This is a genomic window from Microcoleus sp. Pol8_D6 (genome assembly GCF_036700965.1).
Classification (GTDB): Bacteria; Cyanobacteriota; Cyanobacteriia; order Cyanobacteriales; family Microcoleaceae; genus Microcoleus.
Map to the genome: position 1 here is coordinate 1 of NZ_JAUBPW010000048.1, position 51808 is coordinate 51808.

Here is a 51808-nt window from a genome sequence, read left to right on the forward strand (position 1 = left end):
TTATTCTTTATATTTGGGTACTAATTCACCAAAGGTACACCTACTAACTGTAGCACTATTTTAGGAAATTGGTATAATGTCTAGCGATTTACACCTACTGTCTATTTAGCAAAGGCGGATCGTGGAATCCTTAAGCTAACGGCGCAACCTAACAATTCGGTTGGAGCGGATTGTTGAAAGTTGCTGGTGGTGCTACGAGTGCTATTTGTAACCGCTCAACCTAAACGTTATACTAGCAGGAAAAGTTCGTTGAGGTGGTCGGTTCCAGTTCTCGATAATACCAGCAATAATAGTTGGCTTTGTTGTTGAGTTTGGAAAGGTTAAAAGCGATCGTAAAACACAAAAAATTGTTAAGCGAAAAGTCTTTTTATCTGCGATCGCAGCGATCGAACTTTTCAAAAGTTCGATCGCCAATTTCATACTCAACAAACAGCCGCCACTTCCAACTCTGTAATCGCCGCCTCCGGGCCCACCAAAGAAATATACGGTTCTACAAAATATTTCTTAGCAGCATCCCGCGCTTCTGAAGCTGTCACCTGTGCAATTTCTTCTTGAAATTGCTGGTCAAATTTAATTCCCAATCCCAAAATTTCATACCAGCCTAAAACTTGGGCAATTTGCGAATTAGTTTGTTTTCCTAAAGCATATTGACCGAGCATTTTATTCTTGCAAGCTTGCAATTCTTCCTCGCTTAGTTCGGTCTTGGCGAGTCGATCGACTTCTGCGCGCAATCCTTCAAAAGCAGTCGCCGTATTTTCCGGCGCCGTACCCATGTACACGACAAACTGAGCCGTGTCCAAGCGCGTTGCGTAGACTGCGGAAACGTCGTAAGCCAAGCCCCGCTTTTCCCGCAATTCCACAAACAATCGGCTCGACAAACCGTTACCCAAATAAGTATTCAGCAACTTAATCGCTGCGTAATCGGGATTTCTGACCGAGGGTGCCAGGTAGCCCAGCATAATCACTGATTGCTGCGTATCTTGCGCTGTAACGACCGATTCAGGGGAGGGTGACAGGGGGGGGACGGTTAAAGTTGGCAGGGGTGTTAAAGGCGCTTTCCAGTCCCCAAAAGTTCGATCAATCAGGGCGATCGCATCTTCGGTGGATATTCTGCCGGCTACCGAAATAACTACATTATCGGGACGGAAATAGGTTTTGTGGAACTGTTCGAGCTCGTTTCTGGTGAGCTTTGACATGGTAGCTTCCGTGCCCAAGGGAGAAAAAGCATAGGGGTGTTCCTGGTACATAGCGTGCCGCAATTGCTCGAAGGCGATCGCAAATGGCTGTTCTTGTTGCGATCGAATTGCCGATATGGCAATGCGGCGTTCAAGTTCGACTTCAGCTTCCGGGAAATTGGGCGATCGGGTCAATTGCGCCGCTAACTCCAAAATCTCCTCAAAATCCGCAGAAACCGTCTTCAAACTCACTAAAAAATAGTCTGTAGTAGAGTCGGCACTCAACCTCGCTCCCACCGATTCTACACGCTCGGCAATTTCCAGCGAAGACAGTTGATCGGTTCCCTTAGTCATTACCGCCGACAGCAAGTGACACAATCCTGCTTGTTCCGGCTGCACGTAGCGACTGCCGGCCCGCAGGAATATCCTAGCTGCAATAATATCTGCTGCTGGATTTTCTGCTGCTAAGACAACAATACCGTTGTCTAAAACCGTGCGCTGGATTTCATTTTTCATTGAATTCTTTGTTAACTGTTGACTGTTGACTGTTGGCTGTTCGCTATTGGCTGTTGACTGTTCGCTGTTGATTGTTGACCACAGTAACAGATACATTTAACCCGGTAAATCTAGGAATCCACCTAAATCTACTTTGTATGACATATGCTTAATATGCTTAAAACGATGATGACTTAATGTAACCATCGCTCTTGCTATTTTAGCTGCAAGTCTTCTCTTACCTTTTTTCAATTAATCGTCAACCGTCAACCGTTATTAGATTGGTTTGAGTACCACGGCTGTATAGCGGCGGGGAGAAAGATATTGTTGAGCTAGGCGCTGAAGGTCTAATGGGCCAAATGCTTTAATCCTGGTGGGATAGCTAAGCGCTAATTCTGCAGTGGCGATCGTATTGTAATATCCGTAAAGACCGGCTAACTGTCCCGGCGTTTCGAGCGAGAAAGCAAAATCGTTGCACAGCAAACGCTTACAGCGAAGCAATTCTACCTCGGAAACCGGCTCAGACTGCAATTCCCAAAGTCGATCGCAAATCCGAGATTCCACCTCTTCAATATCCTTCGCGTCCAAGACTGCACTGATAGTAAATAAACTCGATTCCCGTTGCAACGAGAAAGTGCTCTCGATCGCCTCTACCAATTGTAATTCTTCCCGCAGTTCCCTGACTAAACGCGAAGTCCGCCCGTCTGCAAGCAACACCGACAGCAAATCCAAGCCGCAAGCACTTTGCAAGTGTTCAACTCCCGGGCCCGTCCAGGCCATCATCAGCCGCGCTTGTTCCAATCGGGGGAGACAGAGTTCCTGACGGCGAATTTCTATCAGTGGCGGTTCCGCTTCTGCGGTTAATTTGGGACAATCCCACCGATCCGAAAACTGCTCGAATGCTTTCCCCGTAATATCTCTGGCCTGTTGTTCATCAATTCCCCCCACTACCACCACAGTCATATTTTCCGGCTGATAGTGCGATCGGTGGAAACAGCGCATTTCGTAGGGAGTTCGGGACATCAGCAGTTCTTCCGTTCCCAGTACCGATCGCCTGTAGGGATGCCGCTGGTAAACTGTTTCCATCATGGCTTGGAAACCGAGCCAATCGGGATTGTCTTGAGCTTGGCGGATTTCTTCTAGCACCACATCTCGCTCGCGATCGAATTCCTGATCCGGAATCGAAGCCCGCAGCAGCAATTCTGCCAGTGGCTGCGCTGTTTCTGCTAAATAATCGGCCGCAGCGTTGACGAAAAAATGGGCGTAGTCGTGACTTGTAGCTGCGTTGGCGACACCGCCGCGATTTTCGATTACTTGGTCAAATTCTCCAGGGGCGATCGAATCCGTCCCTTTAAATATCATGTGTTCTAAAAAATGAGCCATTCCCGACCAAGAATCCGGCTCCAGCGTAGCGCCAGCCCTCACCCACACGTCTAGCGCGACCACCGGTGTGGCCGAAATCCGCTGGTGAATGACCGTTAACCCATTATTCAGCTTCCAGACATTGGCTGGGAACTCTAAAGCAGTGAGCAGTTGAGACAAGCTAGTTATTCTTAAACTTTAGTTAACTTCGGCTGCAACTATGGTAGCGCTTTACAGCTCTGCGATCGGGATTAATTGATACAAAAGTCAGTTGTCAGTGGGCAGTGGGCAGTGGGCAGTTGGCAGTTGGCAGTTGGCAGTTATCAGTGGGCAGTTGTCAGTTGGTAGTTGTCACTTAATAGTTGTCAGTGGTCAGTTAGCAGTTATTAAGGGTAATTTTTGCTTTTTTAAAAAACGACCTTAGCCTTAATTAACTATCATTTCTTGGTTTAAAAGTCAATAGGTTGCGCGGGATATTAATGAATCAGTCGGGAGAAAGAGGATGTTATCAGAATATATCAATAAATTAAGAGATGTAAGAACACTAAAGACATTGAGAGGAGAAACGACAGATGGTAGCTACCCTAGAAGATACCAAGCGCCAAGCGATCGCAACTAAATTAGCAGACATGAAAGCGCTGCAAAACCTGTTGATCGCCAACGAGCAATTGTTCATCAATTCCTGCAACGACTCCGAACTAGCCCAGCGCTTCCGGGATATGCTCGAAGACGATCGCAAAAACTTGGGCGTATTAGAAACTACGATCGTGCAATACGGCATTCAAGCCGAACCCAAAGAAACCAGCACAAAAATGATTGAAGAAGTTCAGAAACTCATGCAAGGTTCTGAACTCACCATGTTTGAAAAAGTCAGCCAGCACGAACTGCTCAAACACAAACAAACAATGGCCGGCTTGTTAATTCACAAAGCCGCCCAAGTAGTTGGCGCCGACATCGAAGCTGCCATTACCCCGCTCAACACAGTTAACTTTGAGAACCGTGCTCACCAAGAACAACTCAAAGGAGTTCTCGAAATTTTAGGCGTGCGCGAACTGACCGGCAAAGACCCCGACCAAGGCGTTTGGGCTCGCGTACAAGATGCAATGGCAGCCATGACCGGCATCATCGGCGGTGCAGTTACCCGCAGCAAAGATGAGATGAACATCACCGAAATCATCTCAATGGATCACCGCAAAGCCGATACCCTATTTATGGAAATCGCAAGCACCGACGATCCTCAAAAACTACAAGAATTCTTCGGTCAACTTTACAAAGACCTTAGCGTTCACGCCGAAGCCGAAGAACAAGTTGTTTACCCAGCAATTCGCAGCTACTACAGCAACACTCAAGAACTGTATGACGAGCAAGCAGAAATGAAGCAAATGCTCGCCAAGATTAAGTCAATGAGCCCCAGTTCTCCTGAGTTCAAAGCCCAAATCAAACAGCTCCAAACAGCAGTTCAGGATCACGTAAAAGAAGAAGAAAACGATATGTTCCCTCAAATTCGCCGCAACCTGAGCGAAGCACAAATGGAACAAATGGCTACTCAATTCAAAGCAGCCAAAAGCACGATGCAGCAAGAAATGGCTAACATGAGCTAATTCCGCAGCGAGCTAATTGTAGCTCTAGCTGGGTTCAAAACTAGCTAAACTGCAACCTATCAATCCCGCTACCCACGTAGCGGGATGACTGTTTTGTATAAACGTCACCTATGTTCACAAACTAATATCAAATCTGTTATAGCAATGCTTGCAGGAGTCGTAAATTTTTTACCCCACCCCAACCCTCCCCGATGCCTTGGGGAGGGAGTAAGAAATTCACAAATGATTTAGGACTGCTATAGCATCGGAATTATTTATCTATCTATTCTCGACCTCTGCGTGAATCAGCGTCAATCCCTTGTCATCTGCGGTTCAGCAATTCTTTTTTTTTGCCGCAGATGAGGGCGCATATCAACACAGATTAACGCAGATTAATTGTATCAATTTCGTTGGCATCGTCCGTGATTGTTGACCCTTCGGCGAAGCTAAGTGGGCATCAGTGTTGACTGTATGTTACACCCGATGATGCTAGCAGATTGAATATAACTAAAAAAATGAATAAACCCGCCCTAGGTAACGTGGTTGTGGGGGCGGGTTTATTTAGATTGTGAGTTATAGTCAGAGGTTGTGGGTGAAAGTTCTCCGACAAAATGCGGTTATTTATATATTAACTCGCGCCTAATCTACCCGTTAATCACAGATCCGCCGTTGGGATGCAAAATTTGACCCGTCATGTAAGACGAATCTTTTGAAGCTAAAAACACAAAACTAGGGGCAACTTCATCGGGTTGACCGGCGCGTCCCAAGGCCGTGTCTGCACCAAATTTCTCCACTTTTTCTTCAGGGAAAGTTGCAGGAATTAGAGGCGTCCAAATCGGGCCGGGGGCGACTCCGTTGACGCGAATTCCTTTCTCAGCTAAACTTTGAGACAAAGAGCGGGTAAAGGCAACAATTGCTCCTTTTGTGGAGGAGTAATCTAATAATTGTTGATTGCCTTTGTAGGCGGTGACAGAGGTAGTGTTGATAATTGCACTTCCCTCTTTGAGGTGTTTGAGAGCGGCTTTTGTGAGGTAAAACATTGAGAAAATGTTGGTGCGGAAGGTGCGCTCTAATTGTTCGGCGGTGATATCTTCAATGCTTTCTTGGGGATGCTGTTCGGCGGCGTTGTTGACAAGAATGTCGAGGTGTCCGAATTCTTTAACTGTTTGTTCTACAAGGTTTTGACAGACGTTTTCGTCGCCGATGTCGCCGGCGATCGCAATACAGCGCCGGCCTTGTTGTTCGATCGCCTCTTTGGTTTTTTTGGCATCATCATCTTCGTTGAGATAGCTGATGACTACGTTCGCGCCTTCTTTGGCAAAGGCAAGAGCCACTGCACGCCCGATACCGCTGTCTCCGCCGGTAATTAAGGCTACTTTGTCCCGCAATTTGTCGCTACCGCGATATCCCTCTGCAAAGGATTGGGGTTGCGGGGTCATTTGCGATTCAATACCGGGTTGCTGTTCTTGATGTTGAGCCGGATTGGTTTGTTGTTGAGTTGGCATAACATATTCCTCTACCTTCTACCTCTATAAATAAAGGTTTTCTTGAGGCGGGGAATCGCTCTTTTTGCCGATCGTCCTCTACTACTAAAGACAGTAATTAAAGAGATAAATAAACCCGCCCCCCGAACCCATGATTGTGGCCGGCGGGTTTATATAAATTGTGAGTTTTCCTCAAAAATTCTCTGTAAAACCCGCCCCTTGGAGCATCGGGATATATTTGTTGTAGAGGCAGGTTTAACGAAAAATATTTCCGGTAATTAAAGAAATCCATAAACCCGCCCCGCGAGCCTCTAATTATTGTCTTATTGTCAAAACAGCAAAAAGCACGCCAAAACATGATTTGACGTGCAGTTTAAAAAAGCTAGCTGCTAATTGCTAAGTCTTAAACTAGAAACCCAAGTTAAGAGTTGGATCTGTCGAAGGTGGAGCGCCCACCGTTAGTTGAGATTGCTGCAGCAGACCGTGCTGTTCTAAAAACGATATAACCAGGTTATGCGCGGAGTTTTGCAACTCGCTGATGTTAACAGGGCTGCTAACACCAGTCTCAGGAGCGAGCAAGCCATAGCTGTTGGGGTTAGCGGTAGGACCGGGTGAAATGCCGCCGTCGAGCAGAGCATCGGGGACATCGGAGAGGCTAGAAGCAGTTACCACACCCGTGGTGCCACCAGTCACCGGATCGATGCTATTATCCGTTCTTTCTGGTTCCGTCGGTACTGGCGCCGGCACGATCGGCGTTACAAAAGTATTTGGCCCCGGCACCGAGAACGTAACAGGGTTAGGCCCTGTCGGAATGGGGAACGGGTTGGCAACGCCCGGAGCGTTGAAAACTTCCAAGAGCGAATAGGTACCCGGAGCTAAATTGGTGAACAGAACCTCGCCCTGAGCATTACTCCTCACCAGAGGCTCGGTAGCAGGATCGTAGCGACCATTGTTGTTGAAATCCAAGGTGAACGGGATGCCCTCCAAAGGAGGTTCGCCCTCATCTCGAAGGCCGTTGCGGTTGTCGTCCCGAAATTTTCCTCCGAGATAGTTAAAGAACTGGCCGTTGCCCACCAAAGCACAAGTAAACGTTTGGTTTGCGCCCAAAACGATGTCGAGTGGTTGAGTAGTTTGGAAAGAATTGGAAGGCACCACTTCCCGGACTCGGTAAATACCGGGGGTTAAATTGCCAAACTCCCAGCGGCCGAACTGATCGCTGACGGTACTTGCTTCTCCGGCATCAAGGGCATCGTTACCGTTGCTGTCGAGGTAGATTGTGACCCCTGCGATCGGCGTTTCAAAGCCGTCTCGGTAGCCGTTGCCGTTCAAGTCTTGGAATTTGCACCCAGTGATGCGGCTGTTGGGGGTGTTGCCAAAGACAACGTTGGCATCTTGAGTGCTGAGGTTGAACTGCACCCGATCCGGAGTAGTAGGACTAAAACCAGCTTGGGGCACTTCCCGAACCACATAATTGCCCGGTTCCAGGTTAGTGAAAGCACCGCGCCCGTTGGCATCAGTTACTAGCGACTGTTCCCCTGTGTCGAGGGCGCCGTTGTCGTTGGCATCAAGGTAGACCGTGATGCCGGGAATGCCCACTTCCTGTAGAGTGTTGGCCGGTTCGTAACGACCATTAGCGTTCTGATCGTTGTATTTGAAGACCGTGATGTTGGGGCGCGTATTCCCGACAGCACCGCTACCTGGATTTACCAAAATCGGGGTGAAGAAGACTGCAGGTTCCGGGTTGACCGGCGGGAACGGGGGCGGGAAGTTCGCCGCAACGATCCGCTGGCCGCCTGGAACACTATTATCTGCGACTATGAAAGGCAGCGTGCCCTGCTGCCGCGATTGGGGCCCGGGGGCTGTGACTTCTACCGGGTTCTGCGTAGTTGCAATTGGCGGCTGGTTGGGTATGAATGTTTCAAAGGTTTCCAATACTGAGTAGCTGCCAGCTTTCAAATCTCTGAAGGTAGCCCTACCATCAGGCCCAGTTAACAGTCGCGGTTCGCCCGCGTCTGTCCTGCCGTTCCGGTTCAAATCGAGGATGAACGGGATGCCTTCCAGGGCAACTTCGCCGGAGTCTTGTATGCCGTTGGCGTTGTTGTCCCGGAATTTGAAGATCGGGATTTCGTACAGGGGAGTGTTGCCCACTTGAGCGCAGGCCCAGGTTTCCCCAGGGCCGAGGTTCACGTCAAGCAGGGGGGTGCTTCCGGGGGGAGTGCTTTGGGGAAAATCTCTTTCTAACGGTTCAGTGCCCGGCCCGTTGGCGCGCTCTTCCCGAATCCGGTACAGCCCAGCCGACAAACCAGTGAATCGGAACTCGCCGTTTCTATCGGTTAAGGTAGTGCGTTCCCCTGTATCTAGCTGACCGTTGTTGTTGGCATCGATATAGATTCTGACGTTTTCCATCGGGGGTTCACTCCCGTCTCGAAAGCCGTCGTTGTCTACGTCGAGGTATTTGCAGCCAATAATCTGACCTTCCGGGACGGGACCATTGCCGAACAACACTGTGGCATTAGTGCCCGCGAGGGTGACGACGACTGGGTTGGGAGTTGTCGGGCTGAAACCGGCTGGCGGGATTTCCCTGACTGTATAGGTGCCTGGAAGCAAGCCTGGAAATATGAAGTTTCCGCTGGGGTTTGTCAACGTCGAGGGTTCACCTGGATCGACCGTGGTGTTGTTATTGGTGTCAATAAAGATTTGGACGTTGGGGAGTCCCGGTTCGCCGGGCTCTCGAATGCCGTTGAGGTTCTGGTCGTTGAACTTGGTACCCTGGATACCCGCAGGAGCGTTGCCAAAATTGATGGTTGGCGGTAACACTACTGGAAATAATACAGGAGTTACCTGACTAGCACTTTTTTCTGCCATGATTTTCTGTTCCTTCACACCTAAATCTACGTAAGCTACAGGCTACTGTATCACTTTGTCAATCAGCAGTTAGCTGCTGCTAGCGACTGACGATCGCTACTCAATCATACATACGTCTACGTTGCTCGAAGGTTCCTCATCTAACATCAGGCTTACTCCAGCTTTGTCGCACGAGATTATATCAGGTTTTGAATAGCTGTGGCAATTTGAGCGCAATATCTTCAAGATTTGCGCCCGGAGTTCTTCTGCCCGTGGACACTTGCTGTTTTGAGCTGGAACAACGTTAAAACTCACTGCACCTCGGTGACTTGAGCGACCATGCCACGAGGGCGATCGCACTTGGGGAATTGTCTGATAATTCCTAAAAACAGGTATGATACTGTCTCTGAATCTTGCTCCTCATATACAAGCCAGCTTTGGGCTTCCCGGAACTCTGGCTTGACTTTGGAGGTTGCCAACAATAGGGTATCACGCGATCGCCCTTTAACCTCTTCCTAATTTTTATCTGCGGTTTGGGATTCGGGGCGATCGAGCTTTGTCTCACCCTACTTAACCGGGAAATTGCTCACACCCATCGGCACAAACCAGTCAGCGATCACCCCATTATCTAATTCATTGGTATTGACAAAATTACCAACTTGTGCATTAGGCTCCAGACCGACATTCTGTTGCCCAAAGTTAGGAATATTGCCTAAATTTGCAAAAAATCCATCACTCAAAAATTTACTAATTTGATCACTATCACGACCCTGGCTCAAAAGCAAGCTATCCGCCCCCATATTACCTGCAGGTTCTGGTTCCGTATAGCTGTTGGTATCCGTTAACGGGTCGCCCTTCAAGGATTTAGCTGCCCTACCCTCAGCCTCTCCAGTCACCAAATCGATGCTGCTAGCCCCAATCTCTGCCGAGACAACAACCACCGCAGGCGGAGTCGTTTGAATGAAACCGGGCGGCTGAACTTCGCGGACAACATAACTACCTACCGGAACATTGCGGAAACTGTAATTGCCTTGAAGGTCGCTTAAGGTACTCGCTTCGCCCGGATCTAAACTGCTGTTGTTGTTGAGGTCGATATAAATTTGAGTGTTGGCGATCGGGGGTTCCCCAGGATCTAGGCGGCCGTTGGCGTTAAAATCGTTAAATTTCACACCGCTGATGGTGCCAGTCACCAATACATTGCCAAAGCTGAGATTAGTGGCATTTGTGCCGTTGCCCACGGTGATCGGAGTCGGATTTGGCGTGGTTTGTCGAAAACCGGGCTGCGGGACTTCCCTCGCCACATAGGTTCCTTGAGGCAAATTGATAAAAGAGAAATTACCTTCGGGGTTGGTTAAAGTCGAAGGTTCGCCCGGATCTAAACTGCCGTTGTTGTTGAAATCAAGGTAAATCGGCCAGTTGGCAACTCTCGGTTCCGTCGGTTCGTTGATACCGTTAGCGTTGAGGTCGTTGAACTTGAAGCCGCTGATGCTGCCGGTAGGAAAATTGTTGCCGAAATTGACGCCGACAGCGTTGGTATTGCCGGTAATGTCGATCGGGCCTGGATTTGGCGTAGTCTGTACCCATCCCGGTTGCTGAACTTCCCTCACCAAATATCTGCCGGAAGAAACATTGGCAAAAGTGTAGTTGCCTTGGGGGTTTGTGATGGTATTGGGTTCGCCCGGATCAAAGCTGCTGTTGCCGTTGAGGTCGAGGTAAATTGGCCAGTTTGCCAGAGGCGGGTCTGTCGCGTCTCTGACGCTGTTGGCATTGAGGTCGTTGAACTTGACACCGCTGATGCTGCCGACAAAAAAGACATTGCCAAAATTGATGTTGTTGACAGTGGTGTTGGAAGTAACGTTAACCGGGCCGGGGTCAGGCGTGGTTTGAAGAAAACCCGGTTGCTGGACTTCTCTCACCAAATATGTATCGGCGGGAATATTGACAAAAGCGTAATTGCCTTCAACGTTTGTAAGAGTAAAAGGTTCGTCGGCGTCGAGCCTGTTGTTGCGGTTGAGGTCGAGGTAAATTTGCCAGTTAGCTAGCCCTTGTTCCCCAGGATCTCGGAGGGTGTTGCTGTTGATGTCGTTGAATTTTGTGCCTGCGATCGTCCCTGCGTTAAAGTTGTTGCCAAAATTGATATTGCCAGCATTTGTGCCACTGGTAATCGTGATGGGTGCGGGATTTGGGGTAGTTTGGCGAAAGTTCGGCTGCTGGACTTCCCTAACTTGGTAAGTTCCCGGTGGCAGGTTGGCGAAGATGTAGTTGCCTTGGGCGTTTGTGACGGTGGAAGGTTCGTTAAATTCTGGCTGGCCGTTGTTGTTGAGGTCGAGGTAGATTTGCCAGTTGGGAATGGGGACTTCTCCGGGATCAGGGAGGCCGTTGGCGTTAAAATCGTTGTATTTAGTGCCGCTGATGCTGCCGACTTGGAAGTTCCCGATGTTGACGTTGCCGATGTCTATTTGGCTGGCAATTCTGGTGGGGGTGGATTCGGACATGGTGTTGCTGGGGCCCAATGAACGCGGTTCAATGTTTTCTGTAGGGCAATCTAGCAGTTTTTTTGCCAATTGCAGCTATTTGAGAGGATAAATTATTTTTAGGAAAGGGAAGGGGGGAAAAGTTGTGAGTTTTGATTAACTGGTTCGCAGACATAGCCAGGGAGTCAGTTAATGCCTTATGCCCAATTCCCTATGCCTAAATTCCCAATTTTTTCCAGATTTGATGTACGATCGCTACCAGTTTTGCAGAGGTCGAATTCCCAATGTCCCAAAACTTGACAGCAAGCTGGAATGAAGCCCGCGAGGTTCCGAGTTTGCTCTTCGGCTGGAGTTTGTGCGGTTTATTGGCAATGAGCTCGATCGCCCCTACTCCTGCTGTCGCACAGCTACCTACCTCCGAACAGAGTAACAGCAACAGCCCGATCGCTCAAACAGGTGCGATCGTCCGCCCCGCAATCAAATTGGGCAGCCGCGGCTCAGAAGTGATCGAACTCCAAGCTGCTCTTCAATTGTTGGGCTTTTACGCTGACACTGTAGACGGGATTTTCTCACAAAGCACCGCTAGATCTGTGTCTCAGTTCCAAGAAGCAGCAGGTCTGCCTCCCGATGGAATAGTCGGTCAAGATACTTGGAACCGGCTGTTTCCTGCGACTCCGAGCGCGCTTGAAAACCCGATCGCTAACGATCCTGTAACTGCCGACAACTCAGAGATCAACCCCCAAGGGCAGCCAACAAATTTTCCGGTTTTGAGAAGACGAATGCGGGGGGAAGCAGTCAGAGATTTGCAAGAGCGGCTGCGGGCCAAGGGATTTTTGCGGGTGAGTGCTGACGGCGTGTTTGGCCCGGAAACTCAAGCTGCTGTCAAGGCGGCTCAGCGACAATATCAACTGCCAGCAGACGGCATTGTCGGCCGCGCAACTTGGGAAGCTCTGCTGCGTTGAAAGCAAGCGACAACGGCCGGCTATGCACGTTGCGAGATCGGGCGATCGTACAAATTGTTAATAATCGCTTTTGGAAGTATTTCATCACATCAAAAAGTGTCAAGTTTGGTAAACAAAGTGTTTTTATGCGCGCAGTTGGTGTTAACTTAAAAGCATGAGGGGCAAAACCAAGAAGCACAAAAAACTTGGATAAAAAACTTGGAATTAGAGTATTTGTCCCGCTCGGCTCTAGTCCGCAGGCAACGCCTGAACCGTGTAGCTTATTAGCAAAGAAAGGTTGACATTGGGATCGAGATTTGTTAAATAGCTTGAGGCTATTGGATTAATCAAAAGTTGCGATCGCACAACAGTCAAACACAGAAGTCTGAATAGACTCCGCTGATAGCTAGCTCGTCTACAGAGTAGTTGCCAAAAAGTCCACCTTAGTTGTAGTTTGCTGAAACTCAGCAGAACTAAAAACCCACTTGAATCAACTTAATTTACAAACTTTTTAGGGTCTGGCATCCGATATGCTAGGCCCTAAAATTTTGAGATTTTTTTGAAGTAGTCAGCAGTCTTTGGCTGTCAACAGTCAACAGTCAACCGTTAACTAATGACTAATGACCATTTCATTTAATTTCTTCAATTCGAGCATTCAAACCGTTAGCGCTGAGCATTTGTAGCAATTCCTCAGCTTTTTCGAGTTCCCGAAAAGCACCGGCTTGCATCACCGGTCGTCCGCTGGAAAAAGAGCGAAAAGCACCGGGAACGAGGGATTGCATTTTTTGTCGATCGCGCCAACTGTCGGTATCCACCACAACTCGATACCGGAAACCCAAAGCTCTGGCTCGATCGAATGACGGCGAATTATCCTCGGCATCGGGCAAAGAATTCCCCGCTAAAGGTGCAGGTACATAGCCACCCCTTCCTATCGGAATGTTGCGACCCGGAACCGGCAATCTACCCTCGGAAGAAACCGAACTCGAACTATCAAAATTGGGAGGAATCATTGGTTGCTGTACCGAACTTTCCGAAATTGATCGATAATTCGGATCGGGCACGGGAATTGCGATCGCCCCTTGGGCTACCGATGAAGCAGTGGCATTCCTCGGAGAAAGTTCTTGCTGCAACTGGGCGCTTCGCGGTGCGGGTCGATTTTGCACAGATCGCATTGAAACTGGCGCAGGCGGGGGAAGTGGCGCTCTTTCACTTCTGGGACTTAGCCGGCCGGGAGTGTAAGCGGGGAGAGAAGTGTCTGGGCCACCGATGCTGGGAGGTCGATCGGTCGTTAGCTGCAAAGCACTTCCCCCCATTGGCGGCGGTGTAAAAGTTCCCGCCACATCAACCGATCCCGTCGTCCGGCTGCTCGACAATTGATTGCCGTAAGCTGGGATTACTTGACCTTTTGCCGCATTGTTGACATCGTACTGACCGTTGTTGCGAATGACATTGCCCCCCGGTTCGGCTGCAGTTCCCAAATCCGGCAGAGAGCTCGCGATCGCCACAATTCCGTCCCGGCGATTACTCTCGATATAATTGTTACGCAGCACAGGTCTAGCATTAGCTTGCACCACCACGCCATCTTTATTGCGAGTAATTTTGTTACCGATTAGCAGAGGCGAAGCGTTCTGCGCTACATTCACCCCAAATCCCGTGTTTTCAAACACATTATCTCGAACTTCCGGCTGGGAACTGCCAAAAATCGTAATGCCGTTAGCTCCATTTTTCGAGAAAACATTCCCGCCAATCGTCGGCCTTGAAGTACCCACTACCGAAATGCCGTCGTGAGTGCTGCCAGAAAAAGTATTGTTAACAACCGTCGGAGAACTCGATTCGATCCACAAAGCGTAACCGCGATAGTTGGTATTCGTCACCGTCACCCCGCTGAGTCCCGCCCCGTCTGCGGCTAAAATCGCGATATTTTGACCCGCCGAAGTCGGACTGATAAAGTATCCTCCGCCTTTGATGAGAATATTCTGACCGCGAGTGTTGGGATTTCCCTGAACTGTCACGCTGGGCCTGAGCATTAATGGAAATTTTTCGCCGGTTTGCTCGCTGTAAGTACCGGGCGCTAGCAAAATCGCTGTTTTGGGCGGGGCGACGCTTAAGGCGTAGGTAAGGGTTTTGAACGGAGCTTGATCGCTGCCGTTGCCTCCTGTGTCGCTGCCGCCCGTGGAGCTGACGTACAGTATGTTAATCTCGCTCTCTAGGGTCTGAGAAAGTAGCTGCACTCCGGGTATCCCGGCAGCGATAACTGATGTTTGAGGGTTGCAAAGGGCGGTCATCGCAAAGACGAGCAGAAGGCAAGAACTCAAACAAGATTTTTGCGATCGATTTTCTTTGCACCAGGTCGGTTGTGAGTAAATTAGCATAAAAAAACGCAACTTATCTGTGAGCCGAGTTTCGCCTCCGGTGTTTCGTGTCAGGTTTTCGCGATCGAAGTTTAAATACGCCCGCCTGTTTGGGTTGTTCTCCCTTAATCTTTTGTGTTGTTCTGCTAACCTCACGGCTCTCCTCCCAAGTGTGGTATGCAGTTTAACGATTCCACTCTCATCAAGTTTGATCTATTATGCTTTGTTTTCATCGAATTCAATAAAACTTAAAAAAATATTGTCGAATTTACATTGGTTTATGCCAAAATTAAGCCGCCTGCTTTGCTACGATCTTGACGGCGTGGGACAATGTAGCGGTTTGACTGGTAAAATTAATTATAATTAGGGTGGTTCTGAATGACCGACAAACAAAACAGAACTTTACCGGCACAGCCAGCCCTCTGCCGGATTTTAGATGCAAATTTAGATCGATCGCGCGAAGGGTTGAGAATTATTGAAGAATGGTGCAGGTTTGGTCTCAACAGCTCGGATTTAGCTGGCGAGTGCAAGCAACTGCGTCAAGAATTGGCTGCTTGGCACGTCGCAGAACTTCGCAGTGCTAGGGATACGCCGGCAGATCCGGGTACGGAGTTGACTCACCCGCAGGAAGAGCAGCGTTCGAGCATTCAGCAGCTACTGGAGGCGAATTTCTGTCGGGTGGAAGAAGCTCTGCGGGTACTCGAAGAGTATGGCAAAATTTACGATCGGAATATGGGCGCGGCTTTTAAGCAGATGCGCTATCGGGTTTATACTCTCGAAAGCGATTTGCTGGCTTACCGGCGCTACCAGCAGTTACTTCGATCGCAGTTATACCTTGTAACTTCGCCGAGAGACAACTTGATGGGAGTCGTGGAAGCTGCTTTGCAAGGCGGGCTGACTTTGGTGCAGTACCGCGACAAAAGCTCAGACGACGGGGTAAAGCTGGCTAATGCGCGCCAGTTGTGCGAACTTTGTCACCGCTACGATGCTTTGCTGATTGTGAACGATCGCGTGGATTTGGCGATTGCAGCGGATGCCGACGGCGTACACTTAGGGCAGGGAGATTGGCCTGTGGCGGAAGCGCGCAAGTTGCTCGGCCCCGGACGGATCATCGGTCGTTCTACTACGAATGGCGAGGAAATGCAGCGAGCTATTGAAGAGGGAGCCGACTACATTGGAGTTGGGCCTGTTTATTCCACTCCTACTAAACCTGATAAACAGGCGGCGGGTTTGGACTATGTGCGGTATGCTGCTGATAAGTCGCCGATTCCGTGGTTTGCGATCGGCGGAATTGATATCAACAACCTCGATGAAGTATTGAATGCCGGAGCTCAAAGGGTTGCCGCAGTACGCGCGATTATGGAAGCAGAACAGCCTACTTTAGTAACGCAGTTTTTCATCTCGCAGTTGATTCGGATGCAGAATCTTAAAGCTCAGAAAGCTTTGCACGGAAAAAGCTAGGTTAATTGGGGATTTGTAGGGCGGGTTTAGCACAGGAAATCTGTGCATCAAATATAATAATTTTGTTACAAAACCCGCCCTGAAAACTGATATTTTACTTATGATAAATCAAATTGCGCTGCAAGTTAACGGAGAAACCCGCAATTGTGCGATCGACACACCGTTACCAAAATTACTAGAACAATTGGGATTAAACCCGCGCTTGGTGGCTGTAGAGTACAACGGGGAAATTCTGCACAAACAATTTTGGGAAACTACACAGATGCAAGAGGGCGACATCTTAGAAGTTGTGACAATTGTCGGAGGAGGCTAGCCACAAATTGGTGACAAATTAAGCCTTAAATTGTCACCCATTGGCAGAACCTAGGAATGTCGCTTGCCCTCAAGTCTAGATCCCCCTAAATCCCCCTTAAGAAGGGGGACTTTGAGAAGACTCTTGTCTCCCTAAATCCCCGTTAATTAACAGGGACTTTGAGAAAAATCTTGCCCTAAATCCCCGTTAATTAACAGGGACTTTGAGAAAAATCTTGTCCCCCCCTTAAGAAGGGGGCTAGGGGGGATCGAGACTTTGAGACAAACAAAAGAGACTTAAAGAACGCCGCAAAATATCGCAATTAAACTGCGACAGCTTCAGCCACGGGTTCAGCCACAGGTGCTGCTACAACAGGATAAATGCTGACTTTCTTGCGAGTTTTGCCTTTTCTTTCAAAAGTCACCACACCGTCAATCATGGCAAACAGAGTATCATCTCTGCCGATACCAACATTGTTACCGGGGTGAACTTTAGTGCCGCGTTGGCGGATCAAAATGTTGCCAGCTTTGACAACTTGACCGCCGTACTTTTTGACACCCAGACGCTGAGAATTAGAGTCGCGTCCGTTACGTGTACTGCCTGTACCTTTCTTGTGGGCCATAATATCCTCAACTGTATTTACTATGTTTTATTCTGAATCAGTTTCGGCGGTTTGGGGAGTTTCGACAACTGCTTGAGTTAAGTCTCTGGCGGCTAAGACTGTACCGTTGACGCTAATCGAGTCAATCATAAAGCGAGTTGTTTCTTGACGGTGCCCTTTTTTCTTCCGAGTTTTCTTTTTCGGCTTCATCTTGTAGACGAGGACTTTTCGGCCCCGGAAATGCCGTAGAACCGTTCCTTCTACCGTGGCATTTTCTAGTAGAGGCTGGCCGATATGAACCTCGCCTTCGTGCTGGATCAGAAATACTTTGTCGATGGTGACTTTGGATTCAGCTTCAATGTGAAGCAGTTCGATGTCGTAGAAGCGGCCTGGTTCTACCCGAAATTGTTTGCCGCCGGTTTCAATGATTGCGTAAGTCATGGGATGGTTGTTGAGATTGCCGTACAGGTAGCTGATGAGTCATTGGTCATTGGTCGTTGTGGACTTTTGACTGCTGACTGCTCTCCAGCTTTTGGAATGTCTTAACCTGATCCGAGCCGGATTTAGACAGACAATCTACTATTATTGCTGACTAGGGTGTTTTTGTCAAGTTCGATTGCCCCGGAAATTTCTAATTAGGGATAAAAATACAAGATGCTGTAACCTTTTTATCCCCTTTCTCCAAAAGGTCGATCGAACTGGATTTAAGCCGTCGCAGAACATTTGCGCGATCGCAACAATTCCAAAGCTTGCTGTTTCACCCTACCCTCCATCACCTCTTTTTGCAAATTAATAAAAGCCTCAAAATCTTCTAAGCCGTACTTAGTCATCTGCAACTGCTGTCGCAACTGTTCTTCTGCCTCAACCGTTAAGTAACCTGTTGCCAATGCTTTTCGGACAATTTTACTGATTAAAGTCATAGTAGATTTACCCTGAATACACCTACGTTAAAACACTGAAGTTTTGTCACCAGACTAACTCAGCTTTTAGTTTGTTTCATAATTACCCTTAAAATAGGTTAAATCTACCTTAAGGTCTATGTAAATAAAGTTATTTTTGATACATCGATGAAACTGTAGCTATCTTAAATGTAGAGTGCGATTAAATTGGTATATTTAGTTTTTGTCAGAGAACATTATCCTTCAACTACGTTAAATCTACCTTAAGGCAGAATTAAAACATAGCGATTTGTAACATTGCAAATTGTATGGATTTTAAATGTAGAGTGCGATTAAATTGGTATATTTAGTTTCTGTCTAACAACAGTCGCCATTCTCTGACAGCAAAAGGAGGAACCAGCAATTGTGTATCATTTTGATTTTTCAGGGGCAAATTCAACAGTAAAGGTCGATTACTTTCCAATTGTGTAATTATTGATTTGAAATCGTATTCTCCGACATTCATTGGCAAACCCGACTCGTTCCAAATATCATTAGCATTGCCAATTTCGCGCTTTCCCGCCGCAACTTTCAGCGGAACCGGGTGCTGCAATTCTGTTGCGGGAAATCCTACTAATCTCAGATTTAAAGACTTTACTACTCCCGACTTTACTCGCTTGTACAAAACAACTTGCCATGCTTTGTCATCAGTATCGCGCAGGCTTTGTACGGATCGGAACATTACTGTCTCGGCAGTTTCTGGATATTTGTGAATGGAGGCGAAAGCGGGCGCGCTGACAGCTAAGATTAGATACAAGCACAAGCTAATGACAGTTAAAGTTCTACGCCAACAATAATATTTTTTCAACTTTCAATACCTCCAATAATTTACATTTTTTAGCAACAACTAGAAAAAAGGACAGGTTTGTATTGAGATTATTAAGGGATGAACAATAGAAGACAAGAAGCAGGCAGGTTTTGTATAAAAATTATTCATCTATGACCAAGTTACGCGCTCAACCTGCCCCTACATTATATCTCGACTTCGTTTGCTGAAGTTAGGCGCTAAACCTGATCTTACAATGTATATAGTCTGGTTTATTTCCAATCGGTTTCAGCTTGGGATAGCACGTAAGCTGAAACATCGATAATTTGTTGTTCAGATAAACGATCTTTGTAAGCGGGCATAATACCTTTGCCGTTGGTTACTAAGCTGGAAATATTGGCGATGGAATCCATGCCGTATTTTTTTAATGCTTTTTGTTTCAAGTTTTTGCCGCGCCTGATAATGTTGCTGCCGTTGATGTGACAGCCTGCACAGTTGGCGCTGAAGACTTCGGCTGCAGTGGGACTTGTAGCTGTATCTGCGATCGCCATTTGGGAATTAGCAGCGATTTCTACAAATGCCAGTGTCAGTATCAATACAAAGGCGGTGAGAATTTTTTTTAAGTTCTTTAGCGAAATCATTTATTTGCAATTTGAAAAATAGTGCTGGATTTAATGATATCACTAAATACGCATTTTCGGGTTAACTCAGCGATTTATTCTTCCCAATCGAAGGTGCGGGAAACTGCTTTTTTCCAAAAGCGATATTTTTGCTCGCGAAGTGCGATCGGCATTTTCGGTTCCCAAGTACAATCCACCGCCCAATTCTCCCGCAATTCGGCTAGCTGACTCCAAAAACCAACCGCCAAACCTGCCGCATAAGCCGCACCGAGTGCAGTAGTTTCTGCTACCACAGGCCGCACCACAGGCACTCCCAAAACATCACTCTGAAACTGCATCAGCGTGTGATTTCCCACCATTCCTCCGTCTACTTTTAAAGACAAAAGCTGCACTGCTGAATCCTGATTCATTGCGTCCAATATTTCCCGCGTTTGCCACGCTGTAGCTTCCAATACTGCGCGGGCAATGTGTGCCTTAGTCACGTAGCGAGTTAAACCTGCAATTACTCCCCGCGCGCTGTCTTTCCAATAGGGTGCGTAGAGTCCCGAAAATGCCGGGACAACGTAAACTCCCCCACTATCTTCGACTGTATTTGCTAATGTTTCTACTTCTGCAGATGTGTTGATGATGCCCAAATTGTCCCGCAGCCACTGCACAAGAGCTCCGGCGATCGCAATACTGCCTTCCAAAGCATACACAGCGGGCGATTCCCCCATCTTGTAGGCGACTGTTGTTAGTAATCCTTGCTTTGAAGGGACGATCGCCTCACCGGTATTCAGCAGCATAAAACAGCCCGTACCGTAAGTATTTTTCGCCTCCCCCAGACTGAAACAAGTTTGCCCGACGAGGGCGGCTTGCTGATCGCCCAAAGCAGCAGCAATCGGAACACCATCTAACAATCCTTTTGCAGTTCCAAAAACTTGACTCGAAGGGCGAATTTCTGGCAGCATCTGGCGGGGAATTGCCATTATTTCCAAAGTTTCGGCATCCCAATCAAGGGTTTGCAAATCCATCAGCATCGTGCGGCTGGCGTTGGTAACATCGGTAATATGTACGCCGCCAGTCAGGTGCCAAATCAGAAAAGAATCGACATTGCCAAAAATAGCATCCCCTTGATTTGCAGCTTCCCGCAATCCTGCAATATTGTCCAGCATCCACTTAATTTTCGGTCCGCTGAAATAAGTAGCCAACGGCAAACCGCATCGTTTTTGAAATCGATCTTTGCCCTCAAACTCCGCTAATTTTTCGCAAATTTGGTGAGTGCGAGTATCTTGCCAAACAATCGCATTGCCGTAAGGTTTGCCAGTGTTTTTGTTCCAAACAATTGTAGTTTCGCGCTGGTTGGTAATACCGAGTGCAGCAATATCTTTCGGGTCGATATTGCCGATTTCGAGGGCATTTTTAATCACGCTTTGGGTGCGCTGCCAAATTTCATCGGGATTGTGTTCGACCCATCCTGGTTGGGGATATATTTGCTGGTGTTCTTGTTGGTTGCTGCAAATTATCTGTCCCCGGCGATCGAATATGATAAATCTGGTGCTGGTGGTTCCTTGGTCGATCGCTGCTACGTATTTTTTTGCCAATTGTTTAAAACCTTTTTAGTAATGAGCTATTTAACGTATATGATACTATGTAAAACACAAGGTAATCTCAAAAACTTTAGTTTAGGGAACTCCACAAGTTGAAACTGGTAGATTTGCTCAGGCTCGATCGCACAATTAAGGTTATTGGCTTTGACGACGCTCCGTTTTCTCGTACAAGCGGCAGTCTGGTGTCGATCGCGGGCATAGTCTGCGGGGGAACTCGATTTGAAGGAATGGTGTGGGGACAAGTCCTCCCCGACGGATTAGATGCCACGGATGCCATTTCTGGGCTACTCATCGGAGGCAAATTTTTACCACAATTGCATCTGGTTTTGCTGGACGGAATTGCTTTCGGCGGCTTCAATATTATTGACCTTCCCGAGTTAGCATCGCGGCTGCAAATTCCTTGCGTTGCTGTCATGCGCCGCCAACCAGATTTAGCTGCTATTGAAAAAGCTCTCGGTCATTTACCCGACTCTGAATACCGTTTAGAATTGTTGCGCCGCGCTGGGAAAATTCACGCTTTTGAACCTTTCTTTTTTCAAGTTTGCGGCGAACAACCAGAAGTAATTGCGCTTGTGCTTCAGCGTTTGACAGACACTGGGAAAGTTCCTGAAGCTTTGCGTTTAGCTCATTTGATTGGTGCGGCGGTAATTAATGGAGTTAGCAGCAGTTCTGCTTGAATTATTGTTAATAACGGGCAAGATGCCCGTTCCACAAAGAGGAAATTTTCTTGTGGGATTGGCATCCTGCTCGCCCATGAAAAACTTATTGACAATGGTGCAATATCTCAGTTTCTACTCTTTTACTTACACAATTTCGCCGTCAATTTCACCGAATTCGATTTGAGTTCCCAACGCCAAAGTCAAGGTACTTTCAGGTTCTACCATTTTTATATCACCTTGAATGTCGGTAGCCCACCAAGCGCGATCGCACAAATTAGTCAATCCTAACGAAAGCTCGTTTCTCGATCGAGAAGTGACTATAGCTACAAGACCGTTAGATGCTGCGGCTGTTAAACTCGGTATGTCAGAGGTGAATAATTGAGTTCCCGCACTCAGAGGAATAACTCTACTGCCTAATTTCAGAGAAAATTGGCTGCTAGTAAAAGAATTTACTGGGGGCTGATCTGATATAAAGATAGGCGGAATATTTGCCGTTGTTGGGGCTGGCAAGTCAGAGTTTCCTACTGTAATTGTACAGTTGCCGATTCTTTTTTGGTCGCCCGATCGCAAATAACTCACCGCCCCGCTATCAACATTCTCGCAAACAATTTGACCTGCTTCCAATTGAAACCGCATGGCCAAGGGCGAAACATTAGGAATGCAGATAATAGACAAGTTTTCATCGCTACCAAAAGTCACTGGTTCGGAACCCAGAGTGAGAGTGCGATTTGCTCCCGTATCGTAACTAATTACCAGCCAAGCTTTGTTGAACAAAGTTTCAGCTACAACTAGCATAATTCCAATCCAAAAACCGATGGCAGCACAGCCAGCTAAACGGCCGACAGTACCGGACAAATTGTAAGCAAACAGAATAAACAAACAGCCTCCCAAAACACCTCCAACACCGCCACCTCCCGTGCCGCGAAGCGCTCCCAAATTAGGAATCCGCTGTGCAAGTCCCAGTCCTAATAAACTGCCAGCTATTCCCCAGCAAATTACTCGTAATAATTCGTTGTTTCCATCGCCAATTCCGCTGTAAATACCTTCGGCGATCGCCCCAGAAATGGCTCCTGCTATTAAACCAAACAATCCGCCATTTTTTAAAGCCTGTTTAATTTGAGGTTTGCCTTTGATATAGTAATAATAGCCGAACATAATAGCAGTAGCAATGCCACCGCCTACCAACCCAAACCAGCGAGCGGTAGAAAATACACTGTCAAAAACAGATTCCGAACCAGTGAGCCCCTGCATGAAAGGTTCGGTGATGAGATTGCCGACGAAACCGCCGACAGCACCGCTAATCCCAAACTGTAAAGCTTTTTTAATGGCTGATAGATTTCTTTTCACGGCGCACCAGATTTAAAGTGAGAGTCAAATCTAGCTACAAGCTCGAAACTTAGGATTTCCGATGATCTTATTATCTGGCATCGCGATCGAGCACAGGCAAGATGCCTGTTCCACAAACACAAACAGTTGAGTTTTCTTATGAGTAGTAGGGGTTGGGCAGGAACCATTGGTGTCAACTTAAGCTTTTAGTCCGCCAGTCCTCCCGCTCACCCAGCAGTCCGCCAGGGAATGAATTCCCTGTCTAATAGCACAAGTCCTCTAAAAGAGGACTGAATCATTCCTTAGTCCTCTTTTAGAGGACTTTCGCTTTGAGGCTCTTGTTTCAACCCCTGACGGACTATCGGTTTTACCTTAAGTGCACACCAATGGGTAAGAGATCCCGCCCGTCCAAGACTTATTCAGAATGGTGCAAGATGTGATTGTGAGACGATCGCACCTCTCCCCGCCTGTCTCCCGCCTGTCTCCCCCCATCTCCCGCTTGTCTCCCTCTGAGGGAAAAGTCTTTGAACCTCGCGCGATCGCCCGTCACAATTCCCGCTCAATGCTCGATCGCCTGTAACCATTGCTGCCAGATAATTTTAGCAATTTTTTAACTGTGAAATTTTAACGCAGAACACCCAAGCGATGGCCCAAATATGAAAAGTAATGTTACAAACTATTACAGTAACACTCAGAATGTGAACATAATGCCTCAAAATACTTGCGAGAGGTAGTTGTGTCAGAGAAGCAATATCCTTACTAACTGCCCGACAGTCTCTCGATCGCCACTAAGTGGCCTGCTGCAATCTTGATCATAAATTAAAGATCGCATCAGTCATTTATGGTATTGTAAGCGACAGGCTTAGTGCGAGCACTCACAACCGCACCGGCGTGAAGAACCAGCGCCGTTAAGCACCGAAGGCCGTCACCCGCCAACAACTTCAACAGTTGCTGAGTGTGGAAAGTCCAGCCTTCCCCGTCAAAGCTCCTGCTTGAGCAGGAAAGATACGGGACACAAGCGCCCGCTTTCGCTAGCTCAGCGCAGAGCAGTTCATATAGCAAAATATCCAGCGGGTACACACAAGATGAGTATCGTCACCAAATCAATCGTCAACGCAGACGCCGAAGCTCGCTACTTGAGCCCAGGTGAATTAGATCGGATCAAAAGCTTCGTCACCTCTGGTGAACGCCGCGTCCGCATCGCCCAAATTTTGAGCGAATCCCGCGAACGCATCGTCAAGCAAGCAGGCGACCAACTTTTCCAAAAGCGCCCTGATATCGTTTCTCCCGGCGGCAACGCTTACGGCGAAGAAATGACCGCAACTTGCTTGCGCGACATGGACTACTACCTGCGTTTGATTACCTACGGAATCGTAGCTGGCGACATTACTCCGATCGAAGAAATCGGTATTGTCGGCGTCCGCGAAATGTACAAATCTCTCGGCACCCCGATTGAAGCCGTCGCCGAAGGCGTTCGCGCTATGAAAAATGCAGCAAGCTCGCTGCTGTCTGGAGAAGATGCTTCCGAAGCTTCCTCTTACTTCGACTACGTTATCGGTGCGATGCAGTAAGGAATTTCGATTTTAGGTTTTCGATTTTAGATTGAAAAATTGGGGGTTGCCGGCAACAAGTTAAAAGCTTTTGCAAATAACCAGCCACTTAAAAATCTTAAATCCCAAATCCCAAATTCCAAATTCTAGCTCCAAAATTGGACTGACTCAGCCACTTTCTAGGAAACAAGACAACCATGCAAGACGCAATTACCGCCGTTATCAATTCCTCTGACGTTCAAGGTAAGTACCTGGACATCAGCGCTCTAGACAAGCTCAAGAACTACTTTGCTTCTGGTGAACTGCGCGTCCGCGCCGCTACAGCCATCAGCGCTAATGCAGCCACAATCGTCAAAGAAGCAGTTGCTAAGTCTCTGTTGTACTCTGATGTAACTCGTCCCGGCGGCAATATGTACACCACTCGTCGTTATGCAGCTTGCATCCGCGACTTGGACTACTACCTCCGCTATGCCACCTACGCTATGCTAGCTGGCGACCCTTCCATCCTCGATGAGCGCGTGCTCAACGGTTTGAAAGAAACCTACAACTCCTTGGGCGTGCCCATCGGTTCTACCGTACAAGCAATCCAAGCAATGAAAGAAGTCACCGCCGGTTTGGTCGGTTCTGACGCTGGTAAAGAAATGGGCGTCTATTTCGACTACATCTGCTCTGGCTTGAGCTAACACTCAGGAAGAAGGAAGAAGGAAGAAGGAAGAAGAAGGAAGAAAGAAAAATATTTATTTCTTGCCTCTTTTAACTTTTAACTTTGGACTTGTTACCTTTGGCTTTGAAAAGAGGTCAGGGAAGTTGAGAGTGATTGCTAGACCGTCAAAGGCTTGTCGAGAAAGCCCGACGAGTTTTAACGAGCTAGTTTTGACTCCTAACTCCCTGCCTTCAATCTTTAAAAAATCCATCTAATAATCTGTAAACCTACTCAGGAGTTAGTTTCCCATGAGAATGTTTAAGGTGACTGCTTGCGTCCCCAGTCAAACTCGCATCCGCACTCAGCGCGAATTGCAAAATACCTATTTTACTAAGCTCGTTCCTTACGACAACTGGTTCCGGGAACAGCAAAGAATTATGAAAATGGGCGGCAGAATTATTAAAGTGCAACTGGCTACCGGTAAGCCCGGAGCTAATACAGGTTTACTTTAAGAGCCGAAGCTGGATTAGTAGAGGGGTAAGAGGTCGATCGCGACCTCTTTTTTGTTGTTATAGTAGAAGGAAGAATGTCCAGCGTTGTTAATCTAATCATTGACAAATATTTCAATAAGCCGAAAGTATAACTGCGATTATCGCTAACAAAACAGCAAGCATTTGTGGTAATGTAATAGCCTCTTTCAAGAATAAAGACGATAATAATATAGTAATCAGCGGGTAGATAGACGTAACACTCACTACATTGGCAACTTCACCTTTACCAAGGGCTATAAAAAATACTAATGATGCCACCGTACCACAAACGCCAACTAACATGGCAAACAAAATTCCCCTAACATCTCCCTCAAAACTAAAATTATTAGTGTGGAAAATAATAAATAAAGTAGTTAAAATAGCGCCAATTGCTTCATAAACAAAAGCAGTTTTGTAGTCAATATATTTAGTCGCTAAATTACCAAAAAATCCCCACAAACCATATAATAGCGAACAGATTAATGCGTAAATTAACCAATCTGGTACTTTAGCCATCTTTGTTAGAGTTTATTGAGATCATTCTAAAATCCTATGGCTAACGACATTCGACGCTTGATTCCATTTTTTGACCCCAGCGCGTCTCAATGGGCAGCTGAGGCCCGGTGGCTCAGGTGGCTGACTTTTCTGTGGCTGTTTGTCGGGCTGACAGCATTGTTTTCGGCTTCCTATCCCATTGCAAATTATGAATTTGGAGACGGGCTTTATTATTTTAAACGACAGCTAGTCGCAGTGGCGATCGGGCTGGCCGGCTTTAACTTGATGGTGTACTCCCCACTGCGGTACATCATGAAAACATCTCAGTTAGGCGTTTTATTGCTGCTGGGATTGCTCTGGTTGACCTTAGTTCCGGGGGTGGGAACCACAATCAACGGGGCGACTCGCTGGATATCTCTGGGCCCGGTTCCGATTATTCAACCTTCTGAGTTGATTAAGCCGTTTTTTGTTCTCCAAAGCGCCCGCATTTTCGGCAACTGGCCTCGGTTGACGAATAAAGTTCGCTTAACTTGGCTGTTAATTTTCGGTGCAATGCTGTTGGGAATTTTGTTGCAGCCGAATTTAAGTACCACGGCTTTGTGCGGGATGACTTTGTGGTTGGTGGCTTTGGCGGCGGGCTTACCTTACTTGCAGTTGGGCGCCACGGCTATGGGGGGAATGCTTTTAGCGGTTTTAAGTATTAGTTTGAGGGAATATCAGCGCCGCCGGATTATGTCTTTCCTCAATCCTTGGGCTGATCCGATGCAAGACGGCTATCAGTTGATTCAAAGTCTCCTGGCTGTGGGTTCTGGGGGCATTTGGGGTGTGGGTTTGGGGATGTCGCAGCAAAAATTATTTTATCTGCCGATTCAGTACAGCGATTTTATTTTTGCTGTGTTTGCTGAGGAGTTTGGTTTGGTGGGAGGTTTCTCGCTGTTGCTGATGTTGGCGGCTTACTCTACTGTGGCGTTGAGGGTAGCGATGAAGGCCCGGAATATTGAGAGTCAGTTGGTGGCGATTGGGGTGATGGTGGTGATGGTGGGACAGTCGCTGCTGAATATTGGGGTGGCGACGGGGGTTTTGCCGACTACGGGTTTGCCGCTGCCGTTTTTTAGTTACGGGGGTTCTTCGATGTTGGCGAGTTTGTTGTTGTCGGGGTTGCTGATTCGGGTGGCTAGGGAGAGTTCTGAGGCTGATGTGGTTTCTTTGGATGGACGCAGAGGGAAGCCGGAAAAGCCGAAGTTACGATCCAACAACGGCACTACACAAACTGAATAATTTGTCAAGTTATTTCTTTGAAGCGCGGGTAGCTAGAAACCGGGTTGTTTAACCAAAATATTTGCTTAAAACCTTCAATAAGAGTCAAAAAACCCGGTTTCTTTAGCTTCTGCTGCGGTATCATTCTGGGCGATCGACTATTTCCGCCCGTCACCTTTATTGGGCGGTTCTTCTTGTTGTTCTTGAGGTTTAGCTGTGATCTCAGTTAATTCTTTTTTGTCTGGTTGCGGTGTTTCTGGAGTTGAGTTAGCCATTGAGTTTTGTCCTAAATAGATGCACCGCTTAATGATATCTTTTCTGGCTACAAATGTATTGCTGTAGATAGGGCGAGGAAAATCAAGACAGACAATTCTGATGCAATTCGATTTGGGCTTTAATATTAGACAGCATTATCTAGATGCAAATGGCTGTCGCTTGCTATACTGCTGGAGGGTTGTAGCCAAACAAATCGGAGGCGGACGCAAAAATACATTTGTTAAGAATTAAAGACCGAGATGGCGATCTCGAACGATTAACCTTTGCTGCAGCAATTTTCCCAGTTTCGCGTTACTGTTACCAGAAAGAATTGGTTTAAAGCCGGAACTGCGATCGGGAGAAATTAAAAGAAGACTATTCATTACTCCAATCCTCTTACTTCCAGGTAGATGTCGCTATCTTGCGGTCAACAGTCAACAGTCAACAGTCAACAGTCAACAGTCAACAGAACCGCGTCGTGCAAATCGCATTAGCAATATCTTGATGTGTCAAGCGGATGCTCCAACCAGAGCCCTGTCAAAAGTTATGAAACTGCAAAAAATTGGATTGTCGGCACTGATCTCAATCTTAGCGGCGCTGACTGTAGGTGAGTTTCGGTTTATCCCTAATTCTCAATTTAAAATCATCAATTCTCAGGCCTTGGCTCAAACCCAAGCTCAGCGGAAAGCCGAAGCAGACCGACTGTTACAGCAAGGGATTCAGCAGTATCAGATTAGTCAATTTCAAGCTGCATTGCAGTCTTGGCAACAGGCACTAATAATTTATCGAGAAATTAAAGACCGCCAAAGCGAGGGGAAAGCTCTGGGAAATCTGGGAATTGCTTACCGTAACCTCGGCGACTACGCCAAAGCCATCGAGTACCTTCAGCAGGACTTGGCGATCGCGCGAGAAATAAAAGACCGCCAAAGCGAGGGGATATCTCTGGGAAATCTGGGAAATACTTAACTTTTCCCTCGGCGACTACGCCAAAGCCATCGAGTACCTTCAGCAGGACTTGGCGATCGCGCGAGAAATTAAAGACCGCCAAAGTGAAGGGGTGGCGCTGGGAAATCTGGGAAATACTTACTTTTCCCTCGGCGACTACGCCAAAGCCATCGAGTACGCTCAGCAGTGGTTGGCGATCGCCCGAGAAATAAAAGACCGCCCAAGCGAGGGGAGAGCTCTGGGACATCTGGGAAATGCTTACAATTCCCTCGGCGACTACGCCAAAGCCATCGAGTACGCTCAGCAGTGGTTGGCGATCGCGCGAGAAATAAAAGACCGCCAAAGCGAGGGGCAGGCTCTGGGAAATCTGGGAATTGCTTACGATTTCCTCGGCGACTACGCCAAAGCCATCGAGTACGCTCAGCAGGTGTTGGCGATCGCGCGCGAAATTAAAGACCGCCCAATTGAGGGGAAAGCTCTGGGAAGTCTGGGAATGGCTTACAATTCCCTCGGCGACTACGCCAAAGCGATCGAGTACCTTCAGCAGGACTTGGCGATCGCGCGAGAAATTAAAAACCCCGAAAGCGAGGGGAAAGCTCTGGGAAATCTGGGAAATGCTTACAATTCCCTCGGCGACTACGCCAAAGCGATCGACTACTTTCAGCAGGTGTTGGCGATCGCACGGTCAATTAAAGACCGCCAAAGCGAGGGGACAGCTCTGGGAAATCTGGGACTTACTCTCGCCAGATCGGGCAATCTCCCAGCAGCAGAGAAAACCCTACTTGATAGTATTAAAGTTTCAGAATCTCTCCGTGCTGGATTAGACGATGCCAATAAAGTGTCAATCTTTGAAACCCAAACTAACCCCTACGTCATTTTACAAAAAGTCTTCATTGATCAGAAAAAAACTAATGAGGCTTTAGAAATTGCCGAACGGGGTAGAGCTAGAGCTTTTGTGGAGTTACTGGCATCTCGCCAAGCCGCATCTGCCTCTGTCCCAACTACTATCAACCCCCCCAATATCCAGCAAATTCAAAAAATTGCTAGAGAGCAAAACGCTACCCTCGTCGAGTATTCAACTATTGGGAATCAAGCCATCTATATTTGGGTCATCAAGCCAACTGGTGAAATTACCTTTCGCTCCGTTGACCTCAAATCTCTTAACATCAATCTACCTGAAGCCACCGAACAGACAAGAGTATCTGCGGCTACCGGGAGGAGAGGATTAAACGAGCAAGATACCGCCTTAGCTGAGATGATTCGCGGCACTCGCGAGGCTCTGGGTGTATCGGCGGGGGACACTGCCAATACACAAACAGCTAATCCCCCTGCTTCTACCACTGCTAATTCTCGGATAATCTACCCCAAATTACAGCAAAGTTATCAACTACTGATTCAACCCATTGCCGATCTTTTACCTACTGACCAGAATGCTCCTGTCATCTTCATTCCCCATAAATCCCTGTTTTTAGTTCCCTTTGTCGCCTTACAAGATCAAACAGGTCAATATTTGATTGAAAAACATACCATCCTCACCGCTCCCGCCATTCAAATTTTGCAGTTAACCCACCAATCACGGCAAAAAGTCCGACAACTTTCTCTTCAGAATAACATCGTTGTGGGCAATCCAACCATGCCCAAAATTGGCACACCGCCGCGCCAATTACCTGCCTTACCGGGCAGCGAACAGGAAGCAATTACAATTGCCCAACTTCTGAGTACTAAACCGATTACAGGCTCTCAAGCCACTAAAGCATCGATTGTTCAACAGATGCTACAAGCCCGAATTATTCATCTGGCAACTCACGGATTACTCAATGAAGTGAAGAGGCGAGATTTACCGGGAGCGATCGCCCTGGCTCCATCAGGAAATGATGACGGATTGCTGACTTCGAGTGAAATTTTGGATTTAAAATTAAATGCAGAATTAGTGGTATTAAGTGCTTGCAATACTGGCCGAGGAAAACTCACAGGTGATGGTGTGCTTGGATTATCTCGTGCTTTAATTAGTGCTGGTGTTTCCAGTATTATCGTTTCTCTGTGGTTAGTGCCCGATGAGCCGACAGCGGAATTAATGGCAGAATTCTATCGCCAGTTACAGAAAAACCCGAATAAAGCTCAAGCTTTGCGGCAAGCGATGCTGATGACAATGAAGATGCACCCAAATCCGCAAGATTGGGCGGCCTTTACGCTGATTGGCGAAGCAGAATAAGATTTTTTTCGGCGCTTGCTACACTGCTTGAGGGTTGCAGCCAAACAAATCCGATGTGGACGCAAAAACATCTTTGTTAAGAATTAAATGCCGATCGCCATCTCGACTGATTAACCCTTGCTGCTGCAATTTTCCCAGCATTCGAGTTACTGTTACCCGCGTCGTGCAAATCGCATTAGCAATATCTTGATGTGTCAAGCGGATATTCAAACGAGTTCCCTCAACCACAGGCTGACCGAATTCCTGTTGCAATAATAGCAGTAGCTGATACAAACGGTCATCTACTCGCCGCTGTCCGGCGATAGCTAAAATTGCTTCCATTTGCCGCAGTCGCCGTACCATTTGAGGCAACAACTCGTGAGCCAATTGAGGAGAAGCTTCGATTTCCACCATAGAATACCACATCAAATAAATATCTGATGTCGCCGTAGCTCGGTAAGTCTGCAAGTTTGTCAACCACAAACCGAAGCACATCGAAGGCCCAACCCAACCCAAAAGTCCTTCTTCCCCGGTTGGATAAAGCGTACTCAGTTGTGCTAGACCTTGACAGACTCGCCAAAGGCCGTGCGACATCATAGGAATGGTTTCGCCCTTGGCATAAAAATGCAAGTTTCGAGTCGCTCCTGTGTTATGCTGGATTTCCGCTAAAAGTGCTTTGGATGTTAATGGCATATCCCTTATTTCCAGCTAAAAAACATTGGTCTGAGACCTACGCATCTCACTCTAGCCGGCCAAGGTAAAGGTTTGGTAATCGTCTGGTTAGCGCCAAGATAAGCTTTAGTCATTAGTTGTTATAGCAATCATAAATGAGTCGTAAACTTTTTACCCCACCCCAGCCCTCCCCTTATAAAGGGGAGGGAGTAAGAAATTCACAAATGATGCGATGATTGCTATAATTGTTAGTTGTTAGTTGTTAGTCATTAGTGATTAGTTGTTATAAAATGACTGAACCTGGGTGGATTATGGAAAAAAATGCGCTCGTTATTGTGGGCATATTAAATAAATATTTAAGTGGAAAAATCAAGCAGAAGATTTGTTAATAAATAGTTGATCGATCGAGGTTTTATAGAAAACAGACGCGAGTTCTGAAGTTCGATCGCACTTCCAGGCCCGCTGAGTCAACTGCTGCTATCTGCTGCCACAACCTTCAAGAACTTATAAAATAGTTCAAGAAGGTATCAAAAGACAAAGTAAGGTTTTTCATGGCCGATCAATTAATTCGCGCTACAGCCGCAGAGGGCGGAATTCGCGCTGTAGGCGTCATTTCCACCCGCCTCACCGAAGAAGCAAGACAGCGGCACAAGCTCTCCTACGTGGCTACAGCCGCCCTCGGTCGCACAATGTCGGCAGGGCTGTTACTCGCCTCCAGCATGAAGCGGCCCGAATCGAGAGTCAACATTCGCATCAAAGGAGATGGGCCGCTGGGCGGGCTTCTGGTGGATGCGGGACTTGATGGAACAGTTCGAGGTTATGTGGACAATCCCGAAGTCGAATTGCCGCCCAATGCTAAAGGCAAACTCGACGTTGGCGGGGCAATAGGTGACGGTTATTTGTACGTGGTGCGGGACGTTGGATACGGATTCCCTTATTCAAGTACGGTAGAATTGGTTTCCGGCGAAATTGGCGACGATCTGACTCATTATTTGGCAACCTCGGAGCAAACGCCTTCGGCTCTGTTTCTGGGGGTGTTTGTGGGGGCGGGCGGGGTACAAGCGTCTGGGGGTGTGCTGTTGCAGGTTCTGCCGAAGGCGGCAACGGACGAAAAACTGGTGCAAACTTTAGAATCTAGAGTTGCTGAATTGTCGGGCTTTACGCCACTGCTGCGATCGGGCAAAACGCTGCACCAGATTCTCGAAGAGTTACTGGGAGATATGGGCCTGGAAATTTTCCCGGAAACTCAGATGGTGCGCTTTGACTGTGGCTGTTCGTTCGATCGAGTTTTGGGAGCTTTGAAAATGTTGGGCGAAGCGGAATTGCAAGACATGATTGAAAAAGATGGGGGGGCTGAGGCTACGTGCCATTTCTGCAACGAGGTTTACAAAGCTAATAGCGACCAACTTGCGGAACTGATCGGCGATTTGCGATCGAACTCCGGTTCTTGAGACGATAATGTGTAATTGGCTCTATTGAGTGCGAGTTAGGGATGATGGCCTTGACCAATTGCCAATTACGCATTATCAATTACCTAATCACAAAATTTTGATTTTGGCGGTTTGGCGATCGGCTCTTGCAGTCTGGGGCCGACGGGAGTATGTAAAAGTGATGAATACATTTTATAGAGCAGTTGATAGCAGCGCTCGCAGTTTTTAAATAACTAACGCTGGCTGGTTGCTGTTTGTGGTGAGGATATGAGTCAAGATCGCAAAATACCAGGCCGTTGGTCTGCATCAGAATCCTTGGAGTCAACAAAGGATACTTCGTCGCTGGTGCGCTTACCAGCAAGGAAAAACCGGGCTGAACGACTTAAAGAGCTCCGAGAGTTGGTTACTTCGGGAAAACTGCCGGGAGGGCATCTGGAACTACCGCCGAATTTGTCTGGGGAAAACTCGCAGCCGCCGGGGGAACACAATCCGTTTTGGCGGAACTGGTCGAATAAGTGGCAGTTTTGGCTGGCGCTGAGTTTGATGCTATCGGTGGGTATGGGGTTTGTGGCAATTGCGTCTTTACTCAACCTGACCTCGCAGTCCAATTGCTCAAAGATTTTTTGGCCAACGGCTTCTGCTAACGATCGCTTTTTTTGTGCTCAAGAAGCAGCAAGCAAGCGGACGGCAGATGATTTGCTCAGGGCGATCGAATTAGTGAATGCTTTGCCACAAAACCATCCGCTGCGGCCGAGAATTAACACTCAAATCGATCGGTGGTCGGAGGATATTCTCAAGCTGGGAAATGCTAGTTTCCAAGAAGGAAAGTTGGAAGAGGCGATTGCGCTCGCTCGTAAGGTTCCTAAAAACGTTCCCGCTTACCCGAAGGTGGAAAAGCAGATTGAAAAGTGGCAGTCGATATGGGGCGATGCAGAGAAAATTTACCGCACGGCTGAAGACCACTTGCGTCAGGAAGAGTGGCCGCTGGCTTTCAGCCAAGCTACTCTGCTTTTGGATTTGGGAAATACTTTCTGGGAATCGGCTAAGTACGAGGAATTGACTAAGCTAATTCAGACGACTCGGGCTGAGGGCAATAAGTTGCTAAAAGCCCGGAATACAGCCTCCGAGGGAGGTCTCGACAATCTGGTGACGGGGATTAAGCTGGCTCAGGGAATTGATCAAAACAGTTATTTGTATCAAGCTGCCAATAAGGCGATCGCGGAATTTAGCAAGAAAATTCTGGATATCGCCCAAAAACGCTTGCAAGCAGGGGATTGGCAGGAGGCGATGGCGATCGCTAACAAGATTCCAGAGTCGGCAAATTTAAGGGAACAAGTACAGGATTTTAATGAGTTGGCGAATGCTACTTCTCAGGCTTTGACTGGCTCTGTTGAGGGTTTCTCCAAGGCGATCGAGATTGCTCAAAAGTTGAAGTCCGGCCGCCCTTTATACAAACAAGCTCAAGATTTAATCGGCCGCTGGCAACAAGAAATGGCGGATGTGAAAGTTTTGGATTTGGCAAGCAGGCTGGCGGCGCCTGGTGGGGTAAATGATTTGAGGGCTGCGATCGCGCAATTGCAAACAGTCCCGGAATCAAATCCCCGCGCTTCGGAAGCTCGCAGTCAAATTAGCCGCTTGAGCCGTCAAATCGAGCTGCTGGAAGACAGTCCGTATTTGCAAAGAGCGAACGATTTGGCGAGTACGGGCGATCCGAATTCTCTGGAAGCCGCCGTTGCTCAAGCTTCTCGGATCGGTAGAGGTAGGGCGCTTTACGTGGAAGCTCAAGCCAAAATTCAAGCTTGGATCGAGAGGAGACAGCGGCTTGTTGACCAGCCGTTTTTGGATAGAGCTCAGCAGCTAGCGGCGAGCGGCAATTTGGCGGGGGCAATTGACATGGCCCGCCGGATTCGATCGGGACGGGTGCTTTATGAGGAAGCTCGATCAAACATTAGGACTTGGGAGGCTCAATTTCAGGGCGAGCAAGGTTTGCAGAACGCCCGTCAGACCGCCCGAGCGGGGACTGCGGAGGCTCTGCAAACGGCTATTGCGCTGGCAAGTCAGGTTCCCGAGTCGAGTTCGCTCCGGTGGCAGGCGAGTGAGGCGATTGATGAGTGGAGCCAGCGGATTTTGGCGCTGGGTGTGGAAGAGTCGTCGTCGGATCTGGCTGGGGCGATCGCGACTTTGAAGAAAATTCCTTCGGGTACTCGGGCTTTTGAGCAAGCTCGATCGCAAATCAAAGTTTGGGAGGAGTCGCTGAATCCTCCTGAGTCTGAATCTCCCCCTCCTGAACCGCCGGAAACCGAGCCTCCGAGCAGCCCTCCGAGTCGGTAAATTTGAGGGTGATAAGCGGGTACTTAATATCTTTACTTAGTCTGTATTAGGGAACCAAAAATGAAAACGCCCAAGCAAGTGATCCAAGACTGGGTTTCTGCTTATAACGCTCGTGACCCTCACGCCCTGATTGAGCTTTATCACGACCATGCAGAGAACCATCAAGTTGCCTTTGGCGATCCTCTAAACGGTCGTGAGGCACTGCTTGAGAGTTTTGTTACCTTCTTCCAAGCCTTTCCAGACAATTACACGCACATTGAGAATCTGTTTGAAGATGGCGAGTGGGCGATCTTAGGGTGGACTGGTGGCGGAACATTTCTAGGTGAGTTTGGTGGGAACCTACCAACAGGCAAAAGTTTTACGCTGCAAGGCTGTGGCTTCTTTCATGTTGTTGATGGCAAAATCCATTTTCAACGCGGTTACATAGATAAGCACACTTGGTTCATGCAGCTTGGGTTACCGATATCATAAGCTTCCAGTTGTGCAACTGTACAATTATTTGGCATCAAGTCTTTGCTGACTCAAACCTGCGTTGCAGCTAGAGACTACCGAAAAACAGTGCTTTTTCCCGATGCTTGCCATCCCATTAAAATGACTAATTTCAGAGCCTAAACATCCGCCGGATTCAGGTGCATCATTGCCCAAGTGGTGTAAGTGCCGATCGGACTCCAAAGTATGTAAGGCAGCAATAACAGGGCGGCCGGCTCGGAAACTTGCAACACAGTTAAAGCTAGTATTACGCTTAAAATAGCGCCCGTTCCGCCGATTATTGTGCCGACTTTTAGGCTCCTAAGTTTGCACATAACCGAGGTATAAGACATAGTTACTATTTCTAAAAGTAGGTACAAACCCATTCTCAGCCAAGTCTCCTGAGTTCCCGGTTCTTTTTCCCAAACAATCACTGCTGACCAAGCTGCACAAATAAAAATTACTGTCCAAATTAGGGGAATTGCTTTTTCAATTACTAGCCATCTCGGACGCTGTAAGCGGTTGAACCATTGGATGTCGCTGGGCGCGATTATGTTAGCAGCTAAAGCTACTACAAAGGCGACTCCTCCAATTACCATCCAGGATTTAATCATTTTGTTACCTTGGGCGAGGTTGACGGGTTCGATTCAGCAGATATTATCTCGGATTTTGGCGATCGCGCCATCTGTGCCTAGTTATATTAGATTGGGCCCAGTTGCGAAACCCAACATCAGTTGACAACTAATTTAGACTTCTGGGAAACCTCAATTTATTTTTTTCTATTCCGTTTCATAATATAAAAAATGTGACTCTTGCTTCCTCCCCTTGACAAGGGGAGGGATCGAGTCTGCTTTTTAGTAAAATTTACCAGTAAATTGAACAAAAAGTCTCTTAGTCTTTCAAAAAAATCGGCTACTAGCCGAGGCGGTGATGTTGTTCTAATTCTAAACTAGAGTCATCCTCTTTTTTCGGAACCAGAAGCGTATTTTCGCTGCTCGGTTGCAACACGGCTTTAATCACTTGGAGAAAACGGTTAGGCTTTTTGGTTTGACCGTTGAGAGTGCGCCGGTCTTGCACTTTTTTAGAAAGATGCCTCATCACAGATAAATCGAGTTCATCGATGAAATGGTCTGCTATACGTTCTCCCATTAAATCAATAGCTTCAGCATACTGATCTGTTAGCGTTTCTATGGCATCGTATGCTTCGTCAGCAACTTGACTTGCTACTGTTTTATTTTGGTCGCCCGGTGTCTGGGAATGGCTGCGGCGCCGATCTAAAAGACTTTGGTAATCCGCAATGCTCATTCCCAAATTGTAGAGATGGTGGTGAGCGTGATCCATCAAATCTACTTCACTGGGATAGAAGAAACCACGGGTGCTATTGATGCCGTGCAGTTTTGCCCAACGCCGCAGAGTTGTCTCATCTTGCAGTTGATATCGCTCCAACATTTGAGCTGTGTTCAGCTCTACTTCTGGCGTAACTTTGAAATCGCTCATCGGTAAATCCTCGCTGGTGAGTAAATAAATAAAATTGAAACTTAGAATCTGTGATTGGCGTACAGTCTGAAAATGATGATCAATCCTGTGACGGCATTGAGGTAAGTCTTGCGGGCATTTGCTAACCGTCGATCGTGCGATCGTGTGATCGAGTCAGAGGATTTCAGGGAAGCGTACTTTTGGGCTTTGTCTCGATCGCATCCGGGAGCAAGCACACAGGGTTAATAATATAGCTGATTTATGGTTTCAACAACCATTAAAAATAGTAAAGTTTGATTGTTGGGCTTGAATTCTTAGTAGTGTTGAGCTATAATATTCTCAATAACCGTGCAATTAGTAATTTTAGTAGTTGCAAACGAGATTCTTAGTATGCCTGTATACGATTATTTGTGTCCCGAAAACAACCAGCAGTTAGAAGTTTGGCACAGCATGAACCTGGAAGTTTCGACTTGGGGCCAACTGTGCGAGTTGGCTAAGTGCGAGCCCGGTGACACTCCCCCAGATGCTCCGGTACGCCGACTGCTGAGCGCTCCGAGGTTGATGAAGCCGACATCCGACACCGATTATAAAAATTCGGGTTTCAGCAAGTACGTGAAGCGGGATGAAGGGGTTTATGAAAATGTCACGGCTAAGGATGGTGAAAGCCGTATTGTCAATCGAGATGGTAAGCCGATTAAAGACTGAGAATCCATAATAATCAAGTTTTCAGTTGAGTGAATTACAGATATTATGTAGGGACACGGCAGCGCAGTGTCCTTTATTTGATCTATTAAAAACGCCTATATTATTCAGATTATATTACTCCGATGCCGACACCACAAAACGCTCAACCGGAAATAATATTATTGACCAAACCAATCTTTCATTTTTTGTTTGGCTTGTTCTTTAGTATCAGCATTAATGTATACTGAAACAGTAGCGATCGCCGCCAGTAACACTCCCAAATCATCTGTAAATCCCACACCGACTAATATATCGGGAATGGCATCAACAGGAGATATAAAATAGGTCAAAGCTCCAACTACAACTCCTTTTGCCCAAGCAGGCACGTTTGGGTTCTGAGCCGTATAGTAGAGAATCAAAGCTTTTTCAACTACTTCTCTTCCTGCGGTTAAAGCAAACTTTTTAAGTTTAGTCCAAAAACTTTCATCTGAATAGTTAATTTTGGGGTTGCTGAGGTTGGTTGTGTTTCCTTTTCGGTCGATTAAATCGAGAGGAATGCCATTATTTTTAAGCTGGGAAACAGCAGAATTGAAGGATGCTGATGCCTGATTTTTATTAGGCGCGCCCTCCCGTATTTGTTTCATGTCTGCGATGAATTCCTGCATGGCTTGGATTTGTAAGTCGGAAACCGCCAGCAGTTTTTTTGCAGATTGGATAGCCTCGCTTTCTGCGGGATGCAGCGTCTTATTTGCCCCAGCAATGTTAATTAAAAAATACATGACTCCCAAACGCAGCGCTTCTTCTGACTTGCTGAGTGTTTGCAAACAGTCGCCCAGTGATGGGGGACTGGCTGTGTAGGATTGGATTTGAGTTTTTGCGGAGTCAGAAAACTTGTCTAAATTTATGGTTTTAAACAACAAATCTAGTTCGTCAATATCAACGGAACCATCGGCGGCTGCGATCGCAAACAAAGAACCATAAAAAGCTAAAAGTTCGCTTTCTGAGGATGTGGCAAAAATATCTCTCTCGGACATGATGCTACTCCGATTGATAAGGACGCTTTGCATTTTACCATAAAACTCAGCGCGCCATGATTTCAGAAACCGGCAATAATTTTAGACAGCATGAAACAAAGGAGAATTTTTTATGAAAGTTGCGATCGTCGGCTGCGGCTATGTGGGTACTGCGACAGCCAAACATTTACGCGGCAAATCTGATTGTACCGTGACGGCGACAACTACCACGGCGACGCGAGTAGTTGAGTTGGAGGGGGTCGGGCAGCGGGTAGCCGTGCTCAAAGGAAGTGACAAAGATGCCATGACCGCTGTATTGCAAGAACAAGATGCTGTTATGCTGTGCGTAGGTGCTCCAAATTCTGATACTTATAAGGAGAGTTATTTAGATACAGCGACTACTTTGGTATCGGTTTTAAAGCAGATACCGACAGTAAAACAGGTTATTTATACTGGTACTTATTCTGTGTATGGCGATCGCCAAGGTGAAGTGGTAAATGAAGATTCACCCGTTGCGCCGGCTAATCCAAACAGTGAAATTCTCGCAGAAACCGAACGGGTGTTATTAGCAGCATCTAGTCCCAATCTTCACGTCTGCATTCTCCGTTTGGGAGGAATTTATGGGCCAGGGCGAGAATTAGTTAAAATTTTTGGAGGCTGGGCTGGTAGCACTCGTCCCGGTAGGGGGGAAGATGCTACTAATTGGGTGCATCGGGATGATATTGTTGGGGGGTTAACCTTTGCTTTGGAAAATCGATTGCAGGGAATTTACAATTTAGTCGGGGATGTGTCGCTATCCAGTGGTGAATTGCTCGATCGCATTTTTGAAGCTAATAATTTGCCTAAAGTTTCTTGGGATGGAATCCCTAGCGTGCGGCCTTATAATGCTAGGGTGTCGAATCAAAAGATTAAGGCGGCTGGTTATCAATTTGTTCATCCTGAGATTAGGGAGTTTTAGTTGGGCGATTGCTCTTTTTCTTTACCGCAGATGCAGGCGGATAGACGCGGATGAACGCGGATAAAGAAAGGGCGATGTTGACCGATTTAGATTTTTTATTCATCTGCGTTCATCCGTGTTCATCTGCCGACATCTGCGGTAAAGAAAAAGCCATTTCAATCACTAATTAACTTATCCCATAATCCCAGCAAAAAAGTCGATCGTCTCTTTCAACGCTTTCACAAACACATCAATCTCCTCGCGAGTATTGTAAAAATACAAACTCGCCCGCGCAGTAGATGAAATATTCAAATAGCGGTGCAAAGCTTGCGTGCAGTGATGCCCGGAACGAATGGCGACTCCCTCCTGATCTAACATGGTAGACAAGTCTTGAGGGTGAATTTCTCCCGCAGTAAATGCCGCCAAAGCTGCCCTACCTTCGCCGTTGCTGTCTGGTTGCGGGCCGTAAACTTTGATTTCTGGAATTTGCCGCAATTGTTGGAACATATAAGCAGTCAATTCTGCTTCGCAAGCGTGAATCTTATCCATGCCAATGTTACTAAGATAATCGATTGCTGCACCAAGGGCGATCGCCTCGCCGATTGCAGGCGTACCGGCCTCAAATTTGTGCGGCAAATCGGCATAGGTGGAATAATCGAGAAATACGTCAGCAATCATCTCGCCGCCGCCGAAAAACGGAGGCATTTCTCTCAGCAAGTCCAGTTTACCGTACAGAAAACCGATGCCAGTCGGAGCGCACATTTTGTGGCCGGAAGCAACCAGCCAATCGCAATCTATTGCTTGCACGTCTACTATCATGTGCGGCACGCTTTGGCAAGCATCAATTAAAACTCTTGCACCGTAAGTGTGGGCAATTTTGCAGATTTCTTTAACTGGACTGATGCAGCCTAAAGTATTAGAAATGTGAACGGTTGACACCAATTTTGTTTTATGGGAAATCAGGGTTTTAAACTGTTCCAAATCAAACTCGTTAGTTTCCGTTAACTCGACAAACTTCAGCACCGCACCTGTTCTTTGAGCAATCATTTGCCAGGGAACGAGATTGCTGTGGTGTTCCATCACCGACAGGATAATTTCGTCTCCGGCTTGCAGATTGCTCAAACCCCAAGAATAAGCAACCAAATTAATCGCTTCGGTGGCGTTGCGAGTGTAAACAATTTCTTGCCGCGATGCCGCATTTACAAACGCCGCAACTTTGTCTCTAGCACCTTCGTAAGCATCAGTGGCTTTGGCGCTGAGAGTGTGAGCGCCGCGGTGTACGTTTGCATTATATTGTCCGTAGTAATCACGCCAAGCGTTGAGTACAGCTAGGGGTTTTTGAGAGGTAGCTGCATTGTCTAAATAAACTAGCGGTTTACCATTTACGGTTTCATTTAAAATTGGGAAGTCGCCACGAACTTTTGAGGCAAGTGTTTTTTCTTGAATAAGTGTCATATTTTTGAAGTTAGTGATTTGTCGTTGAGTGGGGGCGGGTTTACGAGATTGTTGGTTTTAGGCAATTATTATTCGTGAAACCCGCCCCTACAGGCTGTTATAAATGGTGCAAGATGTTGTAGGGACACAGCACTGCTGTGTCCTCTGTGTCCTCATCTTGATGAGTTATCCTTGGATAGCCACACAGGTAGAAAGCATTTTTGCCACGCCCAGAATCGGTAATTGATTGAGCATTTCTGCCGCGAAAGCATCGATTAGCAAATAGCGACTTCTTTCTAAATCCAAACCGCGACTTTGCAAGTAGAAAAGTTCATCATCTTCTAATTGACTGACAGTTGCACCGTGGGAACATTTAACGTTGTCGGCGACAATTTCTAACTGCGGTTTGGTATCTACGCGAGCTCTCGGCGACAGCAACAAATTCCGGCTTAACTGTCCGGCATCTGTCAATTGTGCGGCTTTGCGAACGAAAACTTTGCCGTTAAATACAGCGCGAGCTTTGTTACCGATAATGCACTTGTGCAATTGGCGGCTTGTACCGTGGGGGTAATTGAAATCGATTACACTGTGAGTGTCAGATAACTGTTCCCCAAAGGCTACGCTTAAGCCGTTTAAAGTTGTTTCAGTGGCTTCGCCGCGCTGAAATACTTCTAAATTGTGCCGCGATATTTTGCCTCCCAAGCTGATAGCATGGCAAGTATAACGGCTATTACGAGATTGCTCGATCGCACTTTTGCCGATATGAAAAACCTCCCCACCTTCCCGCTGAAGCCGAACGTGATTCACGGTGGCGTTTTCGCCGACAACTACATCCGTTACAGCATTAGTAAACGCTGGTACATTACCGATAGTTACGTAATCCTCAACCAGGGTCACGCTGCTTCCAGGCTCAGCTATAATTAAGCAGTGCGGCTGGCACATCGTGGGAGATGCACCAGGCGCTGTCAGGAACAGCAAGTGAATCGGAAGGTCGATCGACATATTGGCCGGCACGAACACCACCGCAGAATCCGCCAAACCCGCAGTATTCAGCGCCGTAAATACCTCGGTTTGCTGTCTGTGCTTGCTCAAAACATCGCTGATGCGCCCTTGATATTTTTCGGGTACATTGGATAGATTACCTGCGTAAAAGTCGATCTGCAAATTCGGCAAATTCACCGTTGATAAATCCGGTGCATAAAAACCGTTGACAAATACCAATCTTAATGGTAAATCATCCCGATTTTTCACTGGCATAATGATATCAGCCAGCTTAACTTTGGACTGATTGCTCTGGGGTATATGAAAAGGAATTTGCAACACCGACGACAAATCAGTAAAGCGCCATTCCTCATCCCTCACCGTCGGAAAACTCGAAGCAAGCACGTATTCAGTCGCCGCATCCCGCAAATCCTGCAACCCGTAAGCCGCACTTTTGCTATTAGCAGCCTCCAACTTGCCGCACTGATTCACCAAATCAGTCAAAAACATTTCCCTACTAGCAACTTGCGTATTCATCATCGCGCGCCTACTCCTGCTGCTTCCTCTTCCACAACCCAGTCATAACCGCGCTCTTCCAATTCCAGCGCCAACTCTTTCGGGCCAGTCAAGATAATTCGGCCGGCTTCCATGACGTGAATAAAATCAGGAATAATGTAATTCAACAACCGCTGATAGTGAGTAATCACCAACATCGAATTTTCAGCATTTGACAAATGATTCACACCGCCGGCGACAATCTTGAGAGCATCGATATCCAAACCCGAATCAGTCTCGTCCAAAATAGCTAATTTCGGTTCCAACAACGCCATTTGTAAAATTTCATTCCGCTTTTTTTCGCCACCGGAAAAACCCTCATTTACGCTGCGGCTTAAAAAAGAATCATTCATCTTGACAATATCTAGCTTTTCCTCGATTAAATCTTGGAAATCAAAAGCATCCAATTCTTCCAATCCGCGATGTTTGCGGTGAGAATTGTAAGCCACGCGCAAGAAATCCAGATTGCTAACGCCGGGAATTTCCAAAGGATATTGAAAAGCCAGAAATACGCCAGCCAGAGAACGTTCTTCCGGCGGTAATTCCAGCAAATTTTGACCCAAAAAAGTAACTTCTCCGCCCGTTACGGTATAAGCAGGATGACCGGCTAATATCTTAGATAAAGTGCTTTTTCCCGAACCGTTCGGGCCCATAATCGCGTGAATTTCACCCGATTTTATTTCCAGATTCAAACCCTTAAGGATTTGGGTATCTTCCACATTCGCAGTTAAATCGCGGACGGATAGCACCACTTGACTATTTTCAACAATCATCTATTTTTGTCCTTTTCCTCAATGCACTTTACAGTTTTTTTTCTCGTTCTTCTCGTTTCTAGGCTGTACCCATTAGTGACAATTTAAGGTTAAACCGATAGTCCGCCAGGGAATTAATTCCCTGTCTCAAAGCTTAAGTCCTCTGAAGAGGACTGAGAAGAAAATTTTTAAAATCATTAATCCTCCGAAGCGAGGACTTTAGCTTTGAGGCAGGGGTTTCAACCCTTGCCGGACTATCGGTTTGACGTTGAATTGCCAGCAATAGGAGCGACCTGGTAACGAGGGTAAATTATCCGACACTTCCTTCGAGTTTCAGACTCAACAGCTTATCAGCTTCCGCTGCAAATTCCATCGGTAACTGATTGAAAACATCTTTACAGAAACCGCTAATCATCATCGAAATAGCATTTTCTGCCGAAATTCCCCGCTGTGCGAAGAAGAATAATTGCTCTTCTCCAATCTTAGAAGTAGAAGCTTCGTGTTCAACTTTAGCAGTGTGGTTCTGCACTTGAATATAAGGGAAAGTATTCGCTTGAGCGTTATCCCCAATCAACATGGAATCGCACTGAGAGTAATTGCGAGAGCCTTTAGCATTCGGCCCCATTTTCACCAAGCCACGATAGCTGTTAGATGAATTTCCCGCAGAAATTCCCTTAGAAATAATCGTGCTGCGAGTGTTTTTACCAACGTGGATCATTTTGGTGCCGGTGTCAGCTTGCTGTTTGTTGTTTGTCAGCGCTACCGAGTAGAATTCGCCTACCGAGTTGTCGCCGACTAACACGCAACTGGGATATTTCCAAGTAATCGCGGAACCAGTTTCTACTTGTGTCCAAGAAATCTTAGAATTTACTCCCTGACACAAACCGCGCTTAGTCACGAAGTTGTAAATGCCGCCTTTGCCGTTGGCGTCGCCAGCGTACCAGTTTTGCACTGTGGAATATTTGATGTCGGCATTGTCCATTGTTACCAATTCCACGACGGCGGCGTGCAGTTGGTTGGTGTCAAACATGGGAGCGGTACAGCCTTCGAGGTAAGACACAGAACTGTTTTCTTCTGCGACAATTAAGGTGCGCTCGAACTGGCCGGAATCTCCGTTGTTGATGCGGAAATAGGTGGACAATTCCATCGGACATTTGACGCCTTTGGGAATGTAAACGAAGGAACCGTCGCTGAATACGGCGGAGTTGAGGGCTGCGAAAAAGTTATCGCCGACTGGTACGACGCTGCCGAGATATTTTTCTATTAATTCGGGATAATCTTTGACGGCTTCTGAAATGGAACAGAAAATAACACCATCTTTGGCTAACTTTTCTCTAAATGTTGTGGCAATTGAAACGCTGTCGAAAACGGCATCGACGGCGACATTTCCCAGCCGTTTTTGTTCGGAGAGGGGAATGCCGAGTTTCTCGAAAGTTTCTAGGAGTGTCGGATCAACTTCATCCAAACTGTTGAGCTTTTTGGGCTTTTGTTTGGGCGCGGAATAGTAGATAATTTGTTGGTAGTCGATCGCGGGATAGTTGACGTGGGGCCAGGTGGGCTCGGTCATTGTCAGCCACTTGCGGTATGCTCTGAGGCGGAATTGCAGCATGAATTCCGGTTCGTTTTTCTTGGCGGAAATCAGGCGGACTACATCTTCGCTCAAGCCGCGGGGGATGGTGTCTGACTCGATGTCGGTGACGAAACCGTATTTGTAGGGCTGGTTGACTAAGGTTTTGACTGTGGTAGAACTCATTATTTTGCGTGTTCAGTGTTCTAGATAATGCTCTCTGGATGGCAGACGGGGCAATGCCTGTCTGGGCTTGAGCGAGTTCTGCTGGACTGCTCTGGGAAGTTAAACAACAATTTGGTTGCTTTACTATATTTTAAGCTACATTAACAATAGTGATATTGTCAAAGTCAAATTAATAATTTTTTGTGAAGATGATGGAGACTACTCAGCAGACTTCCACGAAACAAGACATCCTGGAATATTTGCTCAAGGGGGGGCAGGGGACGGCTCTTGAGTTGGCGGAGTCTTTGGATATCAGCCCGCAGGCGATTCGCCGTCATTTGAAGGATTTGGAAGCGGAGGGGCTGATTCAGTATCAGTCGGTTCAGGCTGGGATGGGGCGGCCGCAGCACATTTATGAGCTTACCAGTCTGGGGCGCGATCGATTCCCGAATCGTTACGGCGATTTTGCAGTCTCTTTCTTGGATACTTTGGCGGAAACCGTCGGCCGCGAGCAAGTGATTACTATCCTGCGAAAACAGTGGCAGCGCAAGGCTACGGACTACCGCCGGCTAGTGGGTACGGGTTCGCTGCAAGAACGGGTGACTAAGTTGGTGGAGCTTCGCAGGGCTGAAGGCTATATGGCTGAGTGTTATCCTGTAGAATCTGTAGAGGTGGGGATGTGCGATCGCACTGGTTTGGGCGATCGATTTGTGTTGATGGAACACAACTGCGCGATTTCTAATGTTGCTGAAACTTTTCCTAGTGTGTGTGGCAATGAGTTGGAAATGTTTGCAGCGGTTTTGCCGGATTGCATTGTGGAGCGGACTCACTGGATTATTGATGGGGAACACCGCTGCGGTTATTTGATTGCAAAGAAGAAGGAAGAAGTTCGGCAACGGATTTTCTAACGGATGTAACGGATGTCACGGATGAAAGTTCGGCAACGGATGAGTGTAACGGATGTCACGGATGTCAGGGATTACCAATTACCGATTACCGATTAGGAATTACTAATTTTTAATATATGGAACCGCTAGCAGATTTTTTAAAGCCGGAAGAGTGCGCCGAAGTTGATATGGCGCTGCTGTCGTCGAAGGAAAAGTTTTCGGCGCGGCTGGCAATTTATGCTTTGAGGGTGCTCAAGCAAATTGCTGGGGAGACTGGTTTGCCGGTGGCTGAGGTGACTAATGGGCAGGTGATGGATTGGATTAAGAATGATGAGAGTATTAAAGGGTCGATCGAACTTGATGCTAGTTTTGAAAACTTTTTTACGAATTTGGTCGTTGCGTCTTTGCGGCCTTTGAGGCAAATTGCGACGGAAGCCGAGATCCCGATCGAAGAATTAACAGTTAAGCAGGTCGTGGCGTGGTTTGAGAAGGACGGGAAAATTCGCAGAGAACTGGGAACCGATGCGGCGTTTTTGGACTTGTGAGTTAAAGGTCGAGCGGCCGCACCCCCAAAATCGGCCTCAAACCCCGATAATTCCATCGGTTTCGGGCGCTCGAAAAAAAGTTTTGACTTTGGGGTTGACAGACTAGGGAAAACTTGATAAGGTAATTAAGTCGAGCGAAAGAGATGCAGCGCATCTGACTTAACGCAGACACAGGATTAAAAGTTTTCAAAGCTTTCCTGGTGCTTATGATGTAATGGAACCACTCCGATCCATCCCGAACTCGGTTGTTAAACGTTGCTATGGCGAAGATACTCGGCGGGTCACTGCCCGGTAAAATAGCTCAGTGCCAGGTTAATCATAAATTAGAGCTCTTTTCCCGCAACAACGGAAAAGGGCTTTAGTTTTTTGGTGAGTGACAGATGTTTATAATATGACAAGTGCGTAAGTCCAGAACAAAATCTGGTGTAGTTGGGAAAACAAGGGTGAAATGCGTGTTATCAGCCGAAAAATCCTGCGAGATTTCTGTGAAAGCCATGCCGATTCCTGCGATGCACTTTATGACTGGTATAGAGTTTCAAGTAAAGCCCAATGGCAGAACCTAATTGATGTTCAGCAGATTTATCCAAAAGCTGAGTCAGTCGGAAATTTTACCGTATTTAATATTAAGGGAAATCGATATCGGCTGATTGTTGATTTGGTTTACGTTTCTCAAAGAATCTACATCAAATATGTTCTGACTCACGCTGAGTATGATAAGGATGAGTGGAAAAATGATCCGTACTTTTGATGCCAAATCTTATACAGATTTACTTGTTCGATATCAACCAAAACCGATCGCAAATGAAGCAGAAAACGAGGCCGCGATCGCTCTGGCTTGCGAACTGGAACACCGCCCTATGCGATCGCTGGAGGAAGAGCTATTTCTGGAGCTTTTGATAACGCTGATTGAAAAATTTGAATCTGAAAATTATCCGATTCCTGCGGGAAATGCTGCTTCTATGTTGCAACATTTAATGGATGCGAGAGATTTGGACAAATCCGATTTAATTCCTGTTTTGGGAACGGAAACTGAGGTTGAGAAAGTTTTTGTTAGTGGAAGGGCGATCGAAATAGATGAAGCCAGAAAATTAGCCGATTTTTTCCAAGTTGATATTAGTTTGTTTCTTTAAGTGCGAGCCACTACTTGTGGAGTAGGAATTGCTGAGATTCGCTCTGCGGCTGATTAGTCATTAGTTTTAAGCGATCGACTTCCTCGAACTATTTTGCCCAAGCTTTGGCAATATCGTCTGGGAGTTTGGGCTCCGCTATTCTATTTTGGTGCTTGTGCATCACAAAGTCGATGAAGCCGCTGACTTCTGGCAAGAATGATTCTGGAAGTGGCTGCAATAAGGGCGATCGGTATATCAAAAATAGTCATCATAATTGCCTCTTTCATTCGTATTTATTTTAATAAAATCATAACAACATCGTGCTTATGATGTAATGGAACCAGTCCGATCCCTCCCGAACTCGGTTGTTAAACGTTGCTATGGCGAAGATACTCGGCGGGTCACTGCCCGGTAAAATAGCTCAGTGCCAGGTTAATCATAAATTAAAGCTCTTTTCCCGCAACAACGGAAAAGGGCTTGAGTTTTTTGGTGAGTTATTAGTCATCTACACCAAAGCTCGTCTAGGACCCTCCGGATGCCGAACCCCTACTCCCCACAAGAATTGTTGGAGATGTCTAATGTGCCAGTTAGGATACTGGATCAATACGACGTTGAAGAACTAGCTTTCTACCTTGAAAAATGTTAAAATTGTATATCTATCGTATCTAATATGGGGTTTCAAGAGGATGCAAGATGAACAGCTTGATAAACAACTGAAATCCGGTTCTGAGCCAGATAGAGAACTATCTATTGATGCAACCATCGCTAGTAAAAATGTAGATGTTCCTTTGAGGGAGAACTACGGCAGTGAATTCAAAACTCATATTCTAGAGCAATACAAGCTTTACGTTGAAATGGCGGATAGAGTAAGTTCAAGAAGAGTACAGATAGCCAGCTTCTACACGTCTATACTATCCGCTCTCCTGGCCTTACTTTCCATTACAAGCAACAAAGATCTTTTTCAATGGTCCCAAAGTTTTGTTCTTCTTACAGTATCAATTCTTGGGCTATGCCTTTGTTTAGTTTGGGCTGCAAATATTAATTCATATAAACAGCTTAATTCCCTGAAATTTAAGGTTATTCATGAAATGAAATATCACCTACCTTTTCCTTGTTATGACAGGGAATGGCAGATCCTTAAAGAAGATAAAAATAGACGAAGTTACTTCCGTTTGACTGCTGTTGAAAAGTACAGTCCTATAATTCTTGCTGTTCCTTATCTCTGCTTGTTTCTCTACTCTATTACTAAAGTACTGAATTTATAAAAGAGGGAGATAAATTTTTACTACAACATCAAAATTTAGATTCCAAGGCTAAGTGCGGTACCAGAGCATTATGAATTTTATACCGTTCCGAATTTAGTTTTCTAGACTTTGCATTAATTAAATCCTTGCTATCAAAAGCATATTCAAATTGAAATTTATTTTTACTAACCTCTTTGCCTAGAATAGATAGGGTTGACAGATGCTCAATCAAATAATCTAAACGTTCTTCTGATTCTGATAATTGTGCATCACACATAGCTACATACAAAGTTTCTTTATCAATAACTTGTGGACATCCAACTAACTGATACAAAAACTCTTTAAGCTGATCTATCGTGATACCATTCTCAACCATCATTGATGTGAAAACCCACGATGAGTAGTTTTCATAACCTGATTTTATATCTTCTTCTTCAATAAGTGAGTGACCTCTAGAAACAGCATATTCGTGCGCACTCTTAAAGAAATAAATAATATCTCTAGGTCGAGGTATTAACTTATCATAAATGTAATCTTTTACAGGTATATCTTCTACAGTTTTAACGATATATTTCTCCCACAAGTTATCTGAAAGTAGCTCATTGCTACTTAATTTTATAAATCTCTGCTCTATAATTCTGAACAAAATATCTTTATCGCCTAAGTTCAAAAGATTGGTATATTCTACTTTGTCTGGCTCTCTAGCTCCACCAAGGATGTATTTGAATATGTCGCTCCTCAAAAAAATAGTCAGATGAAAATCTATATTCTTCGACTGCCCTTTGACTGTAAAGGATAATAGTTCTCTGACAATTCTGCCTGTAACACTAAGCAATCCCAAAATCCACTCGCTTTGAAGGTTTAACTTGTTATCTTTTTTCCATGACTTATCTAGATTATCTATAAGTACTAAGATTTTCTTATCCTTGTTAAATAACTCTGCTAACAAATTTTTTATTTTGGCTAAGGTTTCACCATGCATAATCTCAGCTAACTTTATTTTAAAGTCCGAAAACTTTTGTTCTCCATTAATTATGTTGGCTTGACGAATATTTTCTAACTCTTGTTCTAATCTTTCAGAAAAATCTTTTAAAAATAAATCGGACTTACTCTCAATAAAATCTTTAAACTGTATTTCAGCCTGGTTAAGTGCAGATAAAGGTTTTGAAGTAATCCTATGATAGATGGATTTAGCGACTTCTGTGTAGATTAAAAGTTTCCAAGCACTCTCCACTAAATAACTTTTCTCGTATTCTTCTGAAGGAACCTGTAATATCTTAAGCAACGCATCGATTTCAAAATTTATCGGCTTAATTAAACAAACATGATTTCTAGAATCTTTTTCCAAAATATTCTTTAAATAATATAGAGTTGCAGTTTTTCCGGTTCCTTTTCTTCCAATGACTATGTTGGAAGCCTTTTTGATTAAAGTTGATGGAGCAAAAGTTTCAACATAATAATCTGACAAATCTTCACTTTCATCTTCTGCCAGAAATTCACCAAAAGTTATTTGCTGAAACTCTGTTAATTGTCTGTTGATTTTTTGACTTATATTTTGCTGAGAATAGTATTCTAATAGCCTCTCTTGTCGAGCAGATAAAAAGTCATTTATTATCTCCTCGCATCTCTTTTTAATCCTATATTTAATCAATAAATGTCTGTAATCTATAGGCACTTCATAAGGTTCTTCTGCCACCATCAGAATATCTAGACCATAGCCAAGAGCAAGACCAGCAACAAGTGAACACTTTGAGTTTTGAAGTTTATATCCTACACGAGCCGTTGAACTGAATTCTATCAAAGCTGCTTTGTTAAGTCGCTCTAAATACCATTCGATAGGCTGCACTGTATTTTCTGAGGCATCATCTGTATAGCAAGGAATTTTATACTCTGCAATTTTGCTGGCGATAACTCGACTGTAGGGAGTATCAAGCTGACTCTTTAGAAACATTAAAGGATTACTGAAACCTGAAATTTGTTTTTTAGGCAGCTTGGTTTGAGCCGTGGAATCTGAAACAAAAGAGATAAAAGCCTGTAGAATATCAGAGCTGTTTATATACTTTTGATAGCCAAGAGTTGTTAAGGATGAAAATTCTTTGTATCGCTTTGTTGATTCAATGTGTGAACTATCAAGTATCAAGAATATGGCTTTATTATTTGCCATCGCGTAGCCAATTTCAAAAATAACGTTGTCACTAAAGCCTGTTAAATCAGCACAAAAATACTCGGCTTCATCAATAGCTTTTGTTACTTCCTCGATAATCAATTTGCCATTGACTCTGTAGCTTGTCCAGGATTTTAGTGAGGCGATACCAGAAACGTTGACAAGCTCAATTGCTTCTTCAATCGATTCCCCAACTGAATAGGGTTTACCACTATATGCAAAGAACCCAGTTTTCATGTCGCTAGAACCTCAAAAACAACTATTAAATATACCACAAAATCCCTCTAAAATACAGTTAAAATGTATAACCACTAAAGCATTCACTCCATGTATTCCTTCATGTCCTCAAGCGGCTCATCAAAGTCATCAGGCAGCGGTAGAACAAACATTCCTTTCATTGTCCCGGCAACTCGACGCTTCTTTGTTGGCTTTTCTTGGGTTGAGTTTTTAGCCTGCTTTTCGATCAAAAACTCAATATAATGAAGCACTTCTGTCTGAAGAGCGTTCCACCGGCGTCGCACGCCGGTTATGAATAAAAGAAACAGTAAAGCTAGCCCAAAAGTTGCCAGC

50 protein-coding genes and 2 rRNA genes are annotated in these 51808 nt (G+C 46.2%); 24 read left to right on the forward strand and 28 right to left on the reverse strand.

What is annotated here, in order from left to right; genetic code table 11:
- Positions 1 to 422: 422 nt before the first annotated feature.
- Positions 423 to 1691, reverse strand: coding sequence for a pitrilysin family protein (locus QUA10_RS18980; protein ID WP_333084603.1), 1269 nt, complete (start codon positions 1689 to 1691; stop codon positions 423 to 425).
- 255 nt (positions 1692 to 1946) lie between these two features.
- Positions 1947 to 3212, reverse strand: a complete 1266-nt coding sequence (locus QUA10_RS18985; RefSeq protein WP_333084602.1) for a pitrilysin family protein — start codon at positions 3210 to 3212, stop codon at positions 1947 to 1949.
- 392 nt (positions 3213 to 3604) lie between these two features.
- On the opposite strand from QUA10_RS18985, the gene QUA10_RS18990 reads away from it, so the two are divergent.
- Positions 3605 to 4633, forward strand: a complete 1029-nt coding sequence (locus QUA10_RS18990) for a hemerythrin domain-containing protein (RefSeq protein WP_333084601.1) — start codon at positions 3605 to 3607, stop codon at positions 4631 to 4633.
- 623 nt (positions 4634 to 5256) lie between these two features.
- On the opposite strand, the gene QUA10_RS18995 is transcribed toward QUA10_RS18990, so the two are convergent.
- The 4 genes from QUA10_RS18995 to QUA10_RS19010 all read right to left on the reverse strand — a co-directional run bounded on the left by QUA10_RS18995 (position 5257) and on the right by QUA10_RS19010 (position 11435).
- A complete protein-coding gene (locus QUA10_RS18995) occupies positions 5257 to 6117 on the reverse strand; it encodes an SDR family oxidoreductase (protein WP_333084600.1) in 861 nt (286 codons plus the stop codon).
- A 387-nt stretch (positions 6118 to 6504) separates the two neighbouring features.
- Positions 6505 to 8961 (reverse strand): SdrD B-like domain-containing protein, encoded by a 2457-nt coding sequence (locus QUA10_RS19000; protein WP_333086338.1) that lies wholly within the window; start codon positions 8959 to 8961, stop codon positions 6505 to 6507.
- 290 nt (positions 8962 to 9251) lie between these two features.
- A complete protein-coding gene (locus QUA10_RS19005) occupies positions 9252 to 9419 on the reverse strand; it encodes a hypothetical protein (RefSeq protein WP_333084598.1) in 168 nt (55 codons plus the stop codon).
- An 87-nt stretch (positions 9420 to 9506) separates the two neighbouring features.
- Positions 9507 to 11435: an SdrD B-like domain-containing protein gene (locus tag QUA10_RS19010; protein ID WP_333084597.1), complete on the reverse strand. Its 1929-nt coding sequence runs from the start codon at positions 11433 to 11435 to the stop codon at positions 9507 to 9509.
- A gap of 263 nt (positions 11436 to 11698) precedes the next feature.
- Here QUA10_RS19010 and QUA10_RS19015 point away from each other — a divergent pair, with 263 nt between their 5' ends.
- Positions 11699 to 12376 (forward strand): peptidoglycan-binding protein, encoded by a 678-nt coding sequence (locus tag QUA10_RS19015; protein WP_333084596.1) that lies wholly within the window; start codon positions 11699 to 11701, stop codon positions 12374 to 12376.
- A gap of 608 nt (positions 12377 to 12984) precedes the next feature.
- On the opposite strand, the gene QUA10_RS19020 is transcribed toward QUA10_RS19015, so the two are convergent.
- Positions 12985 to 14862: a DUF1565 domain-containing protein gene (locus QUA10_RS19020; protein ID WP_333086339.1), complete on the reverse strand. Its 1878-nt coding sequence runs from the start codon at positions 14860 to 14862 to the stop codon at positions 12985 to 12987.
- Positions 14863 to 15084: 222 nt separating this feature from the next.
- Here QUA10_RS19020 and QUA10_RS19025 point away from each other — a divergent pair, with 222 nt between their 5' ends.
- Both QUA10_RS19025 and thiS read left to right on the forward strand, forming a co-directional pair.
- Entirely contained in the window at positions 15085 to 16167 is a 1083-nt protein-coding gene (locus QUA10_RS19025) for a thiamine phosphate synthase (protein ID WP_333084594.1), read from the forward strand.
- Positions 16168 to 16267: 100 nt separating this feature from the next.
- Positions 16268 to 16480 (forward strand): sulfur carrier protein ThiS, encoded by a 213-nt coding sequence (thiS, locus tag QUA10_RS19030; RefSeq protein ID WP_015176890.1) that lies wholly within the window; start codon positions 16268 to 16270, stop codon positions 16478 to 16480.
- 301 nt (positions 16481 to 16781) lie between these two features.
- Here the strand turns inward: thiS and rpmA are convergent, their stop codons facing one another.
- From rpmA to glpK, 6 genes are all read right to left on the reverse strand, one after another.
- Entirely contained in the window at positions 16782 to 17081 is a 300-nt protein-coding gene (gene rpmA / locus QUA10_RS19035; protein ID WP_190738131.1) for a 50S ribosomal protein L27, read from the reverse strand.
- Positions 17082 to 17108: 27 nt separating this feature from the next.
- Positions 17109 to 17501, reverse strand: a complete 393-nt coding sequence (rplU, locus tag QUA10_RS19040; protein WP_333084592.1) for a 50S ribosomal protein L21 — start codon at positions 17499 to 17501, stop codon at positions 17109 to 17111.
- A gap of 263 nt (positions 17502 to 17764) precedes the next feature.
- A complete protein-coding gene (locus tag QUA10_RS19045; RefSeq protein WP_015176895.1) occupies positions 17765 to 17980 on the reverse strand; it encodes a hypothetical protein in 216 nt (71 codons plus the stop codon).
- Between the two features lie 325 nt (positions 17981 to 18305).
- A complete protein-coding gene (locus QUA10_RS19050) occupies positions 18306 to 18806 on the reverse strand; it encodes a DUF3122 domain-containing protein (RefSeq protein WP_333086340.1) in 501 nt (166 codons plus the stop codon).
- 230 nt (positions 18807 to 19036) lie between these two features.
- Positions 19037 to 19405: a c-type cytochrome gene (locus tag QUA10_RS19055; protein WP_333084591.1), complete on the reverse strand. Its 369-nt coding sequence runs from the start codon at positions 19403 to 19405 to the stop codon at positions 19037 to 19039.
- A 74-nt stretch (positions 19406 to 19479) separates the two neighbouring features.
- A complete protein-coding gene (gene glpK / locus QUA10_RS19060; RefSeq protein WP_333084589.1) occupies positions 19480 to 20967 on the reverse strand; it encodes a glycerol kinase GlpK in 1488 nt (495 codons plus the stop codon).
- A 98-nt stretch (positions 20968 to 21065) separates the two neighbouring features.
- Here glpK and QUA10_RS19065 point away from each other — a divergent pair, with 98 nt between their 5' ends.
- Positions 21066 to 21650, forward strand: coding sequence for an endonuclease dU (locus QUA10_RS19065; protein WP_333084588.1), 585 nt, complete (start codon positions 21066 to 21068; stop codon positions 21648 to 21650).
- A 126-nt stretch (positions 21651 to 21776) separates the two neighbouring features.
- Here the strand turns inward: QUA10_RS19065 and QUA10_RS19070 are convergent, their stop codons facing one another.
- On the reverse strand, positions 21777 to 22979 hold the full coding sequence (locus QUA10_RS19070; RefSeq protein ID WP_333084585.1) for a hypothetical protein: 1203 nt from the start codon (positions 22977 to 22979) through the stop codon (positions 21777 to 21779).
- Positions 22980 to 23382: 403 nt separating this feature from the next.
- Here QUA10_RS19070 and QUA10_RS19075 point away from each other — a divergent pair, with 403 nt between their 5' ends.
- The 4 genes from QUA10_RS19075 to QUA10_RS19090 all read left to right on the forward strand — a co-directional run bounded on the left by QUA10_RS19075 (position 23383) and on the right by QUA10_RS19090 (position 25663).
- Positions 23383 to 23538 (forward strand): hypothetical protein, encoded by a 156-nt coding sequence (locus tag QUA10_RS19075; protein ID WP_333084584.1) that lies wholly within the window; start codon positions 23383 to 23385, stop codon positions 23536 to 23538.
- Positions 23539 to 24043: 505 nt separating this feature from the next.
- Positions 24044 to 24529 carry an allophycocyanin subunit alpha gene (apcA, locus tag QUA10_RS19080; RefSeq protein WP_333036136.1) on the forward strand — a complete coding sequence of 162 codons (486 nt, stop codon included), beginning with the start codon at positions 24044 to 24046 and terminating at the stop codon, positions 24527 to 24529.
- 176 nt (positions 24530 to 24705) lie between these two features.
- The gene (gene apcB, locus QUA10_RS19085; RefSeq protein WP_006634930.1) at positions 24706 to 25191 is read left to right on the forward strand and encodes an allophycocyanin subunit beta; all 486 of its coding nucleotides are present in this window, start codon (positions 24706 to 24708) and stop codon (positions 25189 to 25191) included.
- Between the two features lie 268 nt (positions 25192 to 25459).
- Positions 25460 to 25663, forward strand: coding sequence for a phycobilisome linker polypeptide (locus tag QUA10_RS19090; protein WP_006634929.1), 204 nt, complete (start codon positions 25460 to 25462; stop codon positions 25661 to 25663).
- Positions 25664 to 25774: 111 nt separating this feature from the next.
- On the opposite strand, the gene QUA10_RS19095 is transcribed toward QUA10_RS19090, so the two are convergent.
- Entirely contained in the window at positions 25775 to 26197 is a 423-nt protein-coding gene (locus QUA10_RS19095; RefSeq protein ID WP_333084583.1) for an EamA family transporter, read from the reverse strand.
- Positions 26198 to 26233: 36 nt separating this feature from the next.
- Between QUA10_RS19095 and QUA10_RS19100 the strand changes: the two genes are divergently transcribed.
- Positions 26234 to 27454, forward strand: coding sequence for an FtsW/RodA/SpoVE family cell cycle protein (locus QUA10_RS19100; protein ID WP_333084582.1), 1221 nt, complete (start codon positions 26234 to 26236; stop codon positions 27452 to 27454).
- A gap of 482 nt (positions 27455 to 27936) precedes the next feature.
- Here QUA10_RS19100 and QUA10_RS19105 read toward each other — a convergent pair whose 3' ends face one another.
- Entirely contained in the window at positions 27937 to 28071 is a 135-nt protein-coding gene (locus QUA10_RS19105) for a hypothetical protein (RefSeq protein WP_333084581.1), read from the reverse strand.
- 163 nt (positions 28072 to 28234) lie between these two features.
- On the opposite strand from QUA10_RS19105, the gene QUA10_RS19110 reads away from it, so the two are divergent.
- Positions 28235 to 28654 carry a tetratricopeptide repeat protein gene (locus QUA10_RS19110; protein WP_333084579.1) on the forward strand — a complete coding sequence of 140 codons (420 nt, stop codon included), beginning with the start codon at positions 28235 to 28237 and terminating at the stop codon, positions 28652 to 28654.
- 49 nt (positions 28655 to 28703) lie between these two features.
- Positions 28704 to 30845, forward strand: a complete 2142-nt coding sequence (locus tag QUA10_RS19115; protein WP_333084577.1) for a CHAT domain-containing tetratricopeptide repeat protein — start codon at positions 28704 to 28706, stop codon at positions 30843 to 30845.
- Positions 30846 to 30863: 18 nt separating this feature from the next.
- Here QUA10_RS19115 and QUA10_RS19120 read toward each other — a convergent pair whose 3' ends face one another.
- Positions 30864 to 31517: a Crp/Fnr family transcriptional regulator gene (locus QUA10_RS19120; protein WP_333084576.1), complete on the reverse strand. Its 654-nt coding sequence runs from the start codon at positions 31515 to 31517 to the stop codon at positions 30864 to 30866.
- Between the two features lie 530 nt (positions 31518 to 32047).
- On the opposite strand from QUA10_RS19120, the gene hslO reads away from it, so the two are divergent.
- The 3 genes from hslO to QUA10_RS19135 all read left to right on the forward strand — a co-directional run bounded on the left by hslO (position 32048) and on the right by QUA10_RS19135 (position 35728).
- The gene (gene hslO, locus QUA10_RS19125) at positions 32048 to 32947 is read left to right on the forward strand and encodes an Hsp33 family molecular chaperone HslO (protein WP_333084575.1); all 900 of its coding nucleotides are present in this window, start codon (positions 32048 to 32050) and stop codon (positions 32945 to 32947) included.
- Between the two features lie 246 nt (positions 32948 to 33193).
- On the forward strand, positions 33194 to 35257 hold the full coding sequence (locus tag QUA10_RS19130; protein WP_333084574.1) for a hypothetical protein: 2064 nt from the start codon (positions 33194 to 33196) through the stop codon (positions 35255 to 35257).
- A 60-nt stretch (positions 35258 to 35317) separates the two neighbouring features.
- Positions 35318 to 35728 (forward strand): ester cyclase, encoded by a 411-nt coding sequence (locus QUA10_RS19135; RefSeq protein ID WP_333084573.1) that lies wholly within the window; start codon positions 35318 to 35320, stop codon positions 35726 to 35728.
- A gap of 137 nt (positions 35729 to 35865) precedes the next feature.
- Here QUA10_RS19135 and QUA10_RS19140 read toward each other — a convergent pair whose 3' ends face one another.
- From QUA10_RS19140 to QUA10_RS19150, 3 genes are all read right to left on the reverse strand, one after another.
- Positions 35866 to 36339: a TspO/MBR family protein gene (locus QUA10_RS19140; protein WP_333084572.1), complete on the reverse strand. Its 474-nt coding sequence runs from the start codon at positions 36337 to 36339 to the stop codon at positions 35866 to 35868.
- 301 nt (positions 36340 to 36640) lie between these two features.
- Complete coding sequence (locus QUA10_RS19145) at positions 36641 to 37222, reverse strand: hypothetical protein (RefSeq protein WP_333084571.1); 582 nt, start codon at positions 37220 to 37222, stop codon at positions 36641 to 36643.
- Positions 37223 to 37263: 41 nt separating this feature from the next.
- Positions 37264 to 37437: a hypothetical protein gene (locus QUA10_RS19150; protein ID WP_333086341.1), complete on the reverse strand. Its 174-nt coding sequence runs from the start codon at positions 37435 to 37437 to the stop codon at positions 37264 to 37266.
- A 112-nt stretch (positions 37438 to 37549) separates the two neighbouring features.
- On the opposite strand from QUA10_RS19150, the gene QUA10_RS19155 reads away from it, so the two are divergent.
- The gene (locus QUA10_RS19155; RefSeq protein ID WP_333086342.1) at positions 37550 to 37906 is read left to right on the forward strand and encodes a zinc ribbon domain-containing protein; all 357 of its coding nucleotides are present in this window, start codon (positions 37550 to 37552) and stop codon (positions 37904 to 37906) included.
- Positions 37907 to 38064: 158 nt separating this feature from the next.
- Here QUA10_RS19155 and QUA10_RS19160 read toward each other — a convergent pair whose 3' ends face one another.
- Positions 38065 to 38919 carry a DUF1232 domain-containing protein gene (locus QUA10_RS19160; RefSeq protein WP_333084569.1) on the reverse strand — a complete coding sequence of 285 codons (855 nt, stop codon included), beginning with the start codon at positions 38917 to 38919 and terminating at the stop codon, positions 38065 to 38067.
- A 112-nt stretch (positions 38920 to 39031) separates the two neighbouring features.
- Between QUA10_RS19160 and QUA10_RS19165 the strand changes: the two genes are divergently transcribed.
- On the forward strand, positions 39032 to 39856 hold the full coding sequence (locus QUA10_RS19165) for an NAD-dependent epimerase/dehydratase family protein (protein ID WP_333084568.1): 825 nt from the start codon (positions 39032 to 39034) through the stop codon (positions 39854 to 39856).
- A 171-nt stretch (positions 39857 to 40027) separates the two neighbouring features.
- Here QUA10_RS19165 and QUA10_RS19170 read toward each other — a convergent pair whose 3' ends face one another.
- The 4 genes from QUA10_RS19170 to sufB form a co-directional block, all read right to left on the reverse strand.
- Positions 40028 to 41290, reverse strand: a complete 1263-nt coding sequence (locus tag QUA10_RS19170; RefSeq protein ID WP_333084567.1) for a SufS family cysteine desulfurase — start codon at positions 41288 to 41290, stop codon at positions 40028 to 40030.
- Positions 41291 to 41455: 165 nt separating this feature from the next.
- Positions 41456 to 42790: a Fe-S cluster assembly protein SufD gene (gene sufD, locus QUA10_RS19175; RefSeq protein ID WP_333084566.1), complete on the reverse strand. Its 1335-nt coding sequence runs from the start codon at positions 42788 to 42790 to the stop codon at positions 41456 to 41458.
- Complete coding sequence (gene sufC, locus QUA10_RS19180; RefSeq protein ID WP_333084565.1) at positions 42787 to 43578, reverse strand: Fe-S cluster assembly ATPase SufC; 792 nt, start codon at positions 43576 to 43578, stop codon at positions 42787 to 42789. Before sufC ends, sufD begins: the two co-directional genes overlap by 4 nt.
- A gap of 289 nt (positions 43579 to 43867) precedes the next feature.
- Positions 43868 to 45310 (reverse strand): Fe-S cluster assembly protein SufB, encoded by a 1443-nt coding sequence (gene sufB / locus QUA10_RS19185; protein ID WP_333084564.1) that lies wholly within the window; start codon positions 45308 to 45310, stop codon positions 43868 to 43870.
- Positions 45311 to 45498: 188 nt separating this feature from the next.
- Between sufB and sufR the strand changes: the two genes are divergently transcribed.
- The 5 genes from sufR to QUA10_RS19210 all read left to right on the forward strand — a co-directional run bounded on the left by sufR (position 45499) and on the right by QUA10_RS19210 (position 47851).
- On the forward strand, positions 45499 to 46197 hold the full coding sequence (gene sufR, locus QUA10_RS19190) for an iron-sulfur cluster biosynthesis transcriptional regulator SufR (protein ID WP_333084562.1): 699 nt from the start codon (positions 45499 to 45501) through the stop codon (positions 46195 to 46197).
- Positions 46198 to 46313: 116 nt separating this feature from the next.
- Entirely contained in the window at positions 46314 to 46721 is a 408-nt protein-coding gene (locus QUA10_RS19195) for a hypothetical protein (RefSeq protein WP_333084561.1), read from the forward strand.
- Between the two features lie 196 nt (positions 46722 to 46917).
- Positions 46918 to 47034 (forward strand): 5S ribosomal RNA (gene rrf / locus QUA10_RS19200).
- Positions 47035 to 47169: 135 nt separating this feature from the next.
- Positions 47170 to 47469 carry a type II toxin-antitoxin system HigB family toxin gene (locus QUA10_RS19205; protein ID WP_293125902.1) on the forward strand — a complete coding sequence of 100 codons (300 nt, stop codon included), beginning with the start codon at positions 47170 to 47172 and terminating at the stop codon, positions 47467 to 47469.
- A complete protein-coding gene (locus QUA10_RS19210) occupies positions 47453 to 47851 on the forward strand; it encodes a transcriptional regulator (RefSeq protein WP_333085866.1) in 399 nt (132 codons plus the stop codon). The genes QUA10_RS19205 and QUA10_RS19210 overlap by 17 nt, the downstream gene beginning before the upstream one ends.
- Positions 47852 to 47939: 88 nt before the next feature.
- On the opposite strand, the gene QUA10_RS19215 is transcribed toward QUA10_RS19210, so the two are convergent.
- Positions 47940 to 48089, reverse strand: coding sequence for a hypothetical protein (locus tag QUA10_RS19215; RefSeq protein WP_333085867.1), 150 nt, complete (start codon positions 48087 to 48089; stop codon positions 47940 to 47942).
- 57 nt (positions 48090 to 48146) lie between these two features.
- Here QUA10_RS19215 and rrf (QUA10_RS19220) point away from each other — a divergent pair.
- Together rrf (QUA10_RS19220) and QUA10_RS19225 are read left to right on the forward strand one after the other, a co-directional pair.
- Positions 48147 to 48263 (forward strand): 5S ribosomal RNA (rrf, locus tag QUA10_RS19220).
- Positions 48264 to 48516: 253 nt separating this feature from the next.
- Positions 48517 to 49095 carry a RipA family octameric membrane protein gene (locus QUA10_RS19225; RefSeq protein ID WP_333085868.1) on the forward strand — a complete coding sequence of 193 codons (579 nt, stop codon included), beginning with the start codon at positions 48517 to 48519 and terminating at the stop codon, positions 49093 to 49095.
- Positions 49096 to 49123: 28 nt separating this feature from the next.
- On the opposite strand, the gene QUA10_RS19230 is transcribed toward QUA10_RS19225, so the two are convergent.
- Positions 49124 to 51475: a P-loop ATPase, Sll1717 family gene (locus QUA10_RS19230; RefSeq protein WP_333085870.1), complete on the reverse strand. Its 2352-nt coding sequence runs from the start codon at positions 51473 to 51475 to the stop codon at positions 49124 to 49126.
- Positions 51476 to 51558: 83 nt separating this feature from the next.
- The coding region (gene vapB / locus QUA10_RS19235) for a type II toxin-antitoxin system VapB family antitoxin (RefSeq protein ID WP_333085872.1) at positions 51559 to 51808 on the reverse strand (250 nt) is incomplete at its 5' end.

Bases quoted from the DNA above. Each gene is read 5' to 3' on its own strand.
- QUA10_RS18980 (WP_333084603.1), bottom strand. From the start codon at position 1,691: ATGAAAAATGAAATCCAGCGCACGGTTTTAGACAACGGTATTGTTGTC.
- QUA10_RS18990 (WP_333084601.1), top strand. From the start codon at position 3,605: ATGGTAGCTACCCTAGAAGATACCAAGCGCCAAGCGATCGCAACTAAA.
- QUA10_RS18995 (WP_333084600.1), bottom strand. From the start codon at position 6,117: ATGCCAACTCAACAACAAACCAATCCGGCTCAACATCAAGAACAGCAA.
- QUA10_RS19000 (WP_333086338.1), bottom strand. From the start codon at position 8,961: ATGGCAGAAAAAAGTGCTAGTCAGGTAACTCCTGTATTATTTCCAGTA.
- QUA10_RS19010 (WP_333084597.1), bottom strand. From the start codon at position 11,435: ATGTCCGAATCCACCCCCACCAGAATTGCCAGCCAAATAGACATCGGC.
- QUA10_RS19015 (WP_333084596.1), top strand. From the start codon at position 11,699: ATGTCCCAAAACTTGACAGCAAGCTGGAATGAAGCCCGCGAGGTTCCG.
- QUA10_RS19025 (WP_333084594.1), top strand. From the start codon at position 15,085: ATGACCGACAAACAAAACAGAACTTTACCGGCACAGCCAGCCCTCTGC.
- thiS (WP_015176890.1), top strand. From the start codon at position 16,268: ATGATAAATCAAATTGCGCTGCAAGTTAACGGAGAAACCCGCAATTGT.
- rpmA (WP_190738131.1), bottom strand. From the start codon at position 17,081: ATGGCCCACAAGAAAGGTACAGGCAGTACACGTAACGGACGCGACTCT.
- rplU (WP_333084592.1), bottom strand. From the start codon at position 17,501: ATGACTTACGCAATCATTGAAACCGGCGGCAAACAATTTCGGGTAGAA.
- QUA10_RS19045 (WP_015176895.1), bottom strand. From the start codon at position 17,980: ATGACTTTAATCAGTAAAATTGTCCGAAAAGCATTGGCAACAGGTTAC.
- QUA10_RS19055 (WP_333084591.1), bottom strand. From the start codon at position 19,405: ATGATTTCGCTAAAGAACTTAAAAAAAATTCTCACCGCCTTTGTATTG.
- QUA10_RS19075 (WP_333084584.1), top strand. From the start codon at position 23,383: ATGGTGCAAGATGTGATTGTGAGACGATCGCACCTCTCCCCGCCTGTC.
- apcA (WP_333036136.1), top strand. From the start codon at position 24,044: ATGAGTATCGTCACCAAATCAATCGTCAACGCAGACGCCGAAGCTCGC.
- apcB (WP_006634930.1), top strand. From the start codon at position 24,706: ATGCAAGACGCAATTACCGCCGTTATCAATTCCTCTGACGTTCAAGGT.
- QUA10_RS19090 (WP_006634929.1), top strand. From the start codon at position 25,460: ATGAGAATGTTTAAGGTGACTGCTTGCGTCCCCAGTCAAACTCGCATC.
- QUA10_RS19095 (WP_333084583.1), bottom strand. From the start codon at position 26,197: ATGGCTAAAGTACCAGATTGGTTAATTTACGCATTAATCTGTTCGCTA.
- QUA10_RS19100 (WP_333084582.1), top strand. From the start codon at position 26,234: ATGGCTAACGACATTCGACGCTTGATTCCATTTTTTGACCCCAGCGCG.
- QUA10_RS19105 (WP_333084581.1), bottom strand. From the start codon at position 28,071: ATGAATAGTCTTCTTTTAATTTCTCCCGATCGCAGTTCCGGCTTTAAA.
- QUA10_RS19110 (WP_333084579.1), top strand. From the start codon at position 28,235: ATGAAACTGCAAAAAATTGGATTGTCGGCACTGATCTCAATCTTAGCG.
- QUA10_RS19120 (WP_333084576.1), bottom strand. From the start codon at position 31,517: ATGCCATTAACATCCAAAGCACTTTTAGCGGAAATCCAGCATAACACA.
- hslO (WP_333084575.1), top strand. From the start codon at position 32,048: ATGGCCGATCAATTAATTCGCGCTACAGCCGCAGAGGGCGGAATTCGC.
- QUA10_RS19130 (WP_333084574.1), top strand. From the start codon at position 33,194: ATGAGTCAAGATCGCAAAATACCAGGCCGTTGGTCTGCATCAGAATCC.
- QUA10_RS19135 (WP_333084573.1), top strand. From the start codon at position 35,318: ATGAAAACGCCCAAGCAAGTGATCCAAGACTGGGTTTCTGCTTATAAC.
- QUA10_RS19140 (WP_333084572.1), bottom strand. From the start codon at position 36,339: ATGATTAAATCCTGGATGGTAATTGGAGGAGTCGCCTTTGTAGTAGCT.
- QUA10_RS19145 (WP_333084571.1), bottom strand. From the start codon at position 37,222: ATGAGCGATTTCAAAGTTACGCCAGAAGTAGAGCTGAACACAGCTCAA.
- QUA10_RS19160 (WP_333084569.1), bottom strand. From the start codon at position 38,919: ATGTCCGAGAGAGATATTTTTGCCACATCCTCAGAAAGCGAACTTTTA.
- QUA10_RS19165 (WP_333084568.1), top strand. From the start codon at position 39,032: ATGAAAGTTGCGATCGTCGGCTGCGGCTATGTGGGTACTGCGACAGCC.
- QUA10_RS19170 (WP_333084567.1), bottom strand. From the start codon at position 41,290: ATGACACTTATTCAAGAAAAAACACTTGCCTCAAAAGTTCGTGGCGAC.
- sufD (WP_333084566.1), bottom strand. From the start codon at position 42,790: ATGATGAATACGCAAGTTGCTAGTAGGGAAATGTTTTTGACTGATTTG.
- sufC (WP_333084565.1), bottom strand. From the start codon at position 43,578: ATGATTGTTGAAAATAGTCAAGTGGTGCTATCCGTCCGCGATTTAACT.
- sufB (WP_333084564.1), bottom strand. From the start codon at position 45,310: ATGAGTTCTACCACAGTCAAAACCTTAGTCAACCAGCCCTACAAATAC.
- sufR (WP_333084562.1), top strand. From the start codon at position 45,499: ATGATGGAGACTACTCAGCAGACTTCCACGAAACAAGACATCCTGGAA.
- QUA10_RS19195 (WP_333084561.1), top strand. From the start codon at position 46,314: ATGGAACCGCTAGCAGATTTTTTAAAGCCGGAAGAGTGCGCCGAAGTT.
- QUA10_RS19205 (WP_293125902.1), top strand. From the start codon at position 47,170: ATGCGTGTTATCAGCCGAAAAATCCTGCGAGATTTCTGTGAAAGCCAT.
- QUA10_RS19210 (WP_333085866.1), top strand. From the start codon at position 47,453: ATGATCCGTACTTTTGATGCCAAATCTTATACAGATTTACTTGTTCGA.
- QUA10_RS19225 (WP_333085868.1), top strand. From the start codon at position 48,517: ATGCAAGATGAACAGCTTGATAAACAACTGAAATCCGGTTCTGAGCCA.
- QUA10_RS19230 (WP_333085870.1), bottom strand. From the start codon at position 51,475: ATGAAAACTGGGTTCTTTGCATATAGTGGTAAACCCTATTCAGTTGGG.